We start from the raw sequence: 56761 nt of genomic DNA on the forward strand, positions 1-56761 counted from the left end.
AAGATCACGAGCCCCAGAAGAACCAGCCCAAGGAGGGAGGTCAGGATCAGATTACGAATCAACCTGTTGGGAGCTGCCGTCACGTCTGACAGGGGGACGGTAATAGAGAGGCTCCAAGGGGCAAGGTTAGATCCTAGAGGAATGGGAGTCTGTACCCTCAAAATATCTTCATTTAAGTTAATGGAATACTCAATGCAGGTTTTTTTGTCTCCGGTGGTGATTATGTTCAAGATCTCGTCCAGGTTTTTGATTTTGCCTCTTCCCACCTCTTCTAGGTTCTTTTCTACAAGGTTTTTATTTGGGTGATAGAGCATATATCCCTCGTTAGAGAAGAGGGTGTTATAGCTGTGTTCTGTAACCGAAATGGCAGTCACCTTCTCGGTGAAAGCAGCGAGATCTACGTCTAGGCCAACTACGCCGATGTTTTTCCCATCAAGTTTAATGGGGATGGAAAGAGTTGTTATAAGGTATGACTCTCCATTGTCCACATAGGAGTATCGGCAGGGTTCTTCGATCATCGGGTGCCCAGAGCGAAGGGGGCCATAATACCAATCTCCGTCCTGAAGACTCTCCTCAGTAGTATCATACGTCCGAATGATAGAGCCATTGTTGCGGACAAAAGTGCCTTCAAAACGCCCTGTCTCCTTAAATCCGTCAACTCCCGAAAATTCAGAATCCTTGCCGTCAAAGGCGTTGGGCTCAAAGACGAACCATGCTGAAAGTGCTCCAGGAGTTTGAGCCAGGATCTGACGGGTCATGTCGATGACGTCTTTCCGAGCTTCGGGGGCGGTTCGGTTACACTCTTCAAGAGACGCTGCCAGAGTTTGAGCCGTAACGACGAAGCGAGTCATCGTCTTGGAGAGCTCTTCGGCCTCTCTCTCTGCAGATGCGGTGAGAAGCTTGGTTGTCTTGGCTATGGAGTTGGTTCTCACCCTCAGAGCTGTATGGGCAATGATACTTCCCTGGATGATCACCAGAGCTCCCAACAGCACTACCAGCAATTTCCCTCGGAATCGGAGTCTTATCACTTTTACCACCTCAAATTTAAAGACATCCATTGACAGATACCATGATTATAGCATTTTTATAAGGGATATCCATTGCTATAAGAAGGGCATCTCTAAAAAGCTACAATCGAGTTTCCAGCCTCAGCTTGTTCCGCCAGAGTTCTGTCTCACCCAAACGTATTTTTGACCTGCCTGCTCCGTACCGTCGCCTTGAAGGGCACCTCCTGTGCCCTCTGTGTCCTCTCGGTTTGGGACGATGTTCGTCTCGCCCCAGTCGATACTTCACGATTGCAGGTCAAAAACACGAACCTCAAATGGGCTCCGTCGAAACGACCTGAGACGAGTTTCTGAGTTTTGAGAGGTTCCCTATAAGAATTTCTTGCCTGAATCGGAGGTGAAAGGGAGACTTCTCCATTCACAATAGTGGCGATGTTCGTTGCCATACCTTGGCGTGGGGCATGAAACGCCTGGCCGGATTAGATTAGAAAGGATAATCAAAACCAACCTGACAAAGGAGGCTGGGCGTTATAAAAAAGGCCTTTACCAGGCACTCCAAGCGCTTACAGCCTGTCATAGAGATAGGAAAGCCTTCTCTTGAGTTGAAATCGGAACAGGAAAAACGTTGTCTCTGTCCTGTATCATTTTGTTACGCTAAAATTCCATAAAGAACATTTTTATCCTTTTTCAGGAAACTCCTGTCCGAGATTTTTGTATAGCCCTTTCTCTGTAGCTGCGTCAATAGAGGGGAAGATTATGTCTAATGTTAAAAACATTTTGCCTTGTTTTTATTATAAAAAAGTGGTGTGTTTTGCGAATTCGATTAATTTCAAAGTATGTAGAGGCTTCTTGAGGCGTGTTTGATAAGAGTAAGATATTGATGTTAAATCTTCATATCCCAAATGTCTTGAGACCGTGATATGGTACAATTTTGAGATGGATTCAATTGCTTGAGTGTCTTTATTTGGGAGGTGTTATCGTGCGATTGAAGGTTTTAGGTGCTGCGGGCGAGGTGACCGGATCTAACTATATGCTGGAGGTTGGCGACAAACGAGTTATGATAGATTGTGGTCTTCACCAGGGACGGGATGACGAAAAACGGAATCGGGAGCCCTTTCATTTTGATCCGACCAGCGTTGATGCCGTGCTTTTAACGCATGCCCACATCGACCATACTGGCCGAGTCCCTCTCCTGGTCAAGCAAGGATACAAGGGCAAAGTATATGGCTCTCTTCCAGCCGTGGAGCTCACGGAGGTTTTGTGGCGGGATTCGGCCCACCTTATGGCCGAGGAAGCTAGATGGCGGTCCAAGAAAAACGCCCGAAAGGGCCTGCCTCCAGTGGAACCTCTCTTCGACGATGACGACGTGACATCCGCCCTGAAAATGTTAACCCCCGTTTCGTATGACGATAAAATCCAGGTTGTTCCAGGTCTGGAGGTCCGATTCCGTGATGCTGGTCACATTATGGGGAGTGCCATTTTGGAGATATGGCTCACCCAGGGAGATGCATCGGTGAAGATCGTTTTCAGCGGTGATCTTGGTCCCCAGAAAACGGTGATGGAGCGAACGCCCGCAGCTATCACCGAGGCTGACTATGTTGTGATTGAGTCTACTTATGGGGATCGGGAACACAAGACTAACGACGAGAGTCGAGAGGAATTTCAGACTCTCATGAAGCAGATCCTTGCTAAAAAATCCAAGGTCTATATCCCCACGTTTGTCGTTGATCGAGGCCAGAGGGTTATCTACGAACTCATGCTCCTTCAGGATCAGGGACTTGCTCAGGATGTGCCGATCTATTTCGATTCCCCCATGGGCGTGAAGGCTACTAAGATTTATGAGGAGCATCTTGATCTCTGTTCCAGCGAAATTCAGGCCTATCGACATCAGGGCAAGCATCCTTTTTCTCCGGAACGACTAACGTATGTCTCGTCTGTGGAGGATTCTCAGGCCATCAACGACGTAGATCACGCGATAATTTTGGCAGGCAGCGGCATGTGTAACGGCGGTCGGATCGTCCATCACCTGAAGCATGGAATATGGAACCCAGAGAACCACGTTGTCTTTGTGGGATATCAGGCCGTCGGCACCTTAGGACGGCGGATCGTCGAGGGGCAAAAGCAGCTTCGTATTGCAGGGGAAGACGTGATGGTTCGGGCCCAGATCCATACTATCAACGGTTTCTCGGCTCACGCTGATCGCAGGGATCTTCTGGCGTGGGCGTCTAATTTTGCCGATGCGTCACCGTCTTTTTTCGTCACTCATGGTGAGCCTAAATCGTCTGAGGCTTTGGCTAAAAGCCTCAGAGAGAAGGGCTTTCAGGCTGTGGTCCCGGTGGTTGATCAGGAGTTTGAGCTGTCGCCTAACGTCTCAGAGCGGGAAGCAAAGATCGTTGTTGCCACGCCTCAAAGCCATGTTTCGGCCTATGTGGAGGTTGCCAGATCTCTGAGCGAGATCGCCGCCATAACTGAGCGGCTCAGCGAATCGGCAGCCTCTATGGGGGACCCTGAGCAGGCTTTGCCTCTTTTGAATTCGGCGAAGGTCCTTCTGGAGACCGTCACGAACCGATCCAGGTGTTGATAGGGAGTTTTGCCTCGTGAGCTCCGTAAGACGATCAAGCTTTTTTCTCGTCTTTGTTGTCGTGCTTCTGGGGAGTATGGCCTTGATCGTGGCGGCTCGATGGGCTTTGCCGGAGGATCTCCATCGGGTGGAAAACGCCTTGCCTGCGCTGGTTGTACGCAGGCCATATGGGGTTTTTATCGGGCAGGGAGCTGTTTGGAACGGAGCGGTATTCCAGCTGCTCATTAATGATCTTGATAAAAGGGGTATAGGGCTGAGCAGCGTAGGTCCTCTTCTCAGGGTGATCCCTCTGGCCGAAAGGGCTGCCTGCATGGTCACGGTATCGTCCTCTCAGGTAGAGGTATGTGCTGCTTTTCGGTTTTGTGAGTCGGTTCAATGGGCTCTGTCTGACGGTTTTCTCTCAGCGCCGTTTCGTGAACTGTGGGGAGACGTCGTGTCTGTGCGCTTTTATAATGAAGGGCGGCAGTATTTCGCCCTTTCCGGTGCTGCTTTTGAGAAATCTCTCTATGCTACGCTGGATGGCGATCTGGTTTTGCTGGCATCGTCACGTGATCTGTTGTCTTTGATGCTCGACACCCTTTATCATCGGAAGGAGATTTTCTCGCCTGTATGGATGCTGGAACCCTTGTGGGATTCGCATCTGGAGGTTCGAGATACAGACGGTGGTTTTCACGGTGCGTGGTGTTTGTCGAACGATGAGGGGGTCTTTGAATGGTATGTTCAGGGAATTGACCACCTCAAGAGTTTTTGGGCTCCTCGCCGATGGGACGATTTTCTTCCCGAAGTGTCTCGTCCTCTGTCCTCAATGATCGGGATTGCTCAGCCTCACCGGATGGTGGTGACCATCGGCGGTCAGGCCAGGCTTCTCTCGGCTCCCTTTCCAGGGATGAGCGTTACGGTTTGGGGCGACGGTCCCGTTCGGGATGGTATTCATGATCTGTGGCAGGATATCGTCTCCTCAGGGATGGCTGGGAGTTGTGATGTCGATCTGGGGGGAGATATTGAGGTGCCATTCCCGATGGTCGTTCGTTTGGAGCCGAACAGGTCATTTATTGCCTTGGGGCGATCCGAGGTCATGGATTCATTGATGCCCCGGGAGCTGGACGATGTTATTCCTGGTCCTTGGAGGTTGAGTCTTCTCTGGGGGCACGTGGAAGGGGCACTTTGTGCCAAGGCTCTGGAGGGGATGATCAAGTCAGAGGGAATTGTCTTTCCGTCGGTTTGGGGGCAATCACCCTTCGCCTATCGATCGTCTTTGATCGCTTTAACTCGATGGCTTCGATCAGTGGGAACTCTCTCGTTCGTGGTTCCCGAGATCGATAGAGGAATTCTTTTGTGGAAAGAACCATGACGGCCGTATAACCGTCCGTGTTTGGAGGCTTCTGTATATGAGCGAAAATGGGTTTACGATTCTTGAGGAACGGGGATATATCGAGTGGAGCAGCCATCCCCAGGAAATGGAGGCCCTGTTTCAGGAGGGGCGAGTCACGGCTTATGTGGGGTTTGATCCCACGGCGGACAGTCTTCATGTCGGGCACCTTGTTCCCCTGATGGGTTTGGCCTGGCTTCAGCGTCTGGGGCATAGGCCTATTCTTCTGGCCGGTGGTGGGACGGGCATGATCGGCGATCCCTCGGGGAAGAGTAAGGAACGAAACCTTCTGTCCATTGAGCAGATTCGCTCCAACGTGGAGGCTGTTAAGGAGCAGCTTGCCCACTTTGTGAGCTTCGATTCGGGGGAGACTGGGGCGATTTTGGTCAACAACTACGACTGGTTGAGTTCCATATCCTTTCTCGACTTTCTGCGAGATGTGGGAAAGCATTTTACTGTAAATTATATGGTGGCCAAGGAACATGTTCGTTCGAGGCTGACCAACCCGGATAAGAGCATTTCCTTTACCGAGTTTTCTTATACTCTGCTTCAGGCGTACGATTTTCTCCATCTTCACCGGACGTACGGGTGTCGACTTCAGATGGGAGGGAACGATCAGCAGGGGAACATCGTGTCGGGGTTGGACCTGATCCGGAAGACGGATGGGGCTCAGGTGTACGGCACTACCAATCCGCTGTTGCTCACCTCTTCGGGGACAAAATTTGGCAAAACTGAAGAGGGAGCGGTATGGCTCGATCCCAAGAGGACATCGCCGTACCGGTTCTATCAGTTTTGGGTGAACACCGAAGACGTTCAGGTTGAAACGCTGCTTAAGCTCTTCACTTTTATGCCCTTAGACGAGATTGCTCGTATTATGGAGCTCCACAGGGAGGCTCCCGAACGTCGAGAGGCCCAGAAAGCTTTGGCTTTCGCCGTTACAGCCTTGCTTCACGGACGAGGAGCTGCCCAAACCTCTCGACGAGCCAGCGATATTCTCTTCGGTGGAGGCTTTGATCCTGTGGATCTTTCTTCCGATATGATGGAGATTCTGGCCTCGGAGGCACCTTTTTCTCGGGTGTCCATTCCATCAGCGTTGCCCGATCTCATGGTGGCAGCTCAGGCGGCCAGTAGCAAAGGCGAGGCTCGACGACTGGTGTGCGGTGGTGGCGTTTCGTTGAATGGGCGGCGTATCGACGACGACCGTCTGGAGGTCGATTCTTCCTGGCTGTTGGAGTCTGGGTATCTCTTTTTGAAGGTAGGGAAGCGGCGGTTTTTCGTCGTTCAGGCTGAGAACCTGTAGTTTTACAAATTCTCCCGAAAAGGAGGTCGTGCCGATGCGGTCGAATGGGTGGGTGTGGTTTCTTTCAGAGTCTCTTCGTTACTGGGAAATTTTATCAATTGGTCTCACTGCTCGTCAGTTGGGGGCCGATGGTCTGCGACTGACGGTCATCTCCGGGAGCGGTTTTTTCCCGAGCTCGCTTGTGGACGTCGTCTCTTGGAAGAGCCTGAGTGGCTTCCGCCGTGCCCGTATCGCTTCGACCTATGGTCAGCTTTGGCATCTTTGGGGACAGCAGCCTCGATGGTGGCCTTTGGTTCGTGCTCGCTCCTTAACGGTACACTCTCTGAAAGGGGGCAACGAATCCTGGCAGGGCCATCCTGCCGAGTTTTCAAGTGTTTCTGAGGCGGCTGAGGATGTCAACGTCTGGCGTCCTGCCTTCGAGAGGGATTTGGCCTGGGGGCGTCCTGAGGACGATCAGGGAGAACCTATGGCGCTTGTTGTTTTTCCCAGCTCGACGGCCCGCCCGGATAGATCTGTCATGGATTTTTTATCACGAGACTTTCCCTGGCCTCTCGTTAAGCTCTCAGATCAAGCGGGAGCCCTCTTCGGGGCCGTGGGCGTCGTGAGCGAGACCGAGGCGGTTCGCTTTCTCTCCAATAGAGGACGGCTTCTGGTCCTTCCAGGAGTCGATGTGTCCACGGCTATCCTGGCTGCCTTTGCCTCGTTATATGGAGTTCCTACCGTGTCACCTTGGTCACCTCTGTTGGACGATCTTTTGGGGCCTGATGGGTATATTCCCCTCAGGAGAAACGAGCTTCCCAAACCGTTGGAGGTGATCGGTGATTTGGGTCGTCAGGCGGCTATCCAGGGACGTCACAGGATTCATGATCGTTGCTCGTCTCGGGAGTCTGCTGAAACTCTTCAGAATATCTACCGGACTTTGTCGGAGGGGCGCCGATGAGCCTACGGGTTCGGTTCGTCGAAGTTCTTCGGCGGATTCTGGCCCATCCAGGCTGGCGTGGTTGGGTTCTGTTTTGGGTTCTTCGAGGGCTGGTGGGGCTTGTTTCTCCCAGATCGGATATCTCTTTGGACAATCTGGCTCGGGCGTATCCCCAAAAAAGTCCGCATTGGCATCGACGGATTCTGAACGCGATGTACGACCACTTCAGCTGGATGGCTGTAGAATACCTGGCTTTGATCGACGATCCGTCACAGGCTCTCCGGTGGGTTCGTCGGGTTCGAGGGCGAGAGTTTTTGGACTCCTTGCTTCGACGGGGCGAGGGCTGTGTGATTTTGGCTGGCCACGGTGGGAATTGGGAGCTTCTCTCCGCATGGTTGTGTCAAAGTGGGTATCCTCTGTACGCAGCGGTTCGGGATCCGAATCTCTGCGATTTTGCCGAGCTCATGGAGCGATACCGCAGGACTGTGGGACTTCGGACCCTTCGAAGGGAACGTCAGGGAGTGAGGGAGATGTTCCGGCTTCCCAGAGAAGGTGGTTTCCTGGGATTGGTCGCCGATCAGGATGGGGGCCCCCTCGGAGTTCCGGTCCGTTTCTTTGGACGATGGTGTTCCATGCCTGGTGGTCCGGCGTCGATTGCGGCGGTCGCTCGGGTTCCTGTGGTCCCTCTGTCCATTCAAAGGCTTGCTCCGTTTGTTCACGAGGTGACTATTGAAGAGCCTCTGTATCCGCTTGAGGGGGTAAGCCGAAAAAAACAGATGACGATCCTTTCTCAGCGACTGAGTTCCGTTTTGGAGGACATGGTTCGTCGCAAGCCTGATGAATGGCTCTGGATGCATCGACGATGGAAAACTAAACTTTTCCCTTCGGTGACCGATGTTTGAAGTCCTACAGTGAAGGTGGTATTCTATAAGCCTAGGGAGGTGAGGGCGGTATGATCGTCTATGAACTGATGACAAACGGAGACGCGGTCAGATTGCCCGGTCTGCCTTTCTTCGAAAGTGTCCCCGGGGTTGATGAGCCTCGGGTTGTTTTGTTGATGCCCTATAATCGTCTTCTCGTGGGGTTCTGTTACGGAGGAGCATACGAACGTTGGCTGTGGGGAAAACCAGGCGATATCGATAGCTGGCAGGAGGCGTTCATATACGATAGATTGCCGAGCACTTTCGACACTGGAGATGTGGTCATCTCGGTAAGCAGCGAGGTAACGAGTCGTCTTCGGTCTCATCTGTTGTCCGAACTACCTCCGCCGGGAAATCACGGCGATACCATGTTCGTCTTGAGAGACCTTTTGGGAGCGGCTTTCCCCATGGACCAAGACGATCTTTGGGATGACGAAGAGGGAGTCTTGGCCTCTTTGTTTAACTTAGGGGAGTTCCGTTACCTCTATTGGGGTGTCCGCAAAGCGCTTTCTTTAGGCGATCACTCCATGGTCGGTCGGGTGAAGATATGGGCTCGGCGGGGTGTCGACGTGTTTCGAGATATTGCTGAACCTCCTAAGATGTGGATGTCTGTAGGAGAACTTCCAGGTAACAAAGGGCTGGCAGAGCTGGAATCCCTGCTTTTCAAACCTGAGCAGCTTCGGCGAATGAATCTGGAAAAGAGTGGTTCCGTTGTCTTTCGGGGCGATACAGGATATCTGGTCCGTTTTGAGGGACAGCGCCCTTTCGGTGAGATTGCCGTAACGGTGTGGATGTACTTTCCCACGCCTATCTGGGAGGAGATGAAGGATCGCCGGGGACTTCGAGCTCAAGAGATCGTGATCCTTTCATGGGGATATCTGGACGCTTTGGAAGCTACCAGGGAGCTGGAGCGATACGGACGTCCTCAGTCTTTGGAGGAAATTATACAGGTTAAAAGCTAATCGGTCAGGGAGTTTTCTGAACATAAAACTCAATCTCAAGGGAATCTCTGAAAACGCAGAAACTCGCCTCAGGTCGTTTCGACGGAGCCCATTTGAGGTTCGTGTTTTTGACCTGCTATCGTGAAGTATCATCACCTGGGGCGACATCCTGTCGCCCCAAGCTGAGAGGGCATGGGAGGTGCCCCTCGATGCGACGGTACGGAGCAGGTAGGTCCAAAGTTACGTTTGGGCGAGACAGGGCACTGAGGGAACGACCTGATGCAGGTTTTTAGAGGTGCCCTAGAGAGATTGAAGAGTATTCAGGCAGAGATCCTTTGTTTTTTCTTTAAAATGAGCTCTAAACGGCCTTAGAGGGAGCTATTCACGCTTAAAGGGGGGCTAGCGGTTTTTGTTTCATCCCTTTTATGCGGTACAATGGCGCTAGAGGGGAAGGGCATCCGATCTCCTCTTTTGGTCTGAGTATCGGTAACGTGTTTCAGCTCTATTTCAGCGATACTCGAGGTAGTTGGAAAACAACGAGAGTAAGGGTTGATGCCATTGATGGAATCGAAGTACGAACGATACTCCGACCGTTTTCCATCAGCTCAGAGAGGAGTGAGGTACATCGAAACGTCGAATACCCCACAATTGCATAGGACCGTTTTGATGCTGTCGTCGGATGACGAGGGCAATTAGGGAAGGCTTATTCCCTTGTATATGATTATCATAAGCGAGGAGGGCTCGTGAGCCCCCCTCGCTGTTTTTGGAGATGGGGATGGTGGTATAATCGATCGATCATGCCCTTTTTGAGGGGTGTAAAAGGGGGATTCCCGTGGACCAGTCGTATATGCGACGAGCCGAGGAGCTTCATCGATCTCGTATCGTGGTAGACGCTCATTTCGATCTTCTCATGGAGGTGTTGGCCAAGAGAGAAGCTGGGCGCCGGAACGTCATGGAGGACGATATCCTGCCAGCTATGAGGGAGGCTGGTTTAGACCTGGTGGTCTCGTCCATCTTTATCGAAGACCAATTCCTTCCAGAGATGGCCTTACGTCGGGCTCTGGATCAGATCGCAGCTTTTCACCAGGAGCTGGATGAATGTGGTCATCTGGTAAGCCTGTGTCGTTCCTGGGGCGATGTGGAGAGAGCTCGGGCGCAGGGGAAATTAGCGGTGATTCTCTCCTTTGAGGGGGTTGAGCCCCTGGGCAACGATCTTCGGCTTCTGCGCGTATTCTACGAGCTGGGGGTACGGGGGATCGGTCTGGTCTGGAGTCGTCGTAATTTCGCAGGGGACGGGTGTTTTTTTGTTCCTCGGCGTGAGGGACAAAAGGGGGGACTCACCGATTTCGGCGTTGCTCTTCTGGATGAGGCCCGAGACCTGAACATGTTTATCGACGTCAGTCATCTGAACGACGAGGGTTTCTGGGACGTGACCAGATTCTGGGATGGTCCCTTTGTGGCTTCTCACTCCAATTGCCGGGCTCTTGCGGGAAGTATGCGAAACCTGACCGACGATCAGATCATGGCGTTGGCAGATCATGGCGGCGTCATGGGGATGAACTGCTGTAGTTCCTTCGTGGTTGATCAGGGCTTCGGAGTTGCATCACCGGCGAGACTGGCGGACCATGTGGATCACATTCGAGATCTGGTGGGGCTTGAACACGTGGGGTTCGGCTTCGATTTCTGTGACTGGATCCGACAGAGCAGAGGTGACACGAGTACGACCTGTGACTGTGTTCCCGGCTATGGCGGGGCAGTCGCTTTCACCGCTGAACTCCTCTTCAGAGGATACGCAGATGAGCAGGCAGCGGCGATCATTGGTGGTAACTGGGCTCGGGTCTACGGGGCGTTATTGCCATAGGTTAGAGAGAGGCCCCCGTTTCCGGGAGCCATCTCGTAGCAGTCAGTAGGTCCACTGAAAATCCGGGAGCCCTGCATCGACGATACGCTGCCGAATATCCTCGGCGATGATCGCGAGATCCTCGGGGGTTTTGCCCTCGCATCTTGTGGCCAGAACCGGTTGGGTGTTGGATGCCCGGATCAGTCCCCAGCCCTTTCCGTCGGGGTAGACAATGCGGAGGCCATCCACGGTGATGGCCTGGTATTTCTCAAGGGCCTTGGCTGTGATCCCTTTCATGACTTGGAATTTCTGATCGTCGGGACAGTCAACCCGGATTTCTTCAGTGTGGTAGTACACTGGCATGTCTGACAGCATTTCTGATAGGGAACGGTCGCTGTTGGACAGGATGCGGAGCAGACGTCCGGCGGCATAGAACGAGTCGTCGTAGCCGTAGTACTCGTCGGCAAAGAAGATATGCCCCGAGTACTCCCCCGAGAATAGGGCACCACGGCGTTTCATCTCGGCCTTGATAAGGGAGTGTCCGGCCTTGTAATAGTAGGGTTCTCCACCCAGTCGGCGAACTTCGTCCTCAAGCGCTTGGGAGCACTTCACCTCGATTATGGCAATGGCTCCCGGATGTTTAGGAAGGATCTCTCGCCAGAAGAAGGCCATGAGCATGTCCCCCCAGATGATCTCTCCTTTGTCGTCCACTACTCCGATTCGGTCGGCATCTCCGTCGAAACCGACGCCCACGTCAGCACCATGTTCCCGAACAGCCTTGATGAGGTCCTGCATGTTGGCCCGTTTCTGAGGATCGGGATGGTGGTTGGGAAAGGCTCCGTCGGGCTCACAGTAGAGAGGGATCACCTCACATCCCAGACGCTCCAGGAACTGAACGATCCTGAGGGCTGCCGTCCCATTGGCGGCATCGGCGGCCACCTTGAGTCTTTTTGGTCCCAGAACTATTTTTTCTTGGAGCATGTCGAGGTAAGAATCCCAAAGGTCCTCTCGGCGGACTGAACCGGGCTTGGATGCCATGTCCATGTCGTCGGCCTCAACCATCCTGCGGATGACCTGGATTTCCTCTCCGTAGAGTGTCGATTTCCCGAAGGCCAGTTTGAGGCCGTTCATGTCCTTGGGATTGTGGCTGCCGGTGATCATGACGGCACCGTCCAGGTTGTGATGAAACAGGCTCCAGTACAGCAGGGGACTGGTTACGGTCCCGATATCCAGTACGTCGATTTCCGTCTCGTTCAGCCCTTGGATCACGTCTTTTCTAATCCGTTCTGTGGAGAACCGGACATCGCCTCCCACGGAAGCTCGGACCACCCCTTTACGCCGAAGGTAGGTGCCGTATGCTCGGGCGATGGCCAGGACGTTGGCCGACGACAGATCGGTATCTGCTACACCTCGGATATCGTATTCCCTGAAAATAGTGGTGGGGATCCTCATAGGACGCTCACTCCTTTGTGATCGTACAAATATTTTCCATTCCTGTTCAAGTATACGTCAAAAGCAACCGTTCCGTCGATAAACAGTCCGAAAACGTGGGATGGCGTAGAGAGAAGAGGGAGGGGGGAACAAAAATGTGGAATGGTGCGCTGGTGGTACTGCCTTTGGGGATTGTCATGGTTGTGGGGTGGTGGCTTCGCCGTTTTCAGGTGCTTTCATCCAAAGGTGTGGAAGAGATGAACCGTACCCTGTATTGGGTGGTCCTGCCAGCCATCTTGTTTCGGGCGACGGTAACGGTTGATCCGATTCATTTTACAAATTTCGCTTTTATGGCTGCCCTCTACGGCCCTTTCCTTATCCTTCCCGTCTTTGCCTGGGGGTTGGCCCGACTGAGAGGCTTCCCGAGAGAACGATTGGCTGTCTCGGTCCTCGTGTCGGTTCGGGGAAACAACGTTTTTCTGGGCTTGCCGGTCATTACCGTGGCTTTGGGGGAAGCTGGGCTTGTCTGGTATGCTGTCTACATGGCTTTGGCTCTCGTGGTCTATCAGCTCATCTCCATCGTATCGGTACAGATCGCTCTTTCGGGCAGTGTGTCGCTCCGAACCCTGACTGGCGCACTGAAAAAACTGATGATTAATCCCCTGGTTCTGGCCTGTGTGGCGGGAGTCATCGGTGCTTTTATCGGCTTTCGACTCCCAAGCTGGCTGGACCAGAGCTTGTGCATCCTTGGGCACACAGGCAGTGGTGTGGCTCTGGTCGGTTTAGGGGCCTCCCTGAAACTGGGAAACCTCCTGTCCTCTCTGGGCCGGGTCTGGAACGACCTTTTGGTTCGCTTGATCCTCTCCCCCCTTCTTACCTGGGGGGCCTTGAGCCTTTTCTCTCTGGATCCCATGTTGGTGCGGACTTCGGTGCTCATGGCCGCTATGCCGGCGGCGGTGGACAATTTTGTTCTGGCCCAGGGGATGGGCATGGATCACGAGGCTGCTGGAGAGATTATCGTCGCGTCCACAGTCTGGTTTGTTGCGACCACTGCTTTCTGGCTTTACCTTTTAGGGCTCTAGCCTTTGTGTATCTGAGGACATGGTACGATACGAGGAGTGTGTTGAGGGGGAGCGGGTGTCCTGTGAGATTGCAGCAAGATCGGTATATTCTTCTGGTCCTTTCTTTTTCCTTATTCTGCTGTATGTTGGGAGTCGGGGTCATCAGTCCTATACTGCCACTGTATGCCGTTCAACTCGGTGCTGGAGGGGGTCTTCTCGGGTTGGTCCTGGGGATTTTTTCCCTGTCTCGATTGGGCTGTTCGCTGGTCGCCGGAGGGTTGGCCGACCGATTGGAGCGAAAGTACCTGATCCTCTTTGGTCTGTCGGTGTACACTCTGTCCTCTGTGGCGTATCTGGCGGTCACCTCCGTGTGGCACATGGTGGCCATTCGGTTTTTCAACGGTATGGGATCGGCCTTCGTCATTCCCGTGGCTATGTCCATCGGCTCGGATGTCTCGAAAAAAGGGGGAGAGGGAAAATTTTTCGGTTTCCTTCAGATGGCGTTGTTCGCTGGCATCGGCACGGGCCCCCTGATCAGCGGGCTGATGGCCGACTGGCTTGGATTGCAGGCACCCTTTTTAGTTATGACGTCGTTGACGTTGATGGCTCTCGTAGGGGTCGCCTGGGGGCTGCCGACGGGGTTGCCCGTGAGTTCTTCGTCTCACGTCGGGTCGATGAAAGTTTACAGGGCCTTGTTGAGAGACCCCGTACTTTGTCGGGTGTACGTCTATCAGTTTTCCTCAGCTCTGGGGCGGGGATCCATGCTTATGTTTTTGCCCCTTATCGCATCCGAAGCTCACCTGACCTTTTTCAAGATCGGCGTTGTTCTGTCAATCGTGTCTCTGACGACGGGGTTCTTGCAGCGATTCACCGGCCTTTTAGCTGATCGAATGCCGAAAAACCGACTGGTTTGGGTGGGGGGAACTATCACGTCGGGTATCCTCTTCATGATGCCCGCCTTTCGCTCGTTCCCGTCCCTCTTGCTTGGAGCGTTGATCTTTGGCCTGGGGGCTGCCACCAGCTCTCCGTCCATCATATCAATGGCAGCCATTCGGGGACGTGTCTTCGGGACCGGTCGAACCATGGGAATGTTCAACATCGCTTTCGGACTGGGGATGACTCTGGGGCCTTTGTTGGCAGGATACATTCGGGAGGTGGGTATTCTTTCATCTCCCTTTGTCCCTATCGGGGGTATCCTCTTGGGATGTACCTCGTTGTTTATTTTTGACCATCCCTTTAGGGGGCTGGACGACCTGGTGGAGGAGGGCGGCCCATGCGTATGAGAACCGAGCGGGAAGAGATCGTGCGTTATGGCATGAAGCTGCTGGAAGAAGGTCTGACCACCGGAACAGGCGGAAATCTGAGTGTCTTTCATCGGGCCTCGGGAATCGTGGCCTTGAGCCCTTCGGGAATTCCCTACAGAGAGACGCAACCCGAGGATGTTGTCCTTATGACCTCTGAGGGCGACTTTGTGGATAGGGCCCATCGAATCCCCACCAGCGAGTGGGAGCTTCATCTGACTTTGTACAGGAAGCGTCCTGACATCTCGGCGGTGGTCCACTGCCACTCGGACTACGCTACGGCCGTCTCCTGTCTGGGTGTGGACTTGCCTGCGGTGAACTACATGGTGGCAGTCGTAGGGGATAAAGTACCCCTGACCCCCTTCGGTGTGTACGGGACGAGGGATCTGGCTGAGAAGGTCGCCGACAACATCGGCGGTTACGACGGAGCCCTTATGGCCAATCACGGTCAGGTGGCTCTGGGGCAAACTCTCAAGGCGGCATTCACCGTGGCCCTCAACGTGGAGTACGTGGCCAGGCTCTATATTTTGGCGAAAAGCGTGGGAGAGCCGAGCCTCCTTTCCAGGGATGACATAAAGAGAACCCGAGAGCGGTTTCGGTCCTACGGTCAGGAGCGGCAGTAAGCTCGACTGTTCGTAGAACGGAATGGCACGGATTCGTAGGAGAATCCGTGCCATTCCGTTCTGTGCCGTTGTTCTCCATTGAGGTCGGCCTTCGTGGAACTAGTCTCCGATGATTGTGAGCGACTTGTCGTAGCTGTTCAGGACCTCACATCCCGAGTCGGTGACCAGAACCAGATCCTCGATGCGGACGCCGAACTCCCCGGGGATGTAGATCCCCGGCTCGACGGAGAAGATCATACCTTCCTCCAGAACATCGGTGTTTGCCGCCGACACGTCGCCGTGCTCGTGGACGTCGATGCCGATGGAATGCCCCGTCCTGTGGGTGAAATACTGGCCGAACCCAGCAGTGCTGATGTGCTCTCGGGCGGCGTTGTCCACGTCGCAGAATCGGACGCCTGGCTTAACCGTGTCGATCCCCTTCTGGTTGGCCTCCCGTACCAGGGCGTACACGTCCTTCGCCTTCTGGGAAACCTTTTTATAGAAGACGGTCCTGGTCATGTCGGAGCAGTAGGAATCCTTAACACAGCCGATGTCTATGATGACGCTGTCTCCCTCGGAGACCATGGAACCGTCGATCTCGTGGTGCGGGTCGGCACAGTTTTTCCCGTACCCGATGATGGGGTTGAAGGAAAAACCCTCGGTCCCCAGATCCTCGTAGATGGTGGCCAGCTTTTGCCCCATCTCCTTCTCGGAGAATTGCCCCGTTCCCACCATAGGGATCATCATCCCCATGGACTGATCGTTGAGCACAGAGGCTTTTCGCATACGCGCTCTTTCTGCCTCGTCCTTCCTCATGCGAACGGCGTCCACCACGGACGATCCGTTGACGTACGTGGCGGCAGACTTCAGCTCCTGAAGCCTGAGCAGAAACCTGGAGGGCCAGACCTTGTCGATGCCGATCGTGTCCTTTTCTCCCACCAGCAAGGCAATCTTCTCCACGGGGTCCTGGGTGTCGTCGTACCACACGATATCCAGCCCGAGGTCGTCATGGAGGGGGAAAAGTTCGTTGTTGACAAGCTTATGCTCGCCCTTGGAGTTCAAGTAGAGCACCAACAGCCGTTCGCCGGTGTGCATCCACTTTCCCGTCAGATAGAACACACTGCTTGGATCGGACACCAGAATGGAGGAAACTCCCTTTTGCTTCATGTGGTCCAGGATCTTGTTTGTCCGTTGTTCGTTCATCGTGGGTCGTCTCCTTTGGGGTGAGATTGGTGGGCCTATCCTTTGGTAGAACACATATTTGGGGTTCAATCCATGAAGGCCGGCAACCTGATAATTCGAAAATAGCGAAAGTACGATTCTCTACTGTATGGAAGTGATGAACTTCCCCTATAACGTCACTCGACTCTCGTGCCTGATACTACGACCATGGACTTTGTGCTCCATGTCAAAATAACGTCAATTACCCTGCGAATCAAGGGGGATCTCTAAAAATACAGCTCTTTGATTCTAGAGCAGAGATCCGTACCACAAGAAACCCCGTGCGTAAAAGCAAGAAACCTGTCCAACTTTTCAACGTCCTGTAGTTTTTCCATCTTTAGATGTGCCTCAGGCAATCATGGCAGCTAGACAGATCTCTTACAGCTCTTTTGTACCTGTTCCCGATCCCCTTTCTATGAGAAGTTTGTCTGGTACTTTTTATGTGTCAAGATTGCAAAGAATTGGAATTCGAGGAGATGCCCTTTTATGATAGTACTCATTGAATGGTAAGGCACCGGGTGTGTCGGTGTTTGCTATGGCTTTGTTTTACAACGTGCAGAGCAATGGCAAATGTACTCGTATCGTTTTTTTAGGTATAATAGAATCAAAAATATGGTCAAATATGATTAAAACAAGGACTAATTGCCCCCATGTAGTGGTTTTGTTCAAAAAATCGTTTCATTGAAGTCAGTGCCCCTGCCAGTAAGCCTACCGTTATCTATAACTATACGAACGATAGTGATCGAACTGTTTATAAAAATGTATTGAGCGAAATAGGCAAGGTTGGGATCAATCCTTATTTTAATGCTGTGGTTGATGTCTCACTAAAATATCCTGCCCAAAAACATGTCATACAAACGATTCTTGCAGTGAATGAGACGAAGCCTGTGTGGTTTACAGAGGTATGGTTGATGCCTAGCATCATAAATATGAAAAAAAGATTCCAAATGCTAAAAAAGAAAACGGTTGCTGGAGGTGTATCTTGAGAATATCTTGGGTTTTGTTGATAAGAATAATCATAGAATACATCTCGCCGTTCTTTACGGAACACTTTTTTCTTAATTCCTCGGATAGATTGTCAATTGATAAAGCTTTGAAAAATGGAGCAAGGATTCAAGCGCTCCATATATACAAGAATTTTATCGCGACCCATTAGACAGATGAAGTACTGGAAACAACAGAATGACCGATATTATTCAACATAAATAAGCTCGATGTTTATCGTGGAATTTGTGTTCATCTTGTGCTGAAGAATAGGAAGAAGTAGCTAAAGGAGGCTGAAAATAATGAATACAACAAAAGGGACAAAAGAGCAAAAACCAATGCCCTGGGTCGCTTTTCAGGTTATGAGAATGGTCATGAATATAAGGATTAATTTTAGGAATATTGAAGGAGAGATTAATTTTGCAGGCATTGAAAAGGGGCTCTTTATCCTTGATTTCGGATGTGGTCTTGGGTTTAATACCATTCCAGCTGCGAAAGCGGTGGGTGAAGAAGGACGGGTTTTTGCCCTTGATCTAAGCGAGCAAGCTATAAAAATCGTTGAGAAGAAGGTCTATAAGAATGGGTTAAATAACGTTCAGGTCATCCAGTCTGGCTGCGATACGGGGCTGGAAGATAAGAGTATTGATTTAGTTTATCTGCATAACACTTTGCCTTTTATTGAGGAAAAACAGAGGGTCCTGGGTGAAATAACCCGGGTGATCAAAACGGGAGGAAGGTTGTCCTATATGAGCCGTGCCGGCTCCAGAATTTATGGGAAAAACCCTATAAGCGAATCAAAGCTCAAGGGGATTTTGAGCTCTGATTTTACTTTGAAAATGGAAAAGGAGGGGCATTTGGTTTTTGAACGGACCTCCTGATTGATGGTTTAATTCGTGTAATTTAAAACAACAGGGGTGTTGATAGATCAAGTACGATCGAATGAACGTTCACAAATGTATCAAATTGTCCCCCAGCATATGGTATGTGTGGGGGTGAAGAAGCATACCTGTACACTCTGCCTGTGATCCGAAACTGGTAAAACTACAGGGCGTTCTAAAGTAGGATAGGTCTCTTGTCTTTATTTCAAAGGGGTTCTTATGAGGTGGATGCCTCTTCTACAGCCAAAAAGTTGCATTTTTAGGGGAACCTCTAGTCGTTTTCCCCTCCTTCTGGTTGCTGTTGCTCCTGAAATTTAATAATATTGCTACTTGTCGTAGAGTCTGTAGCATGATATGATTTGTTTATCACATCTAACAAAAGGGGGTTTATGCGTTGAAACGATCTGCTTGGGTTGTCTGTGCTGTTTGGGCCTGTGTGCTGCTCCTCTCGTCGGTCTCTGTGGCTGCCGAGAAGGTCTCGGTAAATCCCGTGGACGGTAAACCATTCCGTACGGTCTATCCAACCATGGTGATGATCGTAGGGACGTACTGCGAGAACGGCAAAGCTGATATGTCTCTCATCGATCTGGGGGGGCCCCTGAGCAGCAAACCCCATCGAGTTGGGGTAGGGATCAGAAATACGAGAGCTACATACGCTAATATCATGGCGAAACGGGCCTTCACGGTGAACCTGCCCTCCAAAAATTTTGCCTCTGAGGCCGACTATGTTGGGCACCATAGCATGAAGAAGGAGCCTAATCTGGATAAGTTCGCCGTTACGGGATTGACCCCTGTTCGAGCTGAGACGGTGGATGCTCCGGTGGTGAAGGAATATCCCGTCACCATGGAATGTGAGCTTGAACGTTCTCTGGATTTAGGTTCTCATACCCTGTTCATTGGGCTGGTGAAGAAAATATCAATAAACAAGGATGTGCTTAACCCCGAGACCGGTCGGATCGCTCCGGAGAAGTTTAATCCCTTACTTTACAACCGTAATGCAAGGCAATATTATTCCCTGAGTGAGCCTTTGGGTGCGCCAGGGGAGGTCGCTGACCGAAAGTTCAAGTAGACGACTGTTCCGTAACTCAGTGGGAACCCGCCAGATCTGTGGTGGGTTCCTTTTCTGTACCTAAGCGTCGTTTCACCTGTGGCACCCGGCTGGTTTTTCGAGTAGAATGATTGGCAATGTCGGGTTTTCCCGGCGATCTATGTATGGAGAGGACGGGACGAAACTCGATATGGATAACATTCGATATGCTCAGATAAACGGTGTGGAACTTCGCGATCTGAAGGAGCTTGACAGCAGTGACTGCCTGTATAAGGGAACCCTATACTTGGATCAAAAAGAAATCGGTACCCTTCAGGAAGATCGAGACGGGGGACCTATTGTCTTAGATGTACTTCCATGGTATCACGATGTTCTCAAGTCTCGGATCACCGACTACATAAACGCTATGGAATTAGAGGAAGGGGAAGACGACCCCGATCGGGACGTGTTCTTCCTGGACCTGATCGATATGCAGTTGTTTTACGATATGTACCGGGAGGGTGTCGCTGAAGGGTATATGTGCCTGGTGGTGGACATCTCCGGTGATGATATGGAACTCTACAGCGTGGAGACCGAGGACGATGTAGAGGCTCTGGTCAGGGAGAAGGAGATGACGGACTTCGAGGTCTTCGCCTCACCCAAGGATTTCATCGTATCCTGCTAAAAGTACCTTGAGAGGCAAAAAACGAGGCGCCTGACGTTACTTGAAAAACCTCAAAGGGACTGCCCATGATCACTACTCTGGAACGAGTCGATTGTCTTCTCCTTGACGACGATGTGACGGAGGCCCTGCGTCGCTGGGCTCTGTCGTTTGGACCGCAGCTGGATCGGGCCCGGATGATGGTTCGCTCTCTCGCTCATGGGGTGCTTTTGTGGGGTGTTGTCGATCCCGGTGAGCTTGTCTGGACTGGAAGTTGGGGGCCTGACGTGTTGTACCTGGTTCTGGGGGCTGGTACGGTGGGACGAGCGTTGTCTCAAGCGGTCGAGGAGGAAGGACCCTGGCTCAAGTCCATGGCCACGGCTGCTTTGGGTAAGGGGCAGGAACGGTTTTTCCGTCGAGTGGAGGAATGGGCACGGGGTAAACGGCTTCCCGTCGGTTCCTTCTATGCACCGGGATCCGCCGGCGCTCTCCCCCTGACGTTGAATGTTGCGGTGGGACAGTTGCTTCGCCTCGCCGAGATCGACATGATCGTCCATGACGATGGAAGACTGGAGCCGACATATTCCTGGGTGGGTATGGTCCCTTTAGGAAAGGGGAGCGACAGGGTCTCTTTCCTTTGCAGCGAGTGTTCCTATGCTCCTTCATGTCCTCTGCGACGGGACGATCCATAAACATGCTTGATCAAGACGCGACGGCGAGCCCTTTAGGGCCTTGCCGTCGCGTTTATATATGAGGCCTTGCTGGGGTGCCGAAGCTTCTCAGGAGCGAAGCCATCGGGCGACGTCAACCGCTCCATAGGTGATGATGAGATCGGCTCCGGCTCGTCTCAGAGCCAGATGGGCTTCGGTCATTGATCTGTGAGAGTCGAGGGCGCCGGCTCTGGCGGCGTGGCAAAGCATCATGTATTCGCCGCTGACCATGTAGGCAGCTATGGGCAGAAGGGTATCCCCTCGCAAGCGAGCGATTACGTCCATGTACAAAAGGGACGGCTTGACCATGAGGATGTCCGCGCCTTCGGCCTCGTCCTGAAAGGCCTCTCTCAGTGCTTCCCGTCCGTTGGAGGGGGTCATCTGATAGCTTGAGCGGTCGCCGTGTCCAGGAGCACTGTGGGCAGCCTCCCGGAAAGGACCGTAGAAAGCCGAGTGAAACTTGGCCGAGTAGCCCATGATGGCTACGTTGGAGAACCTTGTTTGGTCCAGAGCTTGTCGGATAGCACCGACCTGGCCGTCCATCATGGCTGAGGGGGCTACCATATGAGCTCCGGCTCTGGCGTGACTGATCGCGGTTTCCTCCAGGCGGCGAAGGGAGCTGTCGTTGTCGATGCTCCCGTCATCCCTCAGAAGGCCGCAGTGCCCGTGATCAGTGTATTGGCAAAGACAGACGTCGGTGGCGATGAGAATCGAGGTACCGTATCGCTTGGCCAGATGCGCGACGGCTCTCTGCACAGGACCTTCGTCGTCGCTGGCCGAGCTTCCCCAGGGATCCTTGGCGTCGGGAAGGCCGAAGAGGAGGAAACGATGGATTCCGGCCTCAATAGCGGGAGCCACCACCTCGTCCAGACGATCAACGCTCAGGTGGTCCACACCGTCGAGGGACGATATGGGACGACGAATGCCCTGTCCTTCCACGACGAACAGAGGGAGCATCATGTGTTCGGGACGCAGGTCCGTCTCCCGAATGGACTCAGCCAGAAGGCGGTGTTCCCGAAGGCGTCGGAGCCGACTCGTTGGATAAGTGCATCGAAGCTCGCTCATGATAGGGGGATCCTTCCGGCCTGTCGATAGCTTCCCTTGAATTCCCATGGTTTGTGGAGTTCCGTGTCTCTCATGACCTCATTCCTCTCTCGTTTGTTCTCTGACGTGGCTTGATCAGATCTTCTTTATTTCGCTGTATGAGCACCTTAAGCCCCTCCCAGGAGGGGGTGTCCATGACGAGGGGCTCCCTCTTCAATATGTCTCGAACCGCCTGAGCACACGCCTCGCCCCAAGCGATGAAGGCAACTTCGTTGCCTGTTGGGGCGAATCGCCGGTCCCATGCCTCTACCAGGGCGGCACTTCCGAAGATGACGGCGTGCAGGGGACATTCGTCCCAGCACAGGGGGTAGAGATCCTCCCCTGGAAGAGATGCGTCGTTCATCTCGTAGGCCGAAATTTCGATCACCCGGGTGCCCGCTTTTGCCGCCGCCTCTGGAGGGAGACGGGATGCTCGTTTGTTTCTGAAAAAACACACGGTCTCGCCGGGGTGAAGCGTCTCGCTCAGGGCCTGGGCCAGGCCGTGGGATGTGGATGTCTCAGCTTCCATATCCGGCTGAAGCCCGAGGTCTCGGAGAGACTGGGATGTCCCGGGGCCGATGGAGGCTATTCGCCCCCGGATAGATCGTGGATCAACAGCCTGCGGTATGAGCCTCGCACCTCTTGGGCTGGTGAAGACGAGCCAGTCCGATTCGGTGAGGGTGTCTTGATCCCAGTTTTCCCGAAGCTCTCGAATCTTCAGGAGAGGGAGGCTGTAGCAGTCGGCACCCAGGTTTTCAAGAGCACGAGCGGTCTCCCATGCCTGGGGAGCCGGGCGGACGACCGCCAGTTGAAGCCCTTGAAAAGGTCCCGTTTCGGGATAAAGCCTCAGATCGGTAACGGCCCCAATAGCGAGCATGCTTGGGCTTGGGATGGACGAGTGTCCCAGGTCTTCCAGCGAACAGTCTGTTCTGCTCTGTCGTCCCCATCCGCCCCAATGGACAGCCGAGCACGATGTCTCTGGAGGTACCCCTTTTCGAAGAAGCCCCTCGGCTACGGCATGTGCTGCCGAGGCCCCCATGTAGATGGCTCTGGTCCCTCCCACCGCAGCGATTCTGCTCCACAGGTCGTCGTCAGGGGCGCCGTTGCGGCGGTGCCCCGTCGTCACCGTTGCCGTCTCGGCGGTTCCCCGATGGGTCAGGGGTACTCCGGCTGAACCCAAGGCGGCCACCGCGGCGCTGACCCCGGGAACATACCGCCAGGGGATGCCGTGTTCCTGAAGGAGCAGGGCTTCCTCACCACCCCGTCCGAAGACGAATGGATCTCCTCCCTTGAGTCGAACTACAGTTGTCCCGGAATGTCCCAGGTCCACCAGAAGCCGTCCGATAACCTCCTGGTCCGTGGAGTGGCGGCCCTTTCGTTTACCCACGTAGTGGAGTTGGACTTTCGATTGGGTCCATTGAAGGATGTCGGGGTGAATAAGCCTGTCGTAGATCACGTGATCGGCTTTGCCCAAAAGCTGGACGGCCTCGGCCGTCAGCCATCGGGGGCCGCCGCAGCCGGCACCGGTGAGGTACACCGTCATGGACGGCGCTCCAACATGACTGATGCCTCGGGATGGCGTCGGATTTCCTCAGCCATGGCCCGGCCCATATCCCGGGCTTGAGCGTCGTCGTTCACCGACCACCGTCGCTCGAACACGAATCCCTTTCCATCGGGTGTCAGGGTCTGAGCCCTCAGGATCATTGATGGTCCCTCCCAGGAGGCGCATGCGGCAAAAGGCACGTGACAGCCGACCTGAAGATCCTTGAGGAGTTCCCGTTCTGCCAGGGCGACGAGCCAGGTCGGCCTATGGTTGATGGCCGCGGCTTGTCGAGCCAGCAGCGTTCCTTGTCGCGCCTCCACGGCGATGATGCCCTGACAGGGGGCCGGGAGAAACGGCAAGGTGCAGGTGTTCTCCGGGGTGATCCCCAATCGGTTCAATCCGGCCTGGGCCAGGATGAGGGCGTCTACCTCGCCTGATTCCAGCCTGGCTAACCTGGTATGTACGTTGCCCCGAACCAAGGTACACCGAAGGTCAGGCCTGATTGCGGCCAGTTGAGCGGCTCGTCGGATGCTGGACGTTCCCACGAGCGCACCCTCAGGAAGGCCATCCAGACCTTCCGGTTGCTTTGAGATGAGCAGATCAGCCGACGAACTTCGAGGAAGAACCGCTACAAGTTCCAGCCCCTCAGGCAACACCGACGGGACGTCTTTCAGGCTGTGGACGGCACCGTCGCCCCGTCCCTCGAGTAGAGCCTCCTCCAGACACTTTACGAAGGCCCCGAACCCGCCAAAGGTGGAGAGATGGCGGGTTAAATCTCTGTCGCCGCAGGTCGTTAGCGTCTTTATCTCCACGGGAACTCCCTGTTGCTGAAATGCTTGGGCGACCTCCAATGTCTGAGCTTTGGCCAGAGCGCTCTTTCTGCTGAAAAGAACCGGTCGTTTTCTGCTTCCTGCCAACCAGCTTTGAAGATTCATCTTGAGATCTGCGGAGCTCAGGGGAGCCGTACCAAAACTGCCTACCCCAATGAGGTTCTCCTCAGTACGGAATTGCGCGACGAGAGACCAGTTGCCTAGATCTCCGGCACCACTGCAGTCCATGAGACAACAGGAACCTTCGGCCATTTTAAGGAGTTTCTCTGTCTCCTCCCGAGGAACTGCCAGGACCGCCAGGCGATGTCGCTGGAAGTCCTCAGGCTGGGCGCATCGTTGGTGCCAGGTAATCTGTTTTCGAGATACCAGGCTCAGGAGGCCCATTGTGGCATGAGGCGAGACCAGGGTGACGTCGAACTGAGCGCTGAGCAATGTGCGGATTTTTCGCTCGCCGACGTCTCCACCACCGACGACCAACACAGGTCCAAGAGTTGCGTCCATAGCGACCATCAAGGAGTATTTACGGTTCATAAGGGTCCCTCCAGGCAAGGTGTTGTCTCTCTGAGTACCGAGAGCAGGGCTTTGTCAGCTTGGGTACGAAGGCCTTACGGCAACGTCCCCTCTCGACGATGGAGCAGGAGAATGGACAGATAGGACGCACACGGAGATGTGGCGTCGAAGCCCGTAACGATATTTTCCGAAGACCACCCGGCCCGATCAATCCGGGTGACCGATCCCCATGGACCGGTCTCAGCGAGGAGACGAGGCAGGGTGTCCCCCAGTGGCGAAAGCTTGTACAGAGCTGCGGCGTCTGATGCCATAAGGGACTGAACCAGGTCATCGTAGGAGGCCGTTCCGGGCAGGATCGAAAGTCGCTCTTCGCCCATGGCTAAAAAGCGTGCGACTCGAGCGGCGGCCAGAGAATGAGCTGAGATCCCGGGTATCAGGCGGAGCTCCATAGCTGGGGCCACTGTTCGCCATTGCCGGTAGAGCCATGCGACGGTGGAGTAGAGAGTTGCGTCGCCGATGACTGGGATGGCGATAGTCTCAGCCTCTTCCCAGAGGGAGCGTAGCGCCTCGATCTGTCGCCGGATTGCTGGATCCCGCTCGTCCTCCCGTCCCTTCATGGGAAAGACCACAGGTGTCCATTCACGTGATAGGTGCCGCTTCACGATGTTCCCCGCCACGCTCTCGGCTCCCTCTTTCGCCAGAGGAAGAAGAACGAGGTCGGCCTCTTTCAGAGCCCGGATGGCTCCCACGGTTACGAGGTCGGGGTCGCCGGGGCCCACCCCGATACCCAATAAAACCTGTCTCATGTCCTCGTCCTTTCGCTGTCGTATCCTCTAGTGTCCACCAGAAGTCCGTTTCGATACATCGTGTCGGTTCCCGGGAGGAGGATAAGGGTTCGCATGTCCACGGCCTCAGCGGAGAGGTCTTTCAGGTCCATGGAGACGATGGATTCATCGGGACGACCAGCGTCCCGAATCAGCCAGACGGTCTGTCCCTCTCTGCCCTCGTAAGCTTTTTTCACTCGGTTGAGCTTGGCCTCCAGAGCTCGACGAACCGGGTTGTACAGAGCCACCGTCAACCCGGTGGAGACGGCCCCATCCAGGGCTCGCTCGATGGCCTTCCATGGCTGAAGATAGTCCGACAGGGACAGGAGGATGAGGCCGTTGGCGTATGGTGCTCCCAGAGTCGCCCCGGCCACCTGTGCTGCCGAGAGGCCGGGAACCACGGTCACGGCGGTTGATCCAGACATGTTGCGGGTCAGTCCCGCCATGCCGAAGAGGATGGGGTCCCCTCCCGATACGAGAGCCACTCGATAGCCCCGGTCGGCGAGGTCAAGAGCCGATCGAACCCGAGCTTCTTCCTGTCCCATATCGTAGCGCTCCACCCGCTTTCCACGGAGCCATTCCGACGGCACCTGGTCGACGTAGAGATGATACCCCACCACGACATCGGCGTCCTGAATCGTCTCTTTGGCCTGAGCTGTGAGGTATCGTCGGCCGCCGGGCCCCAGCCCCACAACGGTCAGGTGTCCCGGAATCCTGGCTGGATATCTGGCCAGAGCTACGGTCACCCCATCGCTCGCGACGCGGGGGCCAAGAAGAGATCCCGCCGATGCGGCGCAGGGTTCGGCCACTCCTGGAAGCCCCAGATGTCGTTGAGACGCTGAGGGCGTGAAGGGGCCCTCCATGGTTCGAATCTCGTCGTCGTCCACGACGAGGAGCGGAACGTTCAGTTCCTGAGCGAGGGCAGAGAGGCCCGACTCGTCGGCCTTCAGGGCGATGGTCCTGATCTCCCTGAGCCCCTGAATGAGGAATCCCTGAGCGCTCAGCGCCGTCTCCAGGATCTCTCGAATGGTTTGAAGAGGCGTTCCACGCCGGCAGCCGATCCCGGCGACGAGGGACGGCGGTATAAGCTGAACCTGGTGGGGAGAGAGGTCTCTCTGTCGGGGTGAGACCACGACATCGGCCGTATCGGGGTTGTCTCCCGGAACGTAGCGCTCAGGGAAGGGAGGTGTGACCTCGTCAGGGTCGATCCAGAAACTCAGGTCTCGCCCATCCAGAAGAGCTCCGTTCGTCGCGATCAAGGCTTTTCGACCGATCAGACTCCAGCCCCATCGGTGGCACAGGAGGTCCGGTGCCCCGGCGTAGATCCTGTCGGTGGATGTAGTCAGGATGAGATCGGCATCCAGAGTTGCCGCGAGTCGTCGGGCGAGGTCGGTCCCTCCGCCCAGGTGAGCGCCCGTGATGGGGATGACCATGGAGCCATCCTCGGTGATGACCAGCACCGCCGGGTCACTGGCCTTATCCCGAAGGAGCGGGGCCACCACTCGAACGGCCACGCCGATAGATCCTACGAGGACGATAGCCTCAGACGAAGGCCACGCCTGGGCTACAGCTGAGCGAAGCCCCTCCTTGGGGGGACGTATCAGTTGGCCGTTGAGTGCCTGAGCTGCTACTTGTCCGGTCTGCTCGCCTCTGGAGGAGACCACGAAGACGGAGACTGTCACGATTTTGCCTTCCTGAAGCGATGGGAGAAGGAGCTGTCATACAGGAGGCTGGTTGTACCTTCGGGGTTCAGGCATCGGCCCACGACCATGAGGGCGTGGCGGTCGATACCCCGATCCTCCATAGCATGGGCGAGGCCACGAAGATCGGATCGGAGCACAACTTGATCGGGCCAGGTTGCCCGATAAACACAGGCCGCAGGGGTCTCAGGGGAGAGGCCCCCGTCCATAAGGTCCTGGGTTACCCTTCCCGCCTGTTTCGAGCTGAGAAAGAGGACCATCGTGGCCTCATGAGCTGCCAGAGCCGGCAGGGTCTCAGACTGAGGAACTGGGGTTCGACCGGTTCGTCTGGTGCAGATCAGAGTCTGAGTCTCGCCGGGAACGGTGTACTGAATTCCCAGCACGGATGCGGCAGCCTGAAGGCTACTCACTCCCGGAACGAATCGAACCCTCAGTCCCTCCCGTTCGAGAAGAGCTTTTTGCTCGGCAACGGCTCCGTACAGACTGGGATCTCCCGTGTGAAGCCGGACCACCGTTTTACCGTTTCTGGCCGCATCGACCATGGTCTGTACCTGCTCATCCAGATTCAGGGGTGCTGAGTCCACTGTTTTGCACTCAGGCCGGCAAAATCGAAGGATTTCGGGGTTTACTAAACTACCGGCGTAGAGCACCAGGTCGGCATGCTCCAGAAGTTCCTTGCCTCGGATGGTGATCAGGTCGGGGGCACCTGGTCCAGCACCGACGACGTACACTGTAGGCCTGACGTCTGGTTTTGTCATGGAATGAGTCTCCTTTCTCGTCGAGAGGTCATTGTCGTCCCCGATCTCCCCAGATCAGAAAGGTCGGATTCATCGCTCGAAGCATCCAACCGGCGTTGGTCTTGTGTCCCACTGAGGGGGCCACCTGCCACATGGAGGGGGATAGCCCCAGAGCATCCATGGTCTCCATAGCCTGCACAGCGGTAGTGGGCATGTTGGCCGTGATGAGAAGCCGTCCTCCCGGAGCCAGTCCGTGAGCTGTGGCTGTCAATACAGCCGGCAGATCCCCGCCGTGGCCGCCGATCACGGCTCGGGTGAGGAGAGGAATCCCTTCTAAGGCTTGTGGAGCGTGCCCTTCGATCAGGGTCACAGCTTCGTCCAGGCCAAGGGCCTTCAGGTTTCTCCTGGCTGCGGCGATGGCGTCGGGGGAGGGGTCCATAGAGTACACGTGTCCGAAACGAACGTGTCGGGCCAGCTCTGCCGTAATACCCCCCGTGCCTGTGCCCACCTCACCCACCACCTGGCCTGTCAGAGGTTGCAAGAGAGCTGTGACCAACGCTCGGATAGGCATCTTGGTCAGAGGAACGCCCTGAACTCGGACGAAGGATTCCTCGGGAAATGGGCCGATCATCTCAGGGCCTCCAGGATCGTCACGGTCAGAGATGGCCAGAATACCGATGCCTGAGCGAGGGACGAAAGAGTCCAGCTCTGGATTTGTTCGTCGTCCAGTCCCAGGTTTGACAGGGTCCAGCACGGCCTGTCCTGGCTCCCCATGTCCAGCAAGGCCTGAGCCGCCGATGCCGGGGTGTTGGCGCCTCCGGTGAGGATACCTGCCGGTCGATGAGACTGATCGGCAGCCTTCCGGAGCTCCTCAATGGAACGCCCATGGACACTGAGAAACAACGCTTCCTGCCAGGGGAGACCCAGCCTGGCGAAGGCCAGAGGGATCGAACCCAGGCCGGGGATCATCTCCACCTCGTCTCGGGGCAGCGAAGCTGCCAGGGTGGTCCCCAGGCTGTAGAAACAGGGGTCTCCCGATACGAGGATCGCCATTCGGACCCCGGGACGACGCGTTCGAGCGAGATCCACGGCCTGGATGTAGGTCCCCGATACGGGGATTGTGCTCTTGTCGGGCATGTCACGAAACATCTCGAGCAGACGGGGAGCCCCTACCAGCACGTGAGCTTCCTGTATAGCTCTCAGGGCTACCGGCAGAAGGTAGTCCCGGGAACCGGGCCCCACCCCTACGATGTACACTTTGTCCATACACTCGCCTCCGTGAGATTTTCCGGCCAGGTCCCCAGGATGTTCCCGGCCAGGTCGGTCAGAGCTGTCGCGATATCCACACGGCCTTCCAGGAGATCTCGGGATCGCTCGGCCGCACGTCGGGCGATGTGGCCGAACGCCTCCTCCAGCCCGTCCCGCTGGAGGATCGCCACCGCTGCCTCGGCCAGCTTGAGGTCCAGAATTTCCCGGACGGTTCCGGCCGAGGCACCGCAGGCTCCCGCCCAGGCAGCCACGGTCTCAAGCCTGGCGTCCCCGGATCGGTAGTTTGTGTCGAACAGGCCGGCTGCTACCTTTGTCAGCTTTCCTATGTGCCCCAGGAGGACGACCTTGGAGATATCCTCCTTGAGACACCGTTTCAGGGTGTAGCCGACCTTGTCGCCTGTCTTGACGATTCGTCCCTTCGGAACGGAGAATCGCTCGGTCAGGATTTTCTCCCCGATGTAGCCCAGTGGGAGGAAGAGAGCTCCATCGCCGATCTCCTGTCGAGCTACCCGGACGTACAGATCGATCGATGCCTCCCATGCCGCTGTGGACTTGGGTTCTACTATACCGGTGGTCCCGATCACAGAGATACCTCCTTCGATGCCCAGCCGGGGATTCCAGGTTTTCTGGGCGAGTTCTTCTCCATCGGGGATGAAGACCTCCACCTCGAGCCCTCGCCCCGGCGGAGTCAGGGGCTTCAGATCCCGGGCGATCATCCGCCGGGGGGTGGGGTTGATGGCGGCTTCCCCTGGAGGCATGGGGAGCCCCGGCTTGGTGACGGTTCCCACACCCAGGCCCCCGATGATGTGAATTCCCGGCTCATCCACAATTCGGACGGTACAGCAGAAACGATGCCCGTCTGTGACATCGGGGTCGTCGCCGGATTGCTTCACCACGCAGCACGAAGCCCACCCGTCACCGAGTTTCACGTCGATCAGGGGAAGCTCCAGGTCCATGCCGTTGGGAAGCTCCAGGGGAACGGACGCCATAGACTTGCCCGAGACCGCCATGATAGCCGCTCCTTTTGCGGCCCCGTGGACCGAGGTTCCTGAGGTGAAGCCTCGCTGAAGTCCTCCGATCGAGCCCAGAGCCTTCAGTGGATCGATCATGATTTCAAGGCCAACTTGACCAGGGCATTGACGATAGAGGCGGCGACGGGACTTCCTCCCTTGGGCCCCGGAGCTGTGATGGACGGGTAGTCCAGGTCAATGAGCTCCTGATGGGATTCGGCTGCTCCCACGAAACCGATGGGCATGCCGATGACAAGGGCAGGGTGAGCCTCTTCGGCCCTGATCCTGTCGATCACCTCAAAGAGGGCTGTCGGGGCGTTTCCTATGGCGATTATCGCCCCGTCCATGTAGGACACGGCTTTTCTCATAGCCATCTGGGATCGTGTGGCGTTTTCAGTGCTCTTGGCCATCTCGGTCACGTCGGGGTCGTTGAGAAAGGTGAGAACCTCGCTACCCAGAGACTGGATTCCCTGTTTCCGGATCCCAGCTCGGACCATCTCCACGTCGGTAATGACAGGAGATCCGTTTCTCAATGCCGTCAACCCCGACTCGATGGCTCTGGGGTGGATATACAGGCTGAGGCCAAACTCCACGTCGGCCGTGGCATGGGCCACCCTGGTCACGATGGCCTTCTCCTGTTCGGTTCCGTGGAAGGGGCCCATTTTCTCGTGCAGGATCCTGAAGCTTTTGGCTTCGATCTCCGATGGCGTCATAAATCGTCGCATCATGATCGTCTCCTCCTGTCTCTCATCGTTGAGTTTTCAAAGAAAGGGCAGGCCTGGTACCCTGTGTGTCAATTCCTGGCTGCCCTTGTGTTGCGCCACGAGAGGGCCGCTTCGAGGAATCGCTTCGGAATAGATGGATCGCTGGCGAAGTGGATGTGCAGGTAGCTGGCCAGGACGTTGGCCGTAGCCAGTCCTTCCTCGGTGACGCCGTCCCCTTTGATCAGTCGCAGAGCTGCTTGATGCGGGGGGCCTTCGTAGGCTGACCAGTGGAAAACGTGACCTTTGATCCTGGTACCGGCCGGTCCGAGGATCGTATCGACCAGAGTTTGTCCGTCACAATATCCCAGGGCACGGCGTTTTTTCCCCAGGGTCATCCGACCGGGGAAGAACCCAACCATGGAGTGTTCATGCCCGTCCTGCGTCTCAATTCGGTCCACGAGGTACATCAATCCGCCGCATTCGGCGTAGATCGGCATTCCTTGACGGGCTTTGTCCAGGATATCGGCCCTCATACATCGGTTCGCCTCGAGTTCGGGTGCCCCGAGCTCGGGATAGCCACCGCCTAGGTACAGACAGTCGGCCTCCTGTGGAAGGTGACTGTCAGTCAGGGGACTGAACGGAACGATCCGTGCTCCCTGATATTCCAGCAAGTCCAGGTTGTCCTGATAGTAAAAATGGAACGCTCGGTCCATGGCCACAGCTACGGTGACGGTCGGTTTTTTTGGCGCTTCGGCAAAAAGCCTCGTCGTGTAGGGAGGCAGATCGGGTACGTCTGTTGCCAGGGCCATAAGAGCATCGAGGTGTATATGTCGCTCAACCAGATCGACCAGTCGGTCGAGGGAGGCGGCGAAGTCGTCCTGTTCCCAGGCTGAAACCAGGCCGAGATGGCGTTCCGGTACTGCTACCAGGGGTTCTCTTGGGATGTACCCCAACACGGTTGTCGAACTGGCTGAATCGATTGCCTGAGTGATCATCTCGGCATGACGGGGGCTTCCGATCCGGTTCAGGATCACTCCAGCCACGGGGACTGACGGGTCAAAAGTGGCAAATCCGTGGACGACGGCGGCGGCGCTTCGGGCCATGGCCCGGGCGTCCAGAACGAGAACCACCGGTGTTTGAGACATACGAGCGAGGCTGGCCGCACTTCCCCGATCGTCAAGGCCGGATGCACCGTCGAAGAGCCCCATGACGCCCTCAATCAATGTTAGATCGGCTCCTCGGGTACCTCGATCTATCAGCTCCAATACGGCATCCTGGGTCAGAAGCCTGGAATCCAGGTTGCGGCAGGGGCGTCCTGATGCGATGCTGTGGTATCCTGGGTCGATGTAGTCCGGTCCCGTCTTGAATGTTTGAACCGAGGTCCCTAGGCGACTCAGGGCGGCGGCTAGGCCCATGAGGACGGTCGTTTTCCCCGAACCGCTGTGGGTTCCCGCCACGATCAGCCGAGGCAGGCTCATCGTTCGATTCCCACTCGGGCGAGTACGCCGTCTCGGTAGTGGTGCTGTATGGCCCGCATCTCCGTGACCACGTCAGCTGCGCCCATCACGGATGGCGGAGCCCCTCGTCCCGTGAGAATGAGCTCCACTGATTCGGGCTTACGGTGTATAAGGTCCAGGACCTGCCCCTCCGAGAGCAGCCCCTTGGACAGGGCGACTAAAATTTCGTCGGCCACGACAAGGTCATACCCCTGGTACAGGGCATCGGAGAGTCTGAGCATTCCAGCTTGGGCCATGTGTCGATCCCTCTCGGTCATGGGGCTGCCGATTTGCCTCTGGGCTCCGTAGAGCTCGGTGACGACCCGAGGGGCGAAGATCTGCAACGCGTCGATCTCCCCAGAATTCCGGCTCTTGAGAAACTGGCCGACATACACCGAAAATCCCGCTCCCAGGGCGCGCAATGCCTGACCTATTGCGGCGGTGGTCTTGCCTTTTCCATCTCCTGTGTTGACTGTTATGTAGCCTCGTTCCACCGGGCGTTTCGCTCCTTTCCCTGGACGGTCTTCTCCTGTACACTTTCAGTGTGTGTTGATCGTCCTTTGTGTTATTGTACCCTTTTTGTGAAAGGAATGAGCGACACGACACGAGGGGTGCATGTGTTCGTGAGAGAAAAGAGGGCGTAAGGGGTGAGATGAACCATGGATGTGGCCGGGCTGCATCGGCTGTGCACGAAGGATCGACGAGGCGACTACGTATTAGAACGGGAGACGGCCCTTCAAAAATTGGAGGGCCTTCCTGGGTGGCCGTCTCTGGATGAGATCCTGGACAGGATGAGACGGTGGTGTTTGTCCATGGGGATCAAACGGGACGGTGATAGTTTTTCTTTTCAGGACGTCCATGGTGCTGTCCCCTTCACTGGTTCAGCGACCCGGTTTGGTGACGAGCTCAGCGTCCTCCTGGTGGTTCTCGGTCAAGGACGACAGCGGTATCGGATTCTGGGGCTCTGGGGTGAGTATCGCTGGTCCGTCTGTTATCAGGAGCCATTTTTGGCCGAGTGGCGAAGCTATCCCAGTGGTGAGCGGTGGTGGGGTATCCCGAATCGAGACTGGTGCGATGAGCGGGAGGCTCGGTCTCGATACGATTGGCTGTGTCGCCGTCGCCAAATTCATCGAGTCCGCTTGCTGTACGACGGCAAGGTCGTGGATGAGCATCTGTCGGGGAATCGATGATGGATGGACGGACGGAGGAAAACATGGGTGCATTGATGCTTCAGGGAACATCGTCGGACGTGGGCAAGAGCGTTCTTGCCACCGGTTTGTGTCGGATCTTTTTCAGACGGGGCCTGTCCGTGGCACCGTTCAAGGCTCAGAATATGGCGCTGAACTCCTATGTTACCCTGGATGGTGGCGAGATGGGGCGAGCTCAGGTCGATCAGGCTCGGGCTGCGGGGATCGAGCCTGCCGTGGAGATGAACCCGGTACTCCTGAAACCCGAGGGACATTCCCGATCTCAGGTCGTGGTTATGGGACATCCTGAGTATCGGATGTCGGCTCTTGACTACCATGTCAGGAAAGACCGGCTTTGGGGCGTTGTGACTCAGGCTCTGGAGGAACTTCGTCGGTGCTACGATCTCCTGATCGTTGAAGGGGCCGGAAGTCCTGCTGAGATTAACCTGAAGGCCAACGATATCGTGAACATGAGAGTAGCCGTCCACCTGAACGCTCCCGTCCTTCTCGTTGGGGATATCGATAGGGGAGGAGTTTTCGCCTCCCTTTACGGAACCCTGGCTCTCCTGCCCGAATCGGAGCGTGAGCTGGTAAAGGGATTCCTCATCAATAAGTTTCGAGGGGACATCTCCCTTGTTACCTCGGGACTGCATATGCTCAGGGACCTCACCGACAGACCCACCTTGGGGGTCATCCCCTATCTTGAGAACCTGGGCGTGGCCCAGGAAGACTCGGTTTTTCTCGAGGGCCATAATCGACTCTCCAGAGGACGATTTGATCTCGTGGCTATCCGATATCCTCGAATATCCAACTACGACGATCTGGATGCACTGGCTATGGAACCCGATGTGGGTATTCGGTTTGTGGATCGTCCCCAAGATCTGGGGGAGCCGAGCGCCATCATCCTTCCGGGATCGAAGAGTACCGTTGCCGATCTCCTCTGGATGCGTAAAACTGGGCTGGAACGTGCTATTTTGGAGCGTGCGGGGGCCGGAACGCCTCTTGTGGGAATCTGCGGCGGCTTTCAGATGATGGGGCGGAGTATCCGGGATGAGACCGGTGCGGAGAGCTCCCTTCAAAACGTATCTGGTATGGGACTTCTGGAGGGGGATACCGATTTTGCTCCGGTTAAACGGACCGTTCGAGTTCGAGGGGTAGTGGCTGCCGATTGCGGTGACCTGAAAGAAATTCGGGGCAGCCAGGTGGAGGGATACGAGATCCACATGGGACAGACCAGATCATCGTCTCCTCTGCTGCTTTTGGAGGAAGGGAGGCCCGATGGGGCCTGTTCGCCCGACGGTCGGCGGTGGGGAACCTACGTCCACGGCCTTTTTGACCTGCCCGAGTTCAGGAGGGGCTGGCTTCGGTCCCTGGGGTGGACTCCTGCGGGGGAAGCCCTGTCACTGAGGGAGTATCGGGAACGGGCTTTTGACCGATTAGCTGACTATATGGAGGCGCACATGGACATGACGGCGCTGGAGAGGATCCTGGGCCTGTGAGGTCGTTTGCCGTTTTTGAGATGGGAGATATCGTGGTCGGGGTTTTGCATCTGGAGGTGCCGTCATGATGGTTTCCGTTGTGATTCTGGCTCTGGCGGTCGTGTGGGATCTGTGTCTCGGTGAGCCTCCGTCAGGAGTTCATCCCGTCTGCTGGATGGGCCGGTGGATCGACTGTCTGTGGTCTCGTCGTCCCCCGACCGGACTCTCTTTGCTTATCTACGGCGGAGGAATCGTCCTTTCGGGGGGGGGGGCTTGTTGGGCTCTGGGGAACGCTGTGTCCCAACTGCCTCTGATCCTGTTCGTTCCCCTGTCTGCCTGGTTGCTCAAGGGAAGCGCCTCTGCCTCGGCGTTGTGGGAGGCCGGTCGGTCCGTTCGGAACGCCCTGAAGCGAGATCTGAGGCGGGCCCGTCGGGAACTCGGAACCCATCTGGTGAGTCGGGACACTCGCCTTCTCTCCAGGTCGGAGGTGGCCGGTGCTGCCGTGGAGTCACTGACGGAGAATCTGGCCGACGGGTGGGTCGCCCCTCTGATGGCCTACGCTCTGTTTGGTTTGTCGGGTGCCTTGGTCTACCGGTTCGTGAACACCTGCGACTCCATGCTGGGGTATCGTTATGGTGACTTCGAGCTTGGTGGCAAGGCTGCCGCTCGGTTGGATGACCTGCTGAGCTATCTGCCGTCACGAGTGGCCTCGGCGTTGCTTCTGCTTGGGGCTGCCTCGGAGGGGTTAAACTGGCGTCGGGGATTGAGAACTGTCCTGTCGCAGCATCGTCGTACCGCCAGCCCCAACGCCGGATGGCCCATGGCGGCCATGGCGGGGGCCCTTGGTGTCACCCTGTCCAAACGGGGTGTCTATAGATTGTGCGGCGGCCCCCATCAGCCTGGTATCGATCATCTTTCCAGTACAATGGCGGTTTTGACTCGGGCTCAGGGTATGATGGTCGTCCTGGCTGCGCTTCTGGTGCTGGCGTCATGAGGCCCCGTCCTGTCCCGTCGGTTCTTGACCTGGCTCCCGTGATTCACGGCGGTCTGAACTACGGCGAATTGTCGGCCCGGGGGCTCTCTCCCCAGGACGTGCTCGACTTCAGCGTCTCGGTCAATCCCATGCCACCCCACGTGGCTGTTTTGAAAGCCGCTCGAGAGGCTGATACGAGTCGTTATCCCGACCGATCCTGTGGGGCTCTTAGGGCCGCTCTGTCCGACCTGACTGGTGTGGATCCCTCGTCGATACTCGTTACCAACGGAGCCTCTCAGGCTATCTGGCTGACGGCCTCGGTTTTCCTCTGTCCGGGACGAAAGACCGCGATCGTGAGTCCGGCCTACGGCGAGTACGCCCAGGCCTCCGTGGTCAGAGGTGCCGTCGTGGAGCTCTGGAACGCGCGGTCCGTCATGATGGATCAGGCTTCCCTTCCCGCCTTTTTTGGGAAAAAAATGACGAAGGAGGTGCCCGACCTCCTCTGGATATGCTCGCCCAACAACCCCACAGGATACGTGATGGATCGGGACCAGGTGGAAGCCCTCCTGAACGTGGTTCGGGAGGCTCCCACGCTGATCGTGGTGGACGAGGCATACCGAAATTTCCTGGCGGCTCCGTCGGACCTGACGCCTCTTCTCGCCTCGGGGCAACTCCTTCTCCTTCGCTCCATGACCAAGGATTATGGCCTGCCCGGCGTTCGTCTGGGGTATGTTTTGGGAGCGTCGGATGCCGTCGCCGCGATGGAGACCGTCCAGCCCGATTGGAGCGTAAGCGCTCAGGCCCAGGCCGTGGGCTTGGCTCTCCTTCGTCATGGCGACCATTACCGAGCTCAGTGGGCAGAGCTGCGCTGTGAGCGAGCCCGTCTTGTCAGGGAGCTGATGGACCGGGGCGTGACCGTGTGTCCAGGTGAGGCTAATTTCATCCTCTGTCGTCATCCCGAGAGCGCCCGTCTCATAGAAAACCTTCGAGATCGAGGCATCATGCTCCGTGACTGTCGCTCGTTCGGTCTGGACGGCTGGTTTCGGATCGGGGTGAAGGCTCGAGAGGACAATGAACGGCTGTTGGCCGAAATAGATCGTTTCTTGAATCGAGAGGAGTGAGGTCCATGTCCCGCGGCGAGATCACCCTGGTCCTGGGAGGGGCCAGAAGCGGCAAGAGCCGGTATGCCCAGGAGCTTGTGTCCGAAATGGAGACAGACCACCCCGGAGCGGTGGTCTACGTCGCTACCGCCGGAATACTGGACGAGGAAATGGCCCATCGGGTGGCTCTCCATCGGGCCGATCGTCCCAGCCGGTGGACGACGCTGGAGGCCCAGGATCATGTCGCTGAGAGACTTCGGGAGCTTGAACCTCGAAGCTTGGTCCTTCTGGACTGCCTCACCATGATGATCTCAAACTCCATGCTGAGCCGGTCGGTGGACTGGGAAAAACTCTCCCGGACCGACAGAAAGATCGAGGAGAAGGCCGTCTTGGCTGAGGTGGATCGACTCGTGGGGACCATTCAAGAACGAGCGCTGAGGGCGGTTGTAGTGTCTAACCAGGTGGGGCAGGGTATCGTTCCAATCTCGGCCCTGGGACGGGCGTTTCGGGATATCTCTGGATGGGCCAACCAGCATCTTGCCCGAGATGCCCATAGAGTGTACCTGCTCACAGCCGGAATACCTCAGCTCATCAAGGGAGGACGGTGATGGACCGTTTTTTTCTGATCCTGTCCTACATGACCTGTCTCCCCGTTCCGCTGAAGCGGATCATGACCGAGGAGGACCTGGGGCACGGAACCCGATGGTTTCCCGTGGCCGGTGCCGTGATCGGAGCCGGGCTTTGTCTCGTCGTTATACTGGCGGAGTCTCTTTGGACACCAGTTGTGGCGGGAATCGCGGCGGTTTCCTTCTGGGCGTTTATCACTCGGGGGCTTCATCTGGACGGTGTTGCCGACATCTTTGATGCCTTGGGGGGCGGTGCAACCAGGGATCGAGCACTGGAAATCCTCAAGGACAGCCGGATCGGGGCCTTTGGGGCCATAGCCCTGTTCTGCCTTTTAGGGATCAAATGGGCCGTGATTGTGTCCTTGAATCGGGAAGCTCTGGCGTGGCTTTTTGTCGCCCCCATCGTCGCTCGCTGGTCCGTGGTTTTGGCGATTTTTTGGTTCCCTCCGGCCCGGCCTGACGGCATGGGACGGCGATTCACCGCTGCCTGTGGTCGTCTTGAGGTGCTTGTGGCTTCAACTCTCGCCGCCGCCTTTGTCTTTCCCCTTATGGGCTTAAACGGCCTTATCCCCTTTGGGGTATCGGCCCTCGGGATGGCTCTTGTGGGGTGGCGGCTGAACGCCGTTCTGGGAGGGCTCACGGGTGACTGCTATGGATGTATTGGCGAGTTGGTTGAGGTGGCGGTTCTTCTCGTGGGGATCGCTATATGATCGCTCAAAAACAAATGTGGGACGTCTGGGAGAGGGGGCGCTCAGAAATTTAACGGCTATGGGTGAAAGTGCTTGATCACGATCCCTCGTATCTTGGAAAAGGGGATCTTCCCTATTTGTTCTGAGCTGATCCCTGATGGGTTGATACTCTCTGCCCACAAAACCCCGGTGGGCCTGTGGACGCGGACAATTCTCTTGAGGATCGTTCCGTATGAAGAGCTTTCAAAGACGCCTATGCGGTTTTTCTGCAACAGGAAGAAGCAAAAAGGGTATTTCAGTATCATCACGTAGTCTTGAGACGAGATAGAGGGGGACATGCTGTCCCCCTCTATCTTTATCAGCTCTATCATTACACCTTTCGATACACGATATCCAGCCCGGGAGCGTACGGAGCTTTTGCGACAACGGTCTCCTCTCCCTTTATCTTCCAGAAGATCTCTGCAAAACGATTGAGCTCCGCCACAAGCTTGAGAGCACTGTCTCTATCTACTTTCTGTCTGCATGTGGAGCCCAGCATCATGATGGAGTGGGTGAGCTCGTGGAGCTCAGGGAACTTCTCAATATGAGCAGGCTTGATAAAGTCTCCCCATATGATGCGAATCTCGTGCTTCGCTTTCTCAGCATGTTCCTCTTTTATGGCAATGTAGCGAGACATAGAATTAGCGTGCTGGGCGGTCCCTTTGTTTTCGTCGTTTTCATGCTCCAGAAGCAGGTCCGTCATACGGACGACAGTTAAAGCGGCGATTTGCGCTGTGATAGGGTCGTAGATACCACAGGGGATATCGCAATGTGCCTTGGCGGTGGAGAAGGGGAAACGGCTATCTAAAGCCTTGATAAGATTATACACAATAACATCTCCTTTTTATTTTAAATAAAATCTTTATAAAATAATATAGCATATTTTCTCCTCAAAAACAAGAAGTATGCTCGAAGTTGTTACGTAACATAAATAGGATAGCATGGTAACTTCCATTCCTGGGTCCAAGTAGAGAGGCTTTTTCTACCTGTATGCCGAAAAAAACCGAGGTAGACGACAAAGATGTGTATGAGCGGTACACTATGAAGACGAAGCAGAAATTCAGTCTTTACCACCGTAGAGTGTGCTCTGGTCGGAGATATGGCTAGGGGAAGCAGGCTGACGGGGAACACGGTGAGCACAGCTATAGGTTTCATAAACGAACAGATAGTGCCGCTATCGTCGATCATCTGCTCGGAATTTGTCGTCTATGCCAAGCTTTTGTTAGCGGTTACAACCTGGACTGGACCATAGTCTTTTCTCTGATAATTTTGCTCTCTAATTAGCAAGAAACTTTGTGCTATGTGTTCAATGGTTGTGAGGGATTGATGAGACTTGTCAATGATACAACTCTGGTCTCAAAAGCAAAATACGGGGGATAGTGTAGTGCCGTTAGACGTGGTGACTTATCGAAGTGTTGCCTCTATCGAAAGAGAAATACACCGACTGATCGGGAGGGGAGATCGGCCTGTGGCTTTTATCGTGCCGGGATCGGCCGATCGGGAGTGGCTTAAGGACATGCTGGTTGATCAATCTGCCATGGGATTTGAACCCTTTCGGATCTGGCGGTGGGACGATCTGTATCGGGAGATGTGCGCCGCTGTCGGATGTTCCGGGCTGGTCCAGATCGATCCGCCTGACCACTGGTTGGCTTTGTCGGCTCTGACCGGGAAAGTGGTACGAGATGAGGGTGACCGCCTTCCTCCAGGAGTAAGGCAAGCGGGGTTTATCCATACTCTGGGGGTGATAGTTCGAGAGCTTATCCGTGAGGAGGTTCTACCGGAGGCTCTCACGGATTGGCGAGACGGGGATGACGTTCGGGGGCTCGATGATCCTGTCGAGCTTCTGGCTCACCTGTACCGTGGGTATCGGGATTTGCTCGCGGAACGAGGGCTTATGGACAGCGCTGGGGTCTCAAGCGAGATCACTGCCTTGCTGAAAGGCCACAGCCAAGCTGCTCGGTGGCTGAGATCCCGCCTGACGGTTCTCGTCGGTTTCTACAGTTTTACCCACTCTCAGCTCGCTATGGTCCGAGCCATGGTGGGCTGTGGCGTCGAGGTCGTTCTTTTCTCCCCCGAGGCTGGGATGGACCGGGAGTACGGTGCTCCGGCACAGCTTGAGGGTGCCATGATGCGCCGTCTGACCGACGGAGTTCCTGGAGCTTTCCGATTTGTGGGTGGCGATGGTCGTCATGAACTGGAGACCGTGGTTCGGAACCTGGTTTTGTGGTCCAACAGTATGGGGCCCTTGGTCGATTTGGGCGTCTTTCCGGGATGGGCAAATCTGGGGATGGTCGTCCAGAGACCATCTGTGGATCTTGCTGTGGAGGTGCTGGCTCGATATGGTGTGCCTTTTCACCGGTCTCAGGGCCGATCAGTGATCGAGACTGCCCTGTGGACCACGGTACGCCGTATCTGGGAGTGCCACCGGGACGGATGGCAGCCCGAGCCCACGGCCGAGCTTTTGTGTTTGCCATGGATCGCTCCGGGAGGGGACGAGCGAGCCTTTGTCATGGCCTCGCCCAGAGGACTCAAGGCCTGGCGCCGATGCCTGAAGGATGATCCAGTATGCCTGAATGCTCTGGAATCTCTGGTGGCCTTTGCTGAGACCCTGTCCAGGGGTGGAACGGCCCGGGAACTGCTGGAGGCTTTAGAACGGCTCGTGAACGGAGATTTAAAATGGCAGCATACTCTGTCTTGTCAGGTTTCGGAACGTCCCGATCTGGACAGGGTTGTTCTGGAGATGGGCTCCGCCATTCGGGAGCTGGAGAGGAAACTGGTTCGTATCGTTCAGGTCCAGGCCGATCTGGGCGAAGCCGGTTCCGTGAGGCTTCAGGGAAGCGATGTCATGGCTTTTCTGTCCGCCTGGGCTGAAAGTGCCGTGGTCTGGCCCGAGCCCCGTCGTCGGGGGGCTCTCAGCCTCTATGGGGGTACCCCTCCGGTATTGGCTCATCACCCCGTATGGGTTTTCTGTCAGGTTACGGCCCGCTCCTGGCCTGGGGCACTGACTGAATCGCCGCTTTTGGGAGAGAGAGAGAAGGAACTGCTCCACGAGACTAATCTTCGGGGAGGTGAGCTGGATCATACTCACCTGCCTCTTTTGTCGGAACGGCGGGCCCAGCGAGAGGTCCTCTTCCGCCGCCTTTTGGCCTGCGGTGACCAAGCCGTGATCGTCTCCCGGCCGTCGGTGGATGCTTTTGGGCGTCCCCTTGCCGAGAGTGTCTTTCTCCATAGGGCCCTGGAGGACCGGTGGATCGTAAATAAAGGTGTCCAGGATCGTTCTTCCGGTCAGGTGCTCCCTCGGTGGACCGAGCCAGCGGTCTGCCCGGCGGAGATTCAGGAGCCGCCTGCGGGAATGGTCCGCCGGCGGCCGGATCGCATCATTCCCCAGACTCCTTTCAGGGCTGTCGTCGGAACCCTGCGCTTGAGCTCTCTGGACGAGTTTGGAGCCTGTCCCTTTCGATATCGCTGTTCTCAGGTATGGGGCCTTCGAGAGCCTGATCGTCCGGGATATAACCCGCTTCTGGCAGGAACGGCGCTCCATCGACTGTGGGAGGAGCTGTGGACCGCCTATCTTGCATGTCCGGGGGACGGTCTTGTTCAAAGGGTTCCCGAGCTGTGGGAGGTCGTCCTGGAGAGGTCGTACAGGAGTCTGCTGAAGGCCCCTGATCTGTCTCGTAGGCGAGATGCTCTGCTGGCTGACGTTATCGAGACCGTGCGTTTTGTGGAGGGACTTGAGGACAACGGACTTCGGGAACACCGAGTGGCGTCTTTTTGCGAAATGGCCCTGCCCGATCTGGTGATCGACGGCGTGACCTGTGCCGGGGTGGCTGACCGGGTGGACCTCATGGATGACGGTTCGGTGCTCCTGTGGGATTATAAGCTGAGATCCGCGACGGGGTATGGGCGATCCATGCAGCTGGCGGCCTACGGGCTTTCCCTGAACCTCGGTCGGGATCGGCTTCCCTTCTCGTTTTCCCGCGTTGGGGGGTATGGTTTTATCGGGCATCGTGACCACACGGTGGTGGGGGCCGCCCAGGGAGATCTGAAGTCCCTCGTTGGCCTGTCGCCCAAGAGCCGAGTTGATCCGGTTGAGCGAATCAACTCGGCCCGGGAGCTCGTTGAGGCCGCTGTTCGGGCCATGAACTCCGGTCTGTTTCCCCCCAACTACGACAACGATGGAACCTGTCGAGGATGTCCCTACGTGGGGTTGTGCAGGCGATCGGAGCTCCACGGCGGAAAAGAGGATGAGGAGGATGACGGCCATGACCGTTCATGACGGGGACCTGGCGGCGCTCAGGGAGATTCTCGAATCTGTGACCCTGCCGGCCCAGAGGAAGGCCGTCGTAGCTCAGGATCCATTGGTCGTGGTTGGGGCCGGGGCGGGGACGGGAAAGACCTGGACCCTCGCCTGGCGGTTTGTCTGGGCCGTTATTACGGGTCGTGCCAGGGTCCAGGAGATCCTTACCCTCACATTCACCGAGAAGGCTGCCACCGAGATGCAGGGGCGGATTCGCTCTCTCATGGAGTCTCTGTTGGGAATGACAGAACTGCCCCGGTCGATTGTCCCCCTTCTGAAAGACGGCCTGGAGCACCTGGACGAAGGGTATATCTCGACAATCCACGCTTTTGCCTCCCGAGTTATAGGGGAGTCCGGCCTCTCTCTGGACATGGATCCGGCCAGCCGGGTGGCCTCGTCCCCCGAGGAGGACATTTTCTGGGAACGGATGACCGACGTTTTAGACCGATTGGACTTCTTCTGGATTGGACAGATGCTGGCTGGCGACGAGAGAGCTTGGGCTCTGGACCTGATGAATCGACCGACCGTAGCCGATCTCTTGGGTGGATACAGTCCCAAGGCTGTGACCGAGTTCGCTCGAGGGCTTATGGGACTCTGCTCCAGTAGGGGAGAGGGACCCCATGACCTGGTGGAGTGGGCCGAGAATCTGGATGAACGCCACGAGGCCATCACCGCCGCCGTGCTCTCGACTGCCATTCAGGGATGGAGGGAGCTTCACGAGTTGTGGCTTGGCTCTGGGGGGATTTTGAGCGGTCTGACCCTGGATGGTACTCAGTTTGCTGGGAGACTGGCTCTTCTGCAAGATCGCTGGAGCGGCGACCTTGCAGAGGATCAATACGTGTCTTGTATCCAGGAACTTCGGGAGGCTATCAAAGGAGCGAGGGGCAAGCTGGCCGATGTCGTGGGGTGCCTGCTTCCCGAGGGGACGGTCAAGGCTCACCGGGAAAGGCTCCTGAAGCAGGCGTTTTTGGAGCGGCTGGCGACGGACGGCTGGTCTCCCGTCGAGATGGAGTCAACAGGGCTTCTCCTTGGCCTGACGGCCCTGTGTTGGTTTTGCTGGGAGAGACGCAAAGCTGACCGAAATCTTATGGCGTTCGACGATATGATTCTCCGGGCCGGGGAGGCGTTGGCGGCAAATCGGGACTACGTCCGTCGGTTCAAAGAGGTTTTGGTGGACGAGTTCCAGGACACTAACGGCCTTCAGGATCGGCTTATCCGATCGATTACCTCAGATGGTCAGGCGAAAGTGTTCCTGGTGGGGGACCTGAAGCAGTCTATCTATCGATTTCGCCACGCCGATCTCTCTCTGTTCGGTCGGTACATCGAAAGGGCGAAGAACGGGGAGGGGCGATATATCTCCCTGGACGTGAGCTTCAGGATGGCCGATGGGCTTCTTGAGGAGATCAACCGCCTGTTCGGTTCTATCTGGCGGCGAGGGTTGGGAGCCTCGCTGCCCCATGGGTACGAGCCTTTGAGGGCCCCAAAGGAGCAAACGTGGTACGGTGAACGACAGAACGTGACGGTTCCCGCCTGGGAGAGCGTTTTGTACGTTCCTTCTCAGGAGGAGGGGACGACGGCCGAGGAAAAGAGGCTTCGGGCTGCTTCGTTGCTGGCTGCTCGTCTGAGTGCCATGGTCGGGCTCCTTACCGTCTGGGACAAGGCCCGGGGTGAGATTCGCCCCGTTCAATGGGGGGATATTGCCGTTCTGGTACGAAGCCGAACCACGTTTCCCTCGATTCAAAAGGTCCTGGGCGAGTTCTGGGGGATCCCCCTTCACATGGAGAAGAACACCGGATACTACGCCAGGACCGAGGTGCGGGACTGTGTTGCCCTTCTGCGCTCCTTGGCCGACCCTGGGGATCATCTGGCCCTGGCTGGGTTTCTGTGCTCACCCTTCTCGGGAATTCCACTGCCTCAAGCCTTGGGTTTGCTGGAGGATTCGAGAAATTCCGATCTTCCCGATCTCCTGGCTCGTCGGTATCCCGATGTGGCGTGTTCTCTCGAGCGATGGCGGCGGACTGGACGCATTCTGGGCGCCTCCAGGGTGATGGAAGGCCTGATCTCTCAGGCTCCCCTTCTGGAGGGGATCGCCGAGTGGAAGCGCTCTGGAGTGGCCGCTAACCTCCGAAGGACCGTGGACATGCTGCGGGAATACGAGGCGTCCATGGGAGGAACCCTCTCCGGTGCCTCGTCGTGGCTGGGCGATGCTCTGAGACGACGAGCCAAGGGGGATGAGGCGGAGGCGGTAAGTGACGATAACGTGGTTCGGGTGATGACGGTCCACGCTGCCAAAGGACTTGAGTTCCCCGTCGTTGTCCTGGCTGGGTGCGACTCCGTGAGCCGCAATCGAGGCAGGACCGTTCAGCCCTCGGCCTATCTGGGAGCTGCCTTATCCAGGGATATGAGAGGAGAAGAGACCCTGGGTCGTCAGGTTCACGGCTTTCTGGAAGAACGGGCGGAGATGGAGGAGGCTCAGCGTCTCTTCTACGTTGCCTGCACCAGGGCACGGGACTGCCTCATACTAAATGGTGTCGACGACCCCGTCGAGGGATCCTGGTTATCCATGGTTGAGGAGCTGAATCGACCTCCAGCGGCAGAAATACCGGGGGGAGTGGGCCCTTGTAGGGACCGTCCTTCTCTTCCTGATCAAGGGCCGATTGTCGGGATGCCCGTAGCTGCCCGTGGGTTGGATCGGATCAGCGCAACGTCCTGGTCCCTCTATCGCTACTGTCCTTACGGATGGCGGCTTCGATTCCGTCAGGGAATTGAACTTGTCTGGGAACAGCCCGACGGCGACGGTGATGGAGGTCCCGACATGGGGAGCCTGGCACACTGGCTTTTGGCCCGGTGGGATTTTTCGGACGATGGTCTGGAGAGACTCATGGCCCTGAACCGATCTGCTCTGCCTTCGGAGCTTCAGCCCCTCTGGGGCGATGGAGCCAGCCGAAACGTGGTTCGAGACTGGTTGAGAGCCCTCACGACCAGTCGGGAGGGACAGGAGCTTCGTCCACTTTGGGAGAGTCGCTCTCTTAAAAGGGAGGTCCCCTTCCGGGTGAGCCTTCCAGGCGGTCCTCTGCTGGTGGGAGCCGTGGACGTCATGTGGCTGACCGATGGTGGCTGGGTCGTTCGAGATTACAAGAGTACCGCCGAGGGAGGAGCTCCCGAGGGGTTATACGAGGACCAGCTGCGTTTTTACGGTCTGGCCGTGTGGCTGGCCTCCGGACGGAATGTTGCCTCCATGGCTCTTTGGCATCTCAGGAACAAGTGTCGTCTGGATGTCGTGACCCTGGGTCCCTACAGGAGTTGGGATCATCTGTCCGAGACCGTGACTGTCGATGCTCTTGCTGCGGCCTCCGGTCCTTGGGAGCCTCGACTTGATCGGTGTGATCGGTGTCCCTTCGCCGGACAGTGTGATCGGGGGAGGAGATAGGACGATGGAAGGCCGCTATCTCTCTGGTGTATTTGGTATCGAATAAAAATAATTGCCTGTCTGTTTTTGAGGCGTAAGATGTTTTAGGTGTAAGGGGGTGGTGTTCATAGTTGACGTGTTGAAAAAATACTGGGGAAAGGCTGATGGTTTTTCATGGCATTCTCTGGTAGCTCATTCTTTAGATGTTGCGATGGTCGGGAAACGGTGGCTGGAACTGAGTTCATCCATGAGTCGGTGTGTGCTCTGCGGTTCTCAGGAGGCTGTTGAGTGGATTCTCTATTTTCTCTATCTTCACGATCTGGGCAAGGCTGATCTCCGTTTTCAGCTCAAAAGGAAGGATCTCATGAATCACATCTGGTCATACGACGAAATGATCGGTGTAGAAAAAGTCGTCCAAGATGGGCCATACTCTCACGGAGCTGCTGGTCTTCGTCTGTTCGATAATGATCGAAAGATGGGAGATTTTGCCGATTCCCTTCATTCCTGGATGAAGGCTGTTTGTGCTCATCATGGTGCTATGCCGGAGGAAAGGGTTCGGGTTGCACGGTATGGCACTCCTGAATGGGAGGAGCGTGATTGTTGTGCTCGTTCCCAGATGATAACCTTGGGGAAGGATCTCTTTTTAGACGGTATCTCTTCGGATTTTCCTCCTGAAAAAGAGCCACCAGATACCCTGTATGGCTTTTGTTCCGTCTGTGATTGGATTGGCTCCAATAGCCTGTGGTTCCCCCATGATCATGACAACCTGGACGAGCCGTCAGTCGGCGGTATTGAGAACTATATGGGGGACCGACTAAACAGAGCAGAGTATGCTTTGAGAGAATGTGGTTTGATCAGTATGAAATCAGGCATCCACGGTATGGCCGGACTGTATCATGATTGGACTCCAAGAGGGATCCAGACGTTTCAGGTATCGCCGCCAGAGGCATCGGCTCCTTTATTAGCCGTTATGGAAGCTCCGACCGGTTCAGGTAAGACTGAGGCCGCTTTGAGTTTGGCTTCTCAGTGGTTGGCTGAGGATCGAGCCGATTCAATTATTTTTGCTCTCCCAACTCAGGCCACGGCCAACGCGATGTTCGATCGGCTTCAACGTGTAGCGACACGCCTTTTTCCAGAGTCTCCAAACGTGATTTTGGCGCATGGGAGATCACGTTTTAATCGTGGTTTCCAGGGCCTTGTTGATCGAGGAGCGAACAGACGCTCATCAGACGATGGTTTGGCTCAGTGTTCTCGATGGCTGGCTTCCGGTAAAAAAAAGGCGCTGCTCGGACAGGTGGGAATTTGCACGTTGGATCAGGTTCTCTTGAGCGTGCTCCCCGTGAGGCATGGATTTGTTCGCTCTTTGGGTATCGCCCGAAGTGTGCTGATCGTTGATGAAGTTCATGCGTACGACAGCTACATGAACGGCCTTATGGACGAGGTCTTGAGCGCTCAGAGAAAGGCTGGGGGGTGCGTCATTTTGCTCTCGGCTACTTTACAGTCCCAGAGGTTACAAAGCCTGATCCGTCTTTGGAACGGCGGAGACGTGCACTTTTCTGCTTCGGCACCCTACCCGCTGGTGACATTTGCCCAGTCGACTTCCACGTATTACCTTGAGCCCGATGACCGACCTCCCAAAAAGACTGTGCGGGTTGAAACCGTCTCGTCTGCTGATGCTCTACCCGATCAAGCTATTCTCGAACGTATCTGTCAGGAAGCTAAAGGCGGCAAGGTCGTGGCCGTGATATGCAATGTAGTTGATCATGCCCAAAAAATATGGGGCCAAATTAAGAGGATGGTTCCAGAGTCCGTTTTGCTTGACATCTTTCATGCTCGATATGCTTTTGAGGATCGTGCATCTATCGAATCCCATGTTATGCGGCGGTATGGCCCTGAACGAGAGGCTGCTCAGGGGGCTATCCTAGTGGCTACGCAAGTTGTCGAGCAGAGCCTGGATCTGGACTTTGATCTTATGATTACCCAGCTATCTCCTGTAGATCTTCTCTTTCAGCGTATTGGCCGGCTCCATCGCCACGAGAAACTGCACCAGGGAGACGAGCTTCCCTCGGTTATCGTTCTCGCTCCTGAAGGTGATGAGTTTGGTCTCCACGGGGTGGTATATAAAAACGATGCATTGCTGTGGCGGACGAGAGCTTTGTTGCAAAATGTTTCGTCTATCACGTTTCCCGATGCGTACAGAACGTGGATTGAGGCCGTGTACGGTGATGGTCTTAGCGGAGAGCCAAAAGATATTACCCGGGAACATGAAGAATGGCAGCTTGATCAGGAGGGACGTTCGTTGGCAGCTCACGGAATCGCACAATCGGCGGTGGACCTGTCCGATACCGATCCAAGGGTTGCTTTGATGACCAGAGATGGAGAGATGGCTGTCACTGTCCTGCCCTATGATGGGAAGACCGATACTCTGTTGGATAAAGAGAGAACTCCACTGGCAAGCGTAGCCGAAAATCCCTCCTCTTTTGAAGTCGTGCACCTTCAGACGATATCAGTCCCGTCTGGGTGGGGGAAACTTTTGAACGGTCTTAAGAAAGAAGAGGGGATTTTCTTCTTACCTGTGGTTTACGGCGAAGAAGGGTGGAGTGTCGATAGCCCTATGAGCTTACGCTACACGGCTGAGGCCGGTCTTGAAAGGGTGTGAGTGCAGTTATGAATTTGTTGAGAGATCGATGGATCCCCGTCACCGATGGTGTAGACGTCTCTCAAATTTCCCTTGAGGAACTTCTTTGCACCGATCGAAGCTACAGGGTTTCTCACCGAAGGGACGATATGGAGATGGCGGCGCTGCAGCTTGTTATCTGTCTGACTCAGACAATCTTGACTCCAAAAGACGACGATGAGTTGATCGAACGTTTGATGACCCCTATGGAGAAAAATGTGTATCGTCTGGCCGCCGACGAAAAGGCGGACTGGTTTGACCTGGAGCACGAGCGAACTCCCTTTATGCAGGACAGAAGAGTTCTGGACTACATGAAAGGTAAAAATAAGAGCCTGGATGACGAGAAGACTGGCATCGCAAAACTCTTTCCCGGCCTTCCTGAAGGTAAGGGGTCTGGGTGTCTCTTCAACGGGACGGACGACATTCGATGCCTGTGTCCTTCCTGTGTCGCTTTGGCTCTCTTTAACCAGGCGACGGGAGCACCCTCTTTTGGGGGTGGCTTTAAAGACCCGCTGAGAAAAGCTACCCCTATAACGACGCTGGTGTACGATAACGATATAAGACGGATGATATGGAAGAACGTCCTACCAGAAGACTTTATTTCAAAACGCTTCCCTGATCCTTCGAAGAGTTCAAACATCCCAAACTGGGTGGAACAAGTTCAGGAGAAGGCTAGGATCTATACAGCCCAGATCGGTTTTATTCGTGGCTTGTTCTGGCAACCTGCCAGCGTTTTTGTCGAGTGGTCGGATGGGGTGAATCGATGTGATGGATGTGGCTGTACTTCGGAGCGTATGGCTTTGTCGTTTTGGAAGAGAAAATTCACGTATGATTTGGATGGAGATACATGGCCCCATCCCCATGGCGCAAGGCGCCTGAACAACAAAGGAGAGTTTGTCTCCGTTACATTTAGTGGAACAATTCCTTTATGGGCTCGTTTCTCCGATATTTTCCGTCTGGACAGTGAGGATCATCAGCCTGCGTTTGTTCTGGAACACTACAGAGATATTGTCCCGGGGAAAAGGCTGACGCTCAGCGTAGGCGGCTACTCCAATAAACAGGCCTCAATCCTTGAGAGACACCACCACACAATATCCGTTGGAGCTGGATGGCCCGATCATATCGACGATATCGATGCCCGTGTGGCTATGGGGCTTGAGTACGGTGATGTCTTGGAGAAAAAAGCATTTGGCTTCGGTAAGAATATCTCTGGAGAGGGCGGAGGACTCAAGCAACAGGCCAGGATGGCGTTTTTTCAGAGAACAGAGGCGCTTATGCATGCAGCGTTGCAGAGAACTGAGTGGGATCAGGAGGTCGAATTTCGCCGTGATGTAGCACAAAAGTTGAAAATGATCTGTGAAGACGTCATGGAGGAGATCGCTCGCCCCTATACAAACAGCCCTCAAGGTATAAGGGCGTATGTCACCGCCAAAAGGACATTGCGTGCGACTTTGGATAAACTAGGTGCTTCTTTCGTGCCAAACTGAGAAAAAGAACGAGAAAGGAGGACGTTAATTTGAATAGAGCGCATGATTTTGCAGCTATAAAACTCGATTTTGAGACTTTTTCTCCGGGAGAAAAGGCCGACATTCGTCGAACAGCGCTTCCCGAAGATCTCCGGGTTCGAGGGGCCTTCTACCGTCTTTTGCCAGAGGGGGAGCGTCCGACGCCTCAGTGGCAGAGGGTGATCTTTTTCCTCCCCTGGGCGGAACACGATCCCGATGCGCCACCTTTAGGAGCTCAACTTGCGACTTCGGAGAAGAGTATCTCCGAAATTCGTATTTTTCAGCTTTTGCGTTCTGAAAATCCCCAAGATCTTCTGCATCTTAGGCGGCTATTACAACACATAAAAACGACTCTTGATTGGGGAGCTTTCGGTGAACGACTCTGGTTTTGGGGAGAATCTGTCAAGAGCCGTATCGTTGAGGAGTATTTTAGTTTTTCTCGCAGCAAAAAATAAATCGTCATATTGAAGGAGGCCTTTTTGATGGAAAACAGGTATCTGAACCTTCACGTACTCATCTCTCACAGCCCGTCGTGTCTCAACAGAGACGACATGAACATGCAAAAGTCGGCCCGGTTTGGCGGAGTTCGTCGAGTGCGCGTCTCCAGCCAGTGTCTGAAACGAGCCATTCGGAAAAGTGATCGGTATGGGGAGTTGATGGGAGAGTCGTCCACGAGGACACGATCGGACGAGGCTCTTCTTAAGCACTTGCGCAATCTCTTGCGGTTTGAAAGTTTCTCTGATGATGAGCTTAATTTGGTGATCAAAAGGTCGGGCATGCAAAATAATGTTGTGACACCGTGGATGATGGATGAAATAGAGACAATCGTTAAGGCGATTCACTCTGTCTGCCTTGAAAAGGGGATCACCGCAGTGGATTTGGGAGAGGTGGTCGAGAAGGCCTCTGCAAAGGAAAAAACAGGCAACAAAGCCTTGGATATCGCTATGGACAAAGCTGTTGAAGAGGTGCGCAAAACAGGAATCTCCTGTGCCGATATCGCTCTTGCCGGGAGAATGTGTGCATCGGGGATTTTGCCGTCAATTGAAGGAGCTCTGTCCCTTTCTCATTCTATTACGACCCATGCCATGGAAGCCGAGATCGACTGGTTTACAGCTATGGATGATCTGACTCAGGAGACAGAGGAGACGGGAGCAGGCCATTTGAATACTCAGGAATTTGGTTCAGGTGTGTTTTACCGATACGCTTCCATCAATCTGGAGCAGTTGAGCCAGAATTTGGGAGGTGACATGGAACGAACTCTCAGGATCGCCGGGGATTTTGCCGAGCTTTTAGCGACAGTGGTCCCTACCGGGAAACAGAGAAGCTTTGCCTCATATGTCTTGGCTGATCTGGTCTTTGCTGTTCGGTCAAATATGCCGATAGCTCTTCACAATGCTTTTGAAAAACCTGTTTCAGGAAAGAAAATAGAGGGGCTTATGGGGCCATCGATCAAAGCTTTGGGGCAGTATTGGAATTTGATTTACAGTGGATATGGCCTTAAAGATCGGTCTGCGGTATTTTCTCTGAGAGAAGAGACCGATCTTCGGGAGCGAGTAGATACTTTACAAGACTTGCTGGCCTGGATAAAGAAGTAACTCATCATGTCTCGATATCTGATCGTTCGCCTCCAGGGGCTTTTTCAGGCTTGGGGGAGGCACACGTTTGAGACCTATCGTCCCACAGAAGTCTTTCCCACACGATCCGGGATCACCGGTCTTCTGGGAGCGTGCCTGGGACTGAAGCGAACAGACTTCGAAGCTCTGCGTGCGTTGGATCTTTCCTATTCCTATGGCGTCAGGGTTGACGGTGAGCGAGAGGTTTTTATCGGGATATCCGATGATGGTACGCCCCAAAAGGAATGGAGGGGCTATACGTTGAGCAAACTCAATGACTTCCATACCGCTCAAAACGTCCGAACCGTCGGTGGCAGCAATCCCAAAGAAACAGAGATCACCCATCGTGAGTACCTGGAGGATCTCTGTTGTACCGTGGCGATTGCGCAGAGGGCTGAAAATGAGTATGGGCTGGATCGACTACGGGAAGCTCTTCAAAACCCGTGCTTTACTCCTTTTCTTGGTCGTCGCAGCTGCCCCTTGGCTCGCCCTCTCTTAGAGGATGATATTGATGCGGCCTCTCTGAATCACGCTCTTTTGTTGATCCCCCCAGGTTTTGGAACGATTTACAGCGAAGAACCCATGAGAGACGATTCTGTCATGATGCGGGTTCGGGATGTCCCTGTTTTCGGACGGTATCGGCAGTTCGAGACGCGGTATGTGTATGTCTCCAACGTTACGAAAGAGGAGGCTCACCATGTATCTCAGTGAATGGCGCATCCCATGGTCCTGGGACAAAAACCTGTATGAGCTTCATCGGATTCTGTGGAAGGCCTTCCCCGGTCGCCCAGCAGAGCAACGCTCCTTTGTCTTTCGATGGGAGCGACGTCAGCGGGCACTTTCGGTGATGATGCTTTCAACCGTTGCTCCCGAGATGTTTCAGGGAATGACCTGTGTTCGTTCGTCGTCTTTTGTACCGAACCTTTCACAGGGAACCTACGGTTTTATCCTGAGGGCTAATCCGATCAAGCGTCTCTCAAAAGCTCGAAACAGGGTTCCTCTGGTGGGTGAAGAGGCTTTAAAGGGATGGCTGTTGCGTAAAACTGAGAACGCCTGTCAAATGAAGGATATCCGTATTCAAGGGCGGGATACGGTCTATTTCAGGAAGGGAGCTGTCCCCGGCAAACTCGTTACGGTCGACTATGAAGGCGTCTTTCATCTGAAAGACAAAGCTGCCCTGTTAAAGTTGATGACCCATGGCATAGGGCCAGCCAAAGCCTTTGGTTGCGGCATGTTTTTAATTAGACGGGTTTGAGCCGTGACCTTTGTTTCACCTCTTCCCAAGCTGTCGCCGATTCCCATAAAAGATCGTGCGAGTATGGCTTTCGTGGAACGTGGCCTTGTGGATGTCAGGGACGGAACGTTCGTTGTCGTGGATGAACGTGGTCTCAGAACCCACATCCCTGTGGGGGGAGTCTGTTGTATCATGCTTGAACCGGGAGCACGGATATCTCACGCTGCGGTGGTGCTTGCCGCCAGAGTTGGAACGTTGTTGCTCTGGATTGGAGAGGCAGGAGTACGGTTATATGCTGCAGGTCAGCCTGGGGGTGCTCGATCTGATCGTCTCTTATACCAAGCCTCTTTGGCGTTGGATCCTGTTGCCCGGCTTCGAGTTGTTCGAAAGATGTACGAGCTTCGCTTTGGCGCTTCGTGCAATCCTAACCATTCAGTTGAACAACTTAGAGGCGTTGAAGGTGCGAGAGTGAAGGCCTTGTACGGGCAGTTGGCAAAAAAATGCGGAGTTCACTGGACTGGAAGACGCTACGATCCCAAAAATGCTTCAGCTGCTGATACGACTAATCGATGTCTCAGCTCTGCTACAGCGTGTCTTTACGGTGTTTCTGAGGCTGCGATACTGGCAGCAGGGTATTCTCCCGCCATAGGTTTTATCCATACGGGTAAACCCAGATCGTTTGTATTCGATTTGGCCGATGTGTTTAAATTTGAAACTGTGATTCCCGTGGCTTTCCGAATTGCAGGAGAGCGGCCTGATGATCCCGAAGGAAAGGTCAGACGAGCTTGTCGTGATGTTTTTCGACAGACAAAACTTTTGAAGAGGCTCGTTCCCGCTATCGACGAGATGTTGTCTGCAGGCGGTCTCTCAATGCCAGAGGCTCCTGAGGATGCTTTGGGGCCGGCTTTTAAGGAGGAGAAGGGGCTTGGCGACGTTGGTCATCGTGGTTGAAAATGCTCCTGATCGACTTCGGGGACGTTTGGGGGTGTGGCTTCTGGAAATTCGGACTGGTGTATACGTAGGGCAATACTCAAGGCGAATACGAGAATACATATGGGGAAACATTGTTCGCGGTATAGGCAGGGGCAATGCTGTATTGGCTTGGAGTGCTCCAACGGAGAGTGGTTTTGAGTTCCTCTCGATAGGAGAAAACAGGCGAGAGCCTGTCGACTGTGATGGACTTTTGCTGAGTAGATACAGCCCGGAAAGAAACTCATTTTCAAGTCTTTAGCGAACGAAAAAGTGTGTTCCCCACACACGTGGGGATGAACCGAGCTCTTAAATCTGCTAAATCACACATAGTCTGTGTTCCCCACACACGTGGGGATGAACCGCTACACCCCCATCAGCAGCGTCAGAATAATAGGTGTTCCCCACACACGTGGGGATGAACCGCAGGATGAGTACGACGGGTTGACGGCGAAGCTGTGTTCCCCACACACGTGGGGATGAACCGCGAGACTTCAAGGCGCAAATGTCCGGCAAATGGTGTTCCCCACACACGTGGGGATGAACCGAAACAAAGACAGGTGGTTACGTGTTCGATCTGGTGTTCCCCACACACGTGGGGATGAACCGCCGAAACGCCATGTCGGCCCCCTGATGAGCCGGTGTTCCCCACGAACGTGGGGGTGAACCGTTTCCTGCGATATCGCAGATACTCTTTCAAAACCTCTCGGCTCTTATCTACCAGAGGGACATTTCTGACGTTCCCCGTCTTGCCTTCAGAGACCCGGATGTCGCTTTCGATCCTGATTCGCCCCCCCCTCCCCATCAGGACATCTCCCACACACAAAGAGAGGATGTCCCCTATTTGCAAAGCTAAGTTGATACCGAAAACGAACAAGGCGTGATCTCTGAGACACGCCTCTTTGCTGGCCCTTGGTGAACGGCCTAGAATCGCTCGTTTGACCCTGTTAATCTGACGATGCCCACGGAAGGGACTCATGTTTTTCAAATCGACACCCCTTTCTTGCGAAACAGTTCTTGACAAATATAATTTACACGTGTTATTCTTGTAATAGAAAGAAGAGGCGGGGCTTTTATAGCCTCGCATGCGGAAAGGAGATACGCATGAATAGACCGGAGAAATACCGTTATCCCGCGATATTGGGGTATGATGCTCCCACGAAAAAGTATTACGTCCTCTGGCCGGACCTCCCCGGATGCACCACAACCGGCAGCGACGAAGACGAAGCACTTGAGAACGCCAGAGAAGCCATGTCTCTGCATTTATGGGGCATGGAAGATGACGGAGATGATATTCCCTCTCCTACTCCAATCCAGAGTCTTGATCTCAGTGAATACGAAGAGGAAGGGGGAACCTTTGTCGTTATACTGGTTGAGGTATGGATGCCTTCTTTCCGGGAACGTATGGAGACGAAGGCTGTCAACAGGACAGTAACCCTCCCCGGATGGATGGATCGAGAGGCAAAACAAGCTTCTTTGAACTATTCGCAGATTTTACAGGACGGCATAATGACCCGGCTCAAAGTCAGTCGAGCCGTTGTGAGACAAAAAGAGAAGAACCTGGAGATGTCTTTAAAATAACCCTGACAACTCAACCCCTCGAGTAGTCGAGGGGCTAACTTGCAGGAGTGGTATGGAGAGTGGTGGCAGGATAGTCAGGGGAACCAGACCACGCTATCATCGTACCCCACAATTCGGAAACATCAACAACGTTATAGGGCACGCTTACGACGTGGGATCTCTCGAGTGTTCCCCACGAATGTGGGGATGAACCGCTACAGTAGGGCGTCGGATAGAGGAAATCGCAAAAGAAAAAAGGGGGGGTTGCGATGATTGGCCCCACTCCTGCGTGCTTTCGCTGCAAAAGGTTTTCTGGTGAAGAACGGTTCGACACAGAAAACCGTAGAACGTTTTACTTTTGTGAGGCGTTTCCAGATGGGGAAGGCATTCCCGAGATAGTCTGGTGTGCAGGAGACAGGCATACGAGGCCCATCGAGGGAGATGGAGGTCTGCGGTTTATCCCCAAGGACGACAAGTAAAGGGGGCAGTCGTTGAGATCCTCAGGGGGGTGGAGTAGATGAGCGACAGCGTGGCTCAAGCGAGAAAGGCTATCCGTAGGTACAACGCAAGGTTCCCTGACGGTTTCCCCTCGTTCCCGCTGATGATCTCCAGTAGTCCCAAGGAGATCATCGCCATCGTTGAGGAATGCCTGGAGAAAGGGAAGGACGTTGAGGAACTGGGCTACTACACCCCTCCCGATATTGATGATTTTGACTAGCGACCTCCGTACCACACTGAAGACGACACCTTGAAGGTGCCGTCTTTTTTATTGTCCGAAAAAACTTGATGCCGTTCCACTCCCTGAGAGTGGGGCGGTTTTTTTGTAGGTTGACACACACAGAGAGGAGATGAGTGCCAGAACTGACGCTGACAACGGCTCAGGAGGTCACCCTGATGGGGGAGCTGTGGTACAACGCTCTGCCCATGGGGAGGTTCCACGATCCACGGT

The 56761-nt window shown here is 55.2% G+C and carries 50 protein-coding genes and 1 CRISPR repeat array; of the genes, 33 read left to right on the forward strand and 17 right to left on the reverse strand.

Annotated features, from left to right (window positions below; translation table 11 throughout):
* A partial coding sequence (locus CSA35_07770) for a chemotaxis protein (protein ID PIE54055.1) occupies nt 1-1028 on the reverse strand: 1028 nt, incomplete at its 3' end.
* 955 nt (nt 1029-1983) lie between these two features.
* Between CSA35_07770 and CSA35_07775 the strand changes: the two genes are divergently transcribed.
* From CSA35_07775 to CSA35_07805, 7 genes are all read left to right on the forward strand, one after another.
* A complete protein-coding gene (locus tag CSA35_07775; protein ID PIE54056.1) occupies nt 1984-3585 on the forward strand; it encodes an MBL fold hydrolase in 1602 nt (533 codons plus the stop codon).
* Between the two features lie 16 nt (nt 3586-3601).
* Nucleotides 3602-4936, forward strand: a complete 1335-nt coding sequence (locus CSA35_07780) for a hypothetical protein (protein ID PIE54057.1) — start codon at nt 3602-3604, stop codon at nt 4934-4936.
* A 37-nt stretch (nt 4937-4973) separates the two neighbouring features.
* Nucleotides 4974-6254, forward strand: a complete 1281-nt coding sequence (locus CSA35_07785; GenBank protein PIE54058.1) for a tyrosine--tRNA ligase — start codon at nt 4974-4976, stop codon at nt 6252-6254.
* 34 nt (nt 6255-6288) lie between these two features.
* Nucleotides 6289-7194 carry a hypothetical protein gene (locus CSA35_07790; GenBank protein ID PIE54059.1) on the forward strand — a complete coding sequence of 302 codons (906 nt, stop codon included), beginning with the start codon at nt 6289-6291 and terminating at the stop codon, nt 7192-7194.
* Nucleotides 7191-8075, forward strand: a complete 885-nt coding sequence (locus CSA35_07795) for a hypothetical protein (GenBank protein ID PIE54060.1) — start codon at nt 7191-7193, stop codon at nt 8073-8075. Before CSA35_07790 ends, CSA35_07795 begins: the two co-directional genes overlap by 4 nt.
* 50 nt (nt 8076-8125) lie before the next feature.
* Nucleotides 8126-9055 carry a hypothetical protein gene (locus CSA35_07800; protein ID PIE54061.1) on the forward strand — a complete coding sequence of 310 codons (930 nt, stop codon included), beginning with the start codon at nt 8126-8128 and terminating at the stop codon, nt 9053-9055.
* A gap of 826 nt (nt 9056-9881) precedes the next feature.
* A complete protein-coding gene (locus CSA35_07805) occupies nt 9882-10895 on the forward strand; it encodes a membrane dipeptidase (GenBank protein PIE54102.1) in 1014 nt (337 codons plus the stop codon).
* A 42-nt stretch (nt 10896-10937) separates the two neighbouring features.
* Here CSA35_07805 and CSA35_07810 read toward each other — a convergent pair whose 3' ends face one another.
* Nucleotides 10938-12326 (reverse strand): phosphomannomutase, encoded by a 1389-nt coding sequence (locus CSA35_07810; protein PIE54062.1) that lies wholly within the window; start codon nt 12324-12326, stop codon nt 10938-10940.
* Between the two features lie 134 nt (nt 12327-12460).
* On the opposite strand from CSA35_07810, the gene CSA35_07815 reads away from it, so the two are divergent.
* The 3 genes from CSA35_07815 (at nt 12461) to CSA35_07825 (ending at nt 15290) form a co-directional block, all read left to right on the forward strand.
* On the forward strand, nt 12461-13387 hold the full coding sequence (locus CSA35_07815) for a transporter (GenBank protein PIE54103.1): 927 nt from the start codon (nt 12461-12463) through the stop codon (nt 13385-13387).
* Between the two features lie 62 nt (nt 13388-13449).
* A complete protein-coding gene (locus tag CSA35_07820) occupies nt 13450-14649 on the forward strand; it encodes an MFS transporter (protein PIE54063.1) in 1200 nt (399 codons plus the stop codon).
* Nucleotides 14640-15290: a fuculose phosphate aldolase gene (locus CSA35_07825; protein PIE54064.1), complete on the forward strand. Its 651-nt coding sequence runs from the start codon at nt 14640-14642 to the stop codon at nt 15288-15290. Before CSA35_07820 ends, CSA35_07825 begins: the two co-directional genes overlap by 10 nt.
* A 99-nt stretch (nt 15291-15389) precedes the next feature.
* Here the strand turns inward: CSA35_07825 and CSA35_07830 are convergent, their stop codons facing one another.
* The gene (locus CSA35_07830) at nt 15390-16472 is read right to left on the reverse strand and encodes a peptidase M24 family protein (protein PIE54065.1); all 1083 of its coding nucleotides are present in this window, start codon (nt 16470-16472) and stop codon (nt 15390-15392) included.
* A 1304-nt stretch (nt 16473-17776) separates the two neighbouring features.
* Here CSA35_07830 and CSA35_07835 point away from each other — a divergent pair.
* The 4 genes from CSA35_07835 to CSA35_07850 all read left to right on the forward strand — a co-directional run bounded on the left by CSA35_07835 (nt 17777) and on the right by CSA35_07850 (nt 20732).
* Nucleotides 17777-18352 carry a hypothetical protein gene (locus CSA35_07835; GenBank protein ID PIE54066.1) on the forward strand — a complete coding sequence of 192 codons (576 nt, stop codon included), beginning with the start codon at nt 17777-17779 and terminating at the stop codon, nt 18350-18352.
* A 394-nt stretch (nt 18353-18746) separates the two neighbouring features.
* Nucleotides 18747-19421 carry a flavoredoxin gene (locus CSA35_07840; GenBank protein ID PIE54067.1) on the forward strand — a complete coding sequence of 225 codons (675 nt, stop codon included), beginning with the start codon at nt 18747-18749 and terminating at the stop codon, nt 19419-19421.
* Nucleotides 19422-19560: 139 nt separating this feature from the next.
* A complete protein-coding gene (locus CSA35_07845) occupies nt 19561-20064 on the forward strand; it encodes a hypothetical protein (protein PIE54068.1) in 504 nt (167 codons plus the stop codon).
* A 65-nt stretch (nt 20065-20129) separates the two neighbouring features.
* Nucleotides 20130-20732: a hypothetical protein gene (locus tag CSA35_07850; GenBank protein ID PIE54069.1), complete on the forward strand. Its 603-nt coding sequence runs from the start codon at nt 20130-20132 to the stop codon at nt 20730-20732.
* Nucleotides 20733-20819: 87 nt separating this feature from the next.
* Here the strand turns inward: CSA35_07850 and CSA35_07855 are convergent, their stop codons facing one another.
* The 12 genes from CSA35_07855 to CSA35_07910 form a co-directional block, all read right to left on the reverse strand.
* Nucleotides 20820-21815, reverse strand: coding sequence for a porphobilinogen synthase (locus tag CSA35_07855; protein ID PIE54070.1), 996 nt, complete (start codon nt 21813-21815; stop codon nt 20820-20822).
* A gap of 70 nt (nt 21816-21885) precedes the next feature.
* Nucleotides 21886-23376 carry a uroporphyrinogen-III C-methyltransferase gene (gene cobA, locus CSA35_07860; GenBank protein ID PIE54071.1) on the reverse strand — a complete coding sequence of 497 codons (1491 nt, stop codon included), beginning with the start codon at nt 23374-23376 and terminating at the stop codon, nt 21886-21888.
* A complete protein-coding gene (locus CSA35_07865; protein PIE54072.1) occupies nt 23373-24737 on the reverse strand; it encodes a hydroxymethylbilane synthase in 1365 nt (454 codons plus the stop codon). The genes cobA and CSA35_07865 overlap by 4 nt, the downstream gene beginning before the upstream one ends.
* 74 nt (nt 24738-24811) lie before the next feature.
* Complete coding sequence (locus tag CSA35_07870) at nt 24812-25522, reverse strand: cobalt-precorrin-2 C(20)-methyltransferase (GenBank protein PIE54073.1); 711 nt, start codon at nt 25520-25522, stop codon at nt 24812-24814.
* A complete protein-coding gene (locus CSA35_07875) occupies nt 25519-27222 on the reverse strand; it encodes a hypothetical protein (protein ID PIE54074.1) in 1704 nt (567 codons plus the stop codon). The genes CSA35_07870 and CSA35_07875 overlap by 4 nt, the downstream gene beginning before the upstream one ends.
* Nucleotides 27219-27998 carry a precorrin-4 C(11)-methyltransferase gene (gene cobM / locus CSA35_07880; protein ID PIE54075.1) on the reverse strand — a complete coding sequence of 260 codons (780 nt, stop codon included), beginning with the start codon at nt 27996-27998 and terminating at the stop codon, nt 27219-27221. The genes CSA35_07875 and cobM overlap by 4 nt, the downstream gene beginning before the upstream one ends.
* 28 nt (nt 27999-28026) lie before the next feature.
* Entirely contained in the window at nt 28027-28608 is a 582-nt protein-coding gene (locus CSA35_07885) for a hypothetical protein (protein PIE54076.1), read from the reverse strand.
* Nucleotides 28605-29243: a precorrin-6y C5,15-methyltransferase (decarboxylating) subunit CbiE gene (cbiE, locus tag CSA35_07890; GenBank protein PIE54077.1), complete on the reverse strand. Its 639-nt coding sequence runs from the start codon at nt 29241-29243 to the stop codon at nt 28605-28607. Before cbiE ends, CSA35_07885 begins: the two co-directional genes overlap by 4 nt.
* Complete coding sequence (gene cbiD, locus CSA35_07895; protein PIE54078.1) at nt 29222-30355, reverse strand: cobalamin biosynthesis protein CbiD; 1134 nt, start codon at nt 30353-30355, stop codon at nt 29222-29224. The genes cbiE and cbiD overlap by 22 nt, the downstream gene beginning before the upstream one ends.
* Nucleotides 30352-30984, reverse strand: coding sequence for a precorrin-8X methylmutase (locus tag CSA35_07900; protein ID PIE54079.1), 633 nt, complete (start codon nt 30982-30984; stop codon nt 30352-30354). The genes cbiD and CSA35_07900 overlap by 4 nt, the downstream gene beginning before the upstream one ends.
* Before the next feature lie 65 nt (nt 30985-31049).
* Nucleotides 31050-32438 (reverse strand): cobyrinic acid a,c-diamide synthase, encoded by a 1389-nt coding sequence (locus tag CSA35_07905; protein PIE54080.1) that lies wholly within the window; start codon nt 32436-32438, stop codon nt 31050-31052.
* On the reverse strand, nt 32435-32950 hold the full coding sequence (locus CSA35_07910; protein ID PIE54081.1) for a cob(I)yrinic acid a,c-diamide adenosyltransferase: 516 nt from the start codon (nt 32948-32950) through the stop codon (nt 32435-32437). The genes CSA35_07905 and CSA35_07910 overlap by 4 nt, the downstream gene beginning before the upstream one ends.
* Before the next feature lie 165 nt (nt 32951-33115).
* On the opposite strand from CSA35_07910, the gene CSA35_07915 reads away from it, so the two are divergent.
* The 6 genes from CSA35_07915 (at nt 33116) to cobS (ending at nt 38530) form a co-directional block, all read left to right on the forward strand.
* On the forward strand, nt 33116-33646 hold the full coding sequence (locus CSA35_07915) for a hypothetical protein (GenBank protein ID PIE54082.1): 531 nt from the start codon (nt 33116-33118) through the stop codon (nt 33644-33646).
* A 35-nt stretch (nt 33647-33681) separates the two neighbouring features.
* Nucleotides 33682-35142 (forward strand): cobyric acid synthase CobQ, encoded by a 1461-nt coding sequence (locus tag CSA35_07920; GenBank protein ID PIE54104.1) that lies wholly within the window; start codon nt 33682-33684, stop codon nt 35140-35142.
* Nucleotides 35143-35206: 64 nt separating this feature from the next.
* Nucleotides 35207-36115, forward strand: coding sequence for a cobalamin biosynthesis protein CobD (gene cobD, locus CSA35_07925; GenBank protein PIE54083.1), 909 nt, complete (start codon nt 35207-35209; stop codon nt 36113-36115).
* Nucleotides 36112-37215: a hypothetical protein gene (locus CSA35_07930; protein ID PIE54084.1), complete on the forward strand. Its 1104-nt coding sequence runs from the start codon at nt 36112-36114 to the stop codon at nt 37213-37215. The genes cobD and CSA35_07930 overlap by 4 nt, the downstream gene beginning before the upstream one ends.
* A gap of 5 nt (nt 37216-37220) precedes the next feature.
* A complete protein-coding gene (locus CSA35_07935) occupies nt 37221-37802 on the forward strand; it encodes a bifunctional adenosylcobinamide kinase/adenosylcobinamide-phosphate guanylyltransferase (protein ID PIE54085.1) in 582 nt (193 codons plus the stop codon).
* Nucleotides 37802-38530 (forward strand): adenosylcobinamide-GDP ribazoletransferase, encoded by a 729-nt coding sequence (gene cobS, locus CSA35_07940; GenBank protein PIE54086.1) that lies wholly within the window; start codon nt 37802-37804, stop codon nt 38528-38530. Before CSA35_07935 ends, cobS begins: the two co-directional genes overlap by 1 nt.
* Before the next feature lie 56 nt (nt 38531-38586).
* Here cobS and CSA35_07945 read toward each other — a convergent pair whose 3' ends face one another.
* A complete protein-coding gene (locus CSA35_07945) occupies nt 38587-38847 on the reverse strand; it encodes a hypothetical protein (protein PIE54087.1) in 261 nt (86 codons plus the stop codon).
* Nucleotides 38848-38879: 32 nt separating this feature from the next.
* Entirely contained in the window at nt 38880-39380 is a 501-nt protein-coding gene (sodN, locus tag CSA35_07950) for a superoxide dismutase, Ni (GenBank protein ID PIE54088.1), read from the reverse strand.
* Between the two features lie 507 nt (nt 39381-39887).
* Between sodN and CSA35_07955 the strand changes: the two genes are divergently transcribed.
* From CSA35_07955 to CSA35_08015, 13 genes are all read left to right on the forward strand, one after another.
* Nucleotides 39888-42824: a hypothetical protein gene (locus tag CSA35_07955; protein ID PIE54089.1), complete on the forward strand. Its 2937-nt coding sequence runs from the start codon at nt 39888-39890 to the stop codon at nt 42822-42824.
* On the forward strand, nt 42724-46275 hold the full coding sequence (locus CSA35_07960; GenBank protein ID PIE54090.1) for a hypothetical protein: 3552 nt from the start codon (nt 42724-42726) through the stop codon (nt 46273-46275). Before CSA35_07955 ends, CSA35_07960 begins: the two co-directional genes overlap by 101 nt.
* Nucleotides 46276-46372: 97 nt before the next feature.
* The gene (locus tag CSA35_07965) at nt 46373-48913 is read left to right on the forward strand and encodes a hypothetical protein (GenBank protein ID PIE54091.1); all 2541 of its coding nucleotides are present in this window, start codon (nt 46373-46375) and stop codon (nt 48911-48913) included.
* An 8-nt stretch (nt 48914-48921) separates the two neighbouring features.
* Entirely contained in the window at nt 48922-50418 is a 1497-nt protein-coding gene (casA, locus tag CSA35_07970) for a type I-E CRISPR-associated protein Cse1/CasA (protein ID PIE54092.1), read from the forward strand.
* Nucleotides 50415-50891: a type I-E CRISPR-associated protein Cse2/CasB gene (casB, locus tag CSA35_07975; GenBank protein PIE54093.1), complete on the forward strand. Its 477-nt coding sequence runs from the start codon at nt 50415-50417 to the stop codon at nt 50889-50891. The genes casA and casB overlap by 4 nt, the downstream gene beginning before the upstream one ends.
* A 27-nt stretch (nt 50892-50918) precedes the next feature.
* The gene (gene cas7e, locus CSA35_07980) at nt 50919-52031 is read left to right on the forward strand and encodes a type I-E CRISPR-associated protein Cas7/Cse4/CasC (GenBank protein PIE54094.1); all 1113 of its coding nucleotides are present in this window, start codon (nt 50919-50921) and stop codon (nt 52029-52031) included.
* A gap of 6 nt (nt 52032-52037) precedes the next feature.
* Nucleotides 52038-52760, forward strand: a complete 723-nt coding sequence (gene cas5e, locus CSA35_07985; GenBank protein PIE54095.1) for a type I-E CRISPR-associated protein Cas5/CasD — start codon at nt 52038-52040, stop codon at nt 52758-52760.
* Nucleotides 52666-53304 (forward strand): type I-E CRISPR-associated protein Cas6/Cse3/CasE, encoded by a 639-nt coding sequence (gene cas6e, locus CSA35_07990; protein ID PIE54096.1) that lies wholly within the window; start codon nt 52666-52668, stop codon nt 53302-53304. Before cas5e ends, cas6e begins: the two co-directional genes overlap by 95 nt.
* A gap of 63 nt (nt 53305-53367) precedes the next feature.
* Nucleotides 53368-54234: a subtype I-E CRISPR-associated endonuclease Cas1 gene (locus CSA35_07995; protein ID PIE54097.1), complete on the forward strand. Its 867-nt coding sequence runs from the start codon at nt 53368-53370 to the stop codon at nt 54232-54234.
* Nucleotides 54173-54514, forward strand: coding sequence for a type I-E CRISPR-associated endoribonuclease Cas2 (locus CSA35_08000; GenBank protein ID PIE54098.1), 342 nt, complete (start codon nt 54173-54175; stop codon nt 54512-54514). Before CSA35_07995 ends, CSA35_08000 begins: the two co-directional genes overlap by 62 nt.
* A gap of 13 nt (nt 54515-54527) precedes the next feature.
* Nucleotides 54528-54922: direct repeats of the CRISPR family, unit length 29 nt; unit sequence GTGTTCCCCACACACGTGGGGATGAACCG.
* A gap of 434 nt (nt 54923-55356) precedes the next feature.
* Nucleotides 55357-55833 (forward strand): pilus assembly protein HicB, encoded by a 477-nt coding sequence (locus CSA35_08005; GenBank protein ID PIE54099.1) that lies wholly within the window; start codon nt 55357-55359, stop codon nt 55831-55833.
* Nucleotides 55834-56081: 248 nt separating this feature from the next.
* Nucleotides 56082-56291, forward strand: coding sequence for a hypothetical protein (locus tag CSA35_08010; GenBank protein PIE54100.1), 210 nt, complete (start codon nt 56082-56084; stop codon nt 56289-56291).
* A 38-nt stretch (nt 56292-56329) separates the two neighbouring features.
* Nucleotides 56330-56530 carry a hypothetical protein gene (locus CSA35_08015; protein ID PIE54101.1) on the forward strand — a complete coding sequence of 67 codons (201 nt, stop codon included), beginning with the start codon at nt 56330-56332 and terminating at the stop codon, nt 56528-56530.
* Nucleotides 56531-56761: the final 231 nt, after the last annotated feature.

Origin of the sequence: Dethiosulfovibrio peptidovorans, from assembly GCA_002748665.1 — a bacterium.
Lineage (GTDB): Bacteria > Synergistota > Synergistia > Synergistales > Dethiosulfovibrionaceae > Dethiosulfovibrio > Dethiosulfovibrio peptidovorans_A.

Excerpts from the sequence above, each read along its gene's own strand:
- CSA35_07785 (PIE54058.1), top strand. The coding sequence starts at position 4,974 with ATGAGCGAAAATGGGTTTACGATTCTTGAGGAACGGGGATATATCGAG.
- CSA35_07790 (PIE54059.1), top strand. The coding sequence starts at position 6,289 with ATGCGGTCGAATGGGTGGGTGTGGTTTCTTTCAGAGTCTCTTCGTTAC.
- CSA35_07795 (PIE54060.1), top strand. The coding sequence starts at position 7,191 with ATGAGCCTACGGGTTCGGTTCGTCGAAGTTCTTCGGCGGATTCTGGCC.
- CSA35_07800 (PIE54061.1), top strand. The coding sequence starts at position 8,126 with ATGATCGTCTATGAACTGATGACAAACGGAGACGCGGTCAGATTGCCC.
- CSA35_07805 (PIE54102.1), top strand. The coding sequence starts at position 9,882 with ATGCGACGAGCCGAGGAGCTTCATCGATCTCGTATCGTGGTAGACGCT.
- CSA35_07810 (PIE54062.1), bottom strand. The coding sequence starts at position 12,326 with ATGAGGATCCCCACCACTATTTTCAGGGAATACGATATCCGAGGTGTA.
- CSA35_07815 (PIE54103.1), top strand. The coding sequence starts at position 12,461 with ATGTGGAATGGTGCGCTGGTGGTACTGCCTTTGGGGATTGTCATGGTT.
- CSA35_07825 (PIE54064.1), top strand. The coding sequence starts at position 14,640 with ATGCGTATGAGAACCGAGCGGGAAGAGATCGTGCGTTATGGCATGAAG.
- CSA35_07830 (PIE54065.1), bottom strand. The coding sequence starts at position 16,472 with ATGAACGAACAACGGACAAACAAGATCCTGGACCACATGAAGCAAAAG.
- CSA35_07835 (PIE54066.1), top strand. The coding sequence starts at position 17,777 with ATGAATACAACAAAAGGGACAAAAGAGCAAAAACCAATGCCCTGGGTC.
- CSA35_07845 (PIE54068.1), top strand. The coding sequence starts at position 19,561 with ATGTATGGAGAGGACGGGACGAAACTCGATATGGATAACATTCGATAT.
- CSA35_07850 (PIE54069.1), top strand. The coding sequence starts at position 20,130 with ATGATCACTACTCTGGAACGAGTCGATTGTCTTCTCCTTGACGACGAT.
- CSA35_07855 (PIE54070.1), bottom strand. The coding sequence starts at position 21,815 with ATGAGCGAGCTTCGATGCACTTATCCAACGAGTCGGCTCCGACGCCTT.
- cobA (PIE54071.1), bottom strand. The coding sequence starts at position 23,376 with ATGACGGTGTACCTCACCGGTGCCGGCTGCGGCGGCCCCCGATGGCTG.
- CSA35_07865 (PIE54072.1), bottom strand. The coding sequence starts at position 24,737 with ATGAACCGTAAATACTCCTTGATGGTCGCTATGGACGCAACTCTTGGA.
- CSA35_07870 (PIE54073.1), bottom strand. The coding sequence starts at position 25,522 with ATGAGACAGGTTTTATTGGGTATCGGGGTGGGCCCCGGCGACCCCGAC.
- cobM (PIE54075.1), bottom strand. The coding sequence starts at position 27,998 with ATGACAAAACCAGACGTCAGGCCTACAGTGTACGTCGTCGGTGCTGGA.
- CSA35_07885 (PIE54076.1), bottom strand. The coding sequence starts at position 28,608 with ATGATCGGCCCATTTCCCGAGGAATCCTTCGTCCGAGTTCAGGGCGTT.
- cbiE (PIE54077.1), bottom strand. The coding sequence starts at position 29,243 with ATGGACAAAGTGTACATCGTAGGGGTGGGGCCCGGTTCCCGGGACTAC.
- cbiD (PIE54078.1), bottom strand. The coding sequence starts at position 30,355 with ATGATCGATCCACTGAAGGCTCTGGGCTCGATCGGAGGACTTCAGCGA.
- CSA35_07900 (PIE54079.1), bottom strand. The coding sequence starts at position 30,984 with ATGATGCGACGATTTATGACGCCATCGGAGATCGAAGCCAAAAGCTTC.
- CSA35_07905 (PIE54080.1), bottom strand. The coding sequence starts at position 32,438 with ATGAGCCTGCCTCGGCTGATCGTGGCGGGAACCCACAGCGGTTCGGGG.
- CSA35_07915 (PIE54082.1), top strand. The coding sequence starts at position 33,116 with ATGGATGTGGCCGGGCTGCATCGGCTGTGCACGAAGGATCGACGAGGC.
- CSA35_07920 (PIE54104.1), top strand. The coding sequence starts at position 33,682 with ATGCTTCAGGGAACATCGTCGGACGTGGGCAAGAGCGTTCTTGCCACC.
- cobD (PIE54083.1), top strand. The coding sequence starts at position 35,207 with ATGATGGTTTCCGTTGTGATTCTGGCTCTGGCGGTCGTGTGGGATCTG.
- CSA35_07930 (PIE54084.1), top strand. The coding sequence starts at position 36,112 with ATGAGGCCCCGTCCTGTCCCGTCGGTTCTTGACCTGGCTCCCGTGATT.
- CSA35_07935 (PIE54085.1), top strand. The coding sequence starts at position 37,221 with ATGTCCCGCGGCGAGATCACCCTGGTCCTGGGAGGGGCCAGAAGCGGC.
- cobS (PIE54086.1), top strand. The coding sequence starts at position 37,802 with ATGGACCGTTTTTTTCTGATCCTGTCCTACATGACCTGTCTCCCCGTT.
- CSA35_07945 (PIE54087.1), bottom strand. The coding sequence starts at position 38,847 with ATGTCCCCCTCTATCTCGTCTCAAGACTACGTGATGATACTGAAATAC.
- CSA35_07955 (PIE54089.1), top strand. The coding sequence starts at position 39,888 with ATGATACAACTCTGGTCTCAAAAGCAAAATACGGGGGATAGTGTAGTG.
- CSA35_07960 (PIE54090.1), top strand. The coding sequence starts at position 42,724 with ATGGAACCTGTCGAGGATGTCCCTACGTGGGGTTGTGCAGGCGATCGG.
- casA (PIE54092.1), top strand. The coding sequence starts at position 48,922 with ATGAATTTGTTGAGAGATCGATGGATCCCCGTCACCGATGGTGTAGAC.
- cas7e (PIE54094.1), top strand. The coding sequence starts at position 50,919 with ATGGAAAACAGGTATCTGAACCTTCACGTACTCATCTCTCACAGCCCG.
- cas5e (PIE54095.1), top strand. The coding sequence starts at position 52,038 with ATGTCTCGATATCTGATCGTTCGCCTCCAGGGGCTTTTTCAGGCTTGG.
- cas6e (PIE54096.1), top strand. The coding sequence starts at position 52,666 with ATGTCCCTGTTTTCGGACGGTATCGGCAGTTCGAGACGCGGTATGTGT.
- CSA35_07995 (PIE54097.1), top strand. The coding sequence starts at position 53,368 with ATGGCTTTCGTGGAACGTGGCCTTGTGGATGTCAGGGACGGAACGTTC.
- CSA35_08000 (PIE54098.1), top strand. The coding sequence starts at position 54,173 with ATGCTTTGGGGCCGGCTTTTAAGGAGGAGAAGGGGCTTGGCGACGTTG.
- CSA35_08005 (PIE54099.1), top strand. The coding sequence starts at position 55,357 with ATGAATAGACCGGAGAAATACCGTTATCCCGCGATATTGGGGTATGAT.
- CSA35_08010 (PIE54100.1), top strand. The coding sequence starts at position 56,082 with ATGATTGGCCCCACTCCTGCGTGCTTTCGCTGCAAAAGGTTTTCTGGT.
- CSA35_08015 (PIE54101.1), top strand. The coding sequence starts at position 56,330 with ATGAGCGACAGCGTGGCTCAAGCGAGAAAGGCTATCCGTAGGTACAAC.